Consider the following 56,082-nt stretch of genomic DNA (forward strand, 5'->3'; position numbering starts at 1 on the left):
GGCTCCTACACCTGTAGGAGCCGGCTTGCTGGCGATGGCACTCAGGAATGCGACAGCTTCGCGTGTTCCTGAGCCTCAAGCAGCGACTTGTCGGTCTGCTTGAGCATCTGGCTGGTAATTGCCCCGGCAGTCATCGAACCGTTCACGTTCAACGCCGTGCGGCCCATGTCGATCAGTGGTTCCACCGAGATCAGCAGCGCCACCAGCTCGACCGGCAAACCCATCGCGGGCAGCACGATCAGCGCGGCAAAGGTGGCGCCGCCACCCACACCAGCCACACCCACCGAACTCAGGGTCACGATGGCCACCAGCGTGGCGATCCACAGCGGGTCCAGCGGGTTGATGCCCACGGCGGGAGCCACCATGACCGCGAGCATGGCCGGGTACAGGCCGGCACAGCCGTTCTGGCCGATGGTTGCGCCAAACGACGCGGCAAAGCTGGCGATCGACTGCGGGATACCCAGGCGACGGGTTTGCGCCTCGATGCTCAGCGGAATGCTGGCCGCGCTGGAGCGGCTGGTGAAGGCGAAGGTCAGCACCGGCCAGACCTTGCGGAAGTAGCGCAGCGGGTTGACGCCGCTGATCGCCAGCAGCACGCCGTGCACCACGAACATCAGGCTCAGGCCGATGTAGGACACCACCACAAAACTGCCGAGCTTGAGGATGTCGTCCAGGTTCGAGCTGGCCACCACCTTGGTCATCAGTGCCAGTACGCCATACGGCGTGAGCGTCATCACCAGGCGTACCAGGCGCATTACCCAGGCTTGCAGGGTATCGATGGCGGTCAGTACGCGGTCGCCCTTTTGCGCATCGTCCTTGAGCAGTTGCAGGGCGGCCATGCCGAGGAACACGGCAAAGATCACCACGCTGATGATCGAGGTCGGCTTGGCCCGGGCAAGGTCGCCCACCGGGTTGCTGGGGATGAAGGACAGCAGCAACTGCGGGATGTTGAGGTCGGCGACCTTGCCCACGTAGTCGCTCTGAATGGCCTGCATTCGCGCGGTTTCGGCCGTGCCGGCCACCAGGCCTTCGGCGGTCAGGCCGAACAGGTTGGTCAGGACGATACCGATCAGCGCGGCAATGGCCGTGGTGAACAGCAGGGTGCCGATGGTCAGGAAGCTGATCTTGCCCAGCGACGAGGCATTGTGCAGGCGGGCCACGGCGCTGAGGATCGAAGCGAAGATCAGCGGCATGACGATCATCTGCAGCAACTGCACATAACCGTTGCCGACCAGGTCGAGCCAGCTGATGGTGGCCTTGAGCACCGGGTTGCCCGCGCCATAAATGGCATGCAGGGCGGCGCCAAACAGCACGCCCAGCACCAGGCCGACCAGCACCTTCTTGGCCAGGCTCCAGTTGCCATGACGGGTTTGAGCCAGGCCTAGCAGCAATGCCAGGAACGCCAGCAGATTGAGTGACAGCGGCAGATTCATTGAAGCTCCAGAAAAAACGCGGGGGCATCGCCTCTATGTGCGATTGCGAACAGAAATGCTAACAGCATGAAAACGAGCGAATTTATATCAAAAAGTAATTTGCTTAGTTGTTTTCGGAATATGTCGCGTGCCCCCCGCACTTCAGCGCTTGTTCAAACCTTTGGCCAGACGGTCGCCACCCAGTTGAATCAAGGCCACCAGCACCACCAGCATGACGATCACGGTGAGCATGATCTGGCTGTCGAATCGCTGGTAGCCATAGCGGTAGGCAATGTCACCCAGGCCGCCAGCACCGATGGCACCGGCCATGGCCGAGGAGTTGATCATGGTCACCAGGGTGATGGTGAAGCCGCCGACGATGCCCGGCAGGGCTTCGGGCAGCAACACATGCCAGACGATGTGCCAGCGTCGGCAGCCCATGGCCTGGGCCGCTTCGATCAAACCGTGGTCGACCTCGCGCAGGCTGACTTCGGCAATGCGCGCGAAGAACGGTGTGGCGGCGATGGTCAGTGGCACCACGGCGGCCCAGACCCCATAGGTGGTGCCGACAATCAGGCGGGTGAAGGGGATCAGCGCGACCATCAGGATCAGGAACGGGATCGAGCGGAACAGGTTGACGAAGGCCCCCAGCACCCGGTTCAGCGCCGGTGCTTCGAAGATTCCGCCTTTACCGCTGGTGACCAGAATGACCGCCAGGGGAATACCGGCGAGCAAGGCGATCAGCGACGACACGCCGACCATCAGCAGGGTATCGAGCACACCCTGGAGCAAACGATCAGTCCACATAACCCAGTACCTCTACCTGCGTGGCCCACTGCCGGGCGCGTTCAATGATCTGTTCAGCCGGGTGGGGCGAGTTCGCCACCGACACCAGCAGTTGCCCGAGCGGCCGGCCCTGGATGGGCTCGATACTCCCCTGGAGCAGGCTGATCCGGCCGCCGAGACGGGCGAACAGTGTGGATAACTCCGGTGCCTGGCGTTCACTGCCGCTGACCCTGAGGTTCAGCACCAGCGCCGCATCGACGCTGCCCGGTTGCGGCTGCAGACGCGCCTGCAGCTCTGCCGGCAAGGCCGCTTGCAACGGTGCGAGCAAGGTTTTGCTGACCTCGTGCCGAGGGTTGCCGAACACCTGCCACACCGCGCCCTGCTCGACGATGCGCCCGTGCTCGAGCACCACCACCCGCTGGCAGATATCACGGATTACCGCCATCTCGTGGGTGATCAGCACAATGGTCAGGCCCAAGCGCTGGTTGATGTCGCGCAGCAGGTCGAGAATCGACGCGGTGGTTTCCGGATCAAGGGCCGAGGTGGCTTCGTCGCACAGCAGAATGTCCGGGTCGTGCACCAGCGCCCGGGCAATACCCACGCGCTGCTTCTGCCCACCGGACAGCTGCGCGGGATAGGCGTGGTGCTTGTGCTCCAGGCCGACCAGCGCCAGCAGTTCGGCGACCTTGCGCTGTCGCTCGGCCTTGGCCACACCGGCGACCTTCAACGGCAGCTCGACGTTCTGCCACACGGTTTTCGCCGACATCAGGTTGAAGTGCTGAAAGATCATGCCGATGCGTCGACGCAGCCGTACCAGGCGGTCCTCATCGAACGCGCCGATGTCGACCTGGTCGATCAGCACGCGGCCGGTGGTCGGTTGCTCCAGGCGATTGATGGTGCGGATCAGCGACGACTTGCCGGCACCGCTGCGCCCGATGATGCCGAAGATCTCGCCACGCTGGATGTTCAGGTCAATACCCTCCAGCGCCGGCGCGCTCTGCCCGGCGTAGGTCTTGCCCAGGCCGATGAAGCGCACATGGGCGCTGCTCAGCTCTGGGTGCAAGGCGTGCTGCTCTGCGTCTTTCGACGCCGTTTCAGGGGGCTTCCCGAACTTCAGGAGGGCGGTGGCAGCGCTCATGTCAGCTCTCCCAGCCTGGCTGGTAGAGTTTGCCGTGGGCTTTGTCCAGGGCGGCACGTACAGCAGGTGAGTGCTGGTAGATGTCGATGAATTTCGCCAGGCGCGGATCGTCCTTGGTTTGCGGGCGGATGACGAACTGGATCACGTATTCCTTGTGATCGAGGCCGTCGAACAGCAGCGCCGAGGTGGCATCGAAGGTGTTGGCCAGGCGAATGTAGGCCGGATAACCCTGCACCAGGTCGGCATCATCGTAGGCCCGCACCAGTTGCACCGCCTCGACCTGGAGGATCTTCAACTGCTTGGGGTTGGCGACGATGTCTTCTTCGGTGGCCTTGTAGCCAACGCCGTCCTTGAGGGTGATCAGGCCGGACTTGGCCAGCAGTTGCAGGCCGCGGCCGCTGTTGATCGGGTCGTTGGCGATGGCAACCGTGGCGCCTTCTGGCAGCTCGTCGAAGCTTTTGTATTTCTTCGAATACAGGCCGACGTTGTTGATGATGCCCGAGGCATAGGGCACCAGATCAAAACCGGCGGCTGCCTTGGCGTTTTCCAGGAACGGGATGTGCTGGAAGTAGTTCACGTCGATGTCGCCGCTGGCCAGGCTGACATTCGGCGCGATCCAGTCACTGAACTCGATCAGTTCAACCGTCAGGCCCTGCTTTTTGGCTTCGCTGACAGCGGCCTCCAGGGGGATGGCGAAGGCGGCGGTGGTACCGACTTTCAACGGCGCGTCGGCGGCATGCGCGGTGCTGAACAGCCCCAGGGTCAGGGCCAGTGCCGCGACAGGGCGGGCAAGGAAGGTCTTAAGCATGCTGTGGCGCTCCGGTCTCGGTGGTGTGGCGGTAGCTGGCGCCGGGGTGGCCGGCGGGCAGGTGCGGTTGTGCGGTGGCGAAAAGCTTCTCGCGAAGGCTTCCGGATTCGTAGGCGGTCTTGTAAGAACCACGGCGTTGCAACTCGGGGATCACCAGTTCAATAAAATCGACATAGCTTTCCGGGGTGACGGTGCGGGTCAGGTTGAAACCGTCCAGGCCGGTTTCGGCGATCCAGCTTTCCAGCTCGTCGGCGACCTGGGTCGGTGAGCCGACCAGGGTTACGTAGCGTCCGCCCAGGGCGTGCTGGTCGAGCAGCTTGCGGCGGGTCCAGTCGTTGTTCTGCAGGCTTTTGGTCGCCGACTGGATGGCATTGCTTTTCACGTACTGGATGGGCTCGTCCAGCGCGTAGGTGGAGAAGTCGATACCGGTGGAGCTGGAGAAATGGGCCACGCCGGCTTCGGCGCTGGCATGGCGCAGGTACTCGGCGTGCTTGGCCCTGGCTTGCGCTTCGGTGCGCGCGACGATCACGGTCAGGCCCATGAACACCTTGACCGACTCGGCATCGCGCCCCGCCGCCACGGCCGCTTCACGGACTTTGTCGACCTGGGCACGGGTACTGGCTTTGGTCTGGCCGCCGATGAATACGCACTCGGCATGGTTGCCGGCAAAGGCCAGGCCGCGCTCCGAAGTGCCCGCCTGAAACAGCACCGGGGTGCGCTGCGGCGAGGGTTCGCAGAGGTGATAGCCCTCGACCCGGTAGAATTCGCCCTGGTGCTGCACCTTGTGCACTTTGTCCGGCTGGGCATACACCCGCTGCTGGCGGTCGTTGATCACCGCCCCGTCTTCCCAGCTGCCTTCGAGCAGTTTGTACAGCACCTGCATGTACTCGTCGGCCTGGTCGTAGCGGCGGTCGTGCTCGGGTTGCGCATCCAGGCCCATGGCCCGGGCGGCACTGTCCAGGTAGCCGGTGACAATGTTCCAGCCAACCCGGCCGCGGCTCAGGTGGTCGAGGGTGGAAAGCTTGCGGGCGAACAGGTACGGCGGCTCGTAGGTCAGGTTGGCGGTGAGGCCAAAACCCAGGTGGCGCGTTACCGCCGCCATGGCCGAAACCAGCAGCAGCGGGTCGTTGACCGGCAGCTGGATCGACTCCTTGAGCGGCACGTCGACCGAGTTCTGGTAGACGTCGTAGACCCCGACGATATCGGCGATGAACAGCCCGTCGAACAACCCGCGTTCCAGTAGCTGAGCCAGTTCGGTCCAGTACTCCAGGGTCTTGTACTGGGTCGAGGTGTCCCGTGGGTGGGTCCACAGCCCGTGGTTGATGTGCCCGATGCAGTTCATGTTGAAGGCATTGAGCAGGATCTTTTTCTTGGCCATCAGATGGTCCCCCGCAGTGGTGGGTTTTCATCGTTGAGGTAGTAGTTGCCGATGGCGTGGTACTTCCAGCGCACCGGGTCATGCAGGGTGTGCACGCGGGCGTTGCGCCAGTGACGATCCAGGCCATGTTCGGCGAGGGTGGCCTGGCTGCCGGCGAGTTCGAACAAGGTGGTGCCGGCGGCCAGCGAGATCTCGGTGCTGATTGCCCGGGCTTCGGCCACGGCAATGGAAGCTGCGGCCACCGTGGTGGCGTTGGGTTCGGCCTGGGCCCGGTCGAGGAACTCGCCAGCCCGCTCCAGCAGGGCTTCGGCGGCATGCAGACGGATGGCCAGGTGGCCGAAGGATTTCAGGGTCAGCGGGTCGTCACTGGCCTTGTCGATGCCGGAGTCGATCCATGGCCGGGTGCGCGTACGCACAAAGTGCAGGGCGTCTTCGTAGGCGGCGCGGGCGATGCCGGTGTCGATGGCGGCATGAAGAATCTGTGCCAGCGGGCCGACCGTGGTGGGGCGCTCGAATGCACTCTGGAAAGGGATCACATCTTCGGCGGCCACCCGCACGTTGTCGAACACCACCGAGCCGCTGCCGGTGGTGCGCTGGCCGAAGCCGCTCCAGTCGTCGATCACGCTGAGCCCGGCACTGTCGGCCGGTACGAACGCGAGTTGCTGCACGCCTTGTTCATCAATGACAGAGGTCGGGATGCGTTGGGCGTACAGGGCGCCGGTGGCGTAGAACTTGCGCCCGTTGATGCGGTAGGCGTCGCCCTCGCGGCTGAGTGTCGTGGTGCGGTCGTGGGCGGTTTTGGTGCCCAGTTCGGCTAGCGCGTTACCAAAGCGTTTGCCCGCCAGCACCTCGGCGTACAGGCGCTGTTGCTGCGCGGCGCTGCCGTTGACCCGCAGCACTTCCAGGGCATAGAAATGGTTTTGCGGAATCTGCCCCAGGGATGCGTCGGCCTGGGCGATACGGGCAATGACCCTGGCCAGGGTGACCGAGGATACACCCGCGCCGCCAAAGGCTTTGGGTACGCTGATCGCCCACAGACCGGAGTGCGAGAACAGCGCCAGTTCCGGGTGCGGCAAACGTCGCTCACGGTCGCGTTCGATGCTGTCGCGGCGCAGTTCAACGGCCAGTGCTTCGGCAACCTGCAGGGCCTGGGCGTCAGTGTGGATCACCGTCACGTTTTCGTGCGGTTGTTGCAATAGGCTCATAAAAGGGCTCCAGTGGTCTGGTCAGATCCAGGAATGCCGGGCAGGCAAGGTACCGTTGAGGTGATAGGTGCCGACAGCGTGGTATTTCCAGCGCACCGGGTCATGGAGGGTGTGCACGCGGGCGTTGCGCCAGTGCCGGTCGAGGTTGAACTCGGCGAGGGTGGCGCGGCTGCCGGCAAGCTCGAACAGCTTCTCGCTGGCCTGCAGGGAGATTTCGGTGGTCAGCACCTTGGCTTCGGCCACGGCAATCGAGGCGCGGGCGGCAGAGGCGGCATCGACCGGCCCGACGTTGATCTCATCAAGCGTGCGCGCCGCTTTGCTCAGCAGCGCCTGGGCAGCGTGCAACTCCAGTTGCAGGCGGCCGATGTCGGCAATCACGTAAGGGTCATCGCTGGCGCGCTCGACCTTGGCATCGACCCACGGCCGGGCGCGTTCGCGCACAAAGCTGATGGCGTCGGCAACGGCGGCCTCGGCAATACCGGCATCAATGGCGGCCTGGATCAGCTGCGAGGCAGCCCCCTGAATGTTGGGCACTTCGCCCTGACGCCAGCTGTCGATCACCAGTTCGGCATCAACCTGCACGCGATCGAGCAAAACAGTGCCGCTGGCCGTGGTGCGCTGACCGAAACCGGACCAGTCATCGACAATGCGCAGCCCGGGCGTGCCGCGACGAACGAAGGCCAGCACCTGACGGCCCTCATCGTTCAGCGCCTTGACCGCAACCCAGTGGGCGAACAGGGCGCCGGTGGAGTAGAACTTCTGCCCGCTGAGCACGTAGTGATCGCCCTCGCGGGTGATGCGTGCCTTGAGGTCCAGGGTGTGTTTGCTGCCGCGTTCCGGGCCGGCATTGCCAATGCGCCAACCGTCGAGCACCGACTTGAACAACAGCGCCTGCTGGCGCTCGTTGGCCGTGGTCTTGAGCATTTGCAGCATGCCGAACTGGTTTTGCGGGATCTGCCCCAGCGCCGGATCGGCGGCGCTGATGAGGCGAAACACCTCGGCAATGGTGACAAACGAAACCTCAGGTCCGCCGAATGCGCGGGGAATGGCAATGCTGCCCAGGCCGCTGCGGGTGAACTGTTCAATTTCTGCCCAGGGCAGCTTGCGTTGCTGATCGCGGCGTGCGGCCTGGGTGCGGGCCGTTTCGGCCAGTTCGTGGGCCGCTTGCAAAGCTTCTGCATCATTGCGCAGCACCTTGGCCGGCAACAACAGCGGGGCGCTGTCCAGATCACTGTGGACGTTGGTATCTGCCAGACTGGACATCAGTGCCGCTCCTTGGCTGCGCTCAATGCCCTGGCGTTTCGCACTGGGGTGATTGTGTTCCTGACCATACCTACCTCACGTATTGGAAAGGTCGGCGCACATTGCGCCGACTGAATGCGCTGGTCCGGTGGTCCGGTTCATATACCCTAATGGTTGATTAAAATTAAATGAACTAACTTTTAGGAATATGGATAGAAGTGCAGCTGCCTCTGGGTGAACACTCGACGTTTCACCTCAGGCATCCCTGGGGAGCTCAGTAGCCGGTGTTCTGTGTGCCGAGGAATTTGCCGAGGAATTGGCGTGTGCGTTCTTCTTTGGGGTGGGCGAACAAGGCCTTGGCTTCGCCTTGCTCGACGATCACGCCTTTGTCGAAAAAGATCACCCGGTTGGCCACATCGCGGGCAAAGCTCATTTCGTGGGTGACGATGATCATGGTGCGGTTTTCTTCGGCCAGGCCACGGATGGTGGCGAGCACTTCACCGACCAGTTCAGGGTCCAGGGCCGAGGTGGGTTCGTCGAAGAGGATTACTTCCGGCTCCATGGCCAGTGCGCGGGCAATGGCGACCCGCTGTTGCTGGCCGCCCGAGAGTTTGCGCGGATAACTGCCTTCCTTGCCGGCCAGGCCGACTTTGGCCAGCAGCTTCTGGCCCAGGGCGACGGCGGTGTCGTGGGGCGTCTTCTTGACCACCAGCGGGCCTTCGATAACGTTTTCCAGGGCGGTGCGATGCGGAAACAGGTTGAAGTTCTGGAACACGAAACCGACCTGCTGGCGCAGTTTGCGGATCAGCCCTTGCTGCTTGGTCAGCGGCAGGTTGGCGTCGATGGTCACGTCGCCGACCTGAATACGGCCGCTGGTGGGCGTTTCCAGCAGGTTCAGGCAGCGCAGAAAGGTGGTTTTACCGGAACCGCTGGGGCCGATGATGGCGATCACTTCGCCGGCCTCGACCGTCAGGCTGATGTCGTTGAGTACCGTCTGACCGTTGAACTGCTTGCTCAGTCGCTCTACTGCAATCATGCCTCAGGACTCCTGGTCGTGACGGTTGACCCGCGCTTCCAGGCGGTTCTGCAGGTGCGCAAGAACGCTGGCCAGCACCCAGTAGATCAGTGCGGCGGCAAGGTACATGGTGAAGACTTCGAAGGTGCGAGCGGTAATCAGCTGGGCCTGGCGGAACAGCTCCGGCACCTGGATGGTGGCCGCCAGGGCGGTGTCCTTGACCAGTGAGATGAAGCTGTTGCCCAAGGGTGGCAAGGCGGTGCGCGCGGCTTGTGGCAGGATTGCCCGGCGCATGGCCTGGCCGCGGGTCATGCCGATGCTGGCGGCCGCTTCCCATTGGCCACGATCGATTGAACCGATGGCCGCACGGAGGATTTCACAGGCGTAGGCCGCCATGTTCAACGAAAAGCCGATCAGCGCCGCCGGCAGCGGGTCCAGTTCCAGGCCGATCTGCGGCAGGCCGTAATAGATCACGAACAGCTGCACCAGCAGTGGTGTGCCGCGGAAGAACGACACATAGGTCCGCGCGATCCAGCTCGCCAGCTTGAACCGCGACAGACGCATCAAGGCCAGGGCAAAGCCCAGCAACAGGCCGAAAAACATCCCGCCGAGGCTGAGGACGACCGTGTAATACGCGCCCTTGAGCAAAAAGGGCGCGGAATCGAGAGCAAGTTGCAGGCTCTCTTCGATCATTTTGTGACGTCAGCGTTGAAGTACTTTTCGGAGAGCTTGGTCAGGGTGCCGTCAGCACGCAGTTTATCCAGCGCCTGGTTGATGGCATCGAGCAGTTCCGGCTCGCCCTTGCGTACGGTAACCCCGGCTTCCTGGCGGGAGAATGCCTCGCCGGCGGCTGTGGTGTCTTTGGCTTTCTTTGCGTATTCCAGAGCGGCTAGACGGTCGATCAGAATGACGTCGATACGGCCGACACGTAGTTCCTGAAACTTGGTCGGATCATCTTCGTATGTGCGCACGTCAGCGGTCGGCACATTGGATTTGACCCACTGCTCGTAGTTAGTGCCCAGACCTACCCCAACCTTCTTACCGCCAAGGTCGGCAGCAGACTTGATGTTCAGCGCATCAGCCTTTTTCGTCAGCACCAGGGCCTGGATGCCCGACACGGTGTAAGGCTCGGAAAAGTCGTATTTCTTTTTGCGCTCTTCGGAGATGGTCACCTGGTTGACCACAGCGTCCAGGCGCTTGGACTCCAGCGCCGCAAGAATGCCATCCCACTTGGTGGTCTGGAGCTTGGCCTTGACCCCCAGTTCCTTGGCCAGCGCTTCCGACAGCTCAACCTCGAAACCGGTCAGCTTGCCGCTTTCGTCGACGAAGCTGAAGGGTGGGTAGGTACCCTCCAGGCCAATGGTGATAACGCCTTTGTCCTTGATCGTTTTCAGTTGCTCACCGGCAATGGCCTGGCCAAGCAGGCTGGCGCCGAGCAGCAGGGCAACGCCTGCAGTGACAATCCGTTTAGCGATTACAGTCATGTCGAAGCCCCAATGTTGTTGTGTAGTGGTTGGCGACTAACTATAGGGTGATGCTTTATAGGCTTAAAAATAATATAAATTCATTTTCTTATGCTCTGTTTGCATAAGATGTTCAGTCACTCCACACCTCAGGGTAGGCGAATAATGCCGGGGCCCCACCGGTGTGCAGGAAAATCAGCGGGCCGTCGTCAAAGCGCTGGCGGGCAATACCGTCGAGGAGCCCGGCCATGGCCTTGCCGGTGTACACCGGGTCCAGCAGCAGCCCTTCCTGCGCGGCCAGCAAACGAATGGCCGCCAGCGTGCCGGCATTCGGCTCGCCATACCGTGGCGCGAAGTACTCGTCCCAGAGTTGCACATTGAAGTGCTCGGGTAGGCGCACTCCCAGCAACTCGGCGGTGCGTTCGGCCAGCCCTTGCACTTTCGGGCGCTGGGCTTCGTCAGTGCGTGAGACGGTGACGCCGATCACTGGCAGTGCCGGCAAGGCTTCGGCCAGCGCCACGGCCAGGCCGCTGTGGGTACCGGCGCTGCCGGAGGCGAGGACCACGCCGGCGAAGGTCTGGCCGCTTTGCGTGATCTGCTCGGCCAGCTCAAGTCCGGCCCGTACATAGCCCAGGGCGCCGAGCGCGTTGGAGCCGCCGATGGGCACGATGTACGGTTTGCGACCGCTGGCGTGCAATCGCACGGCCAGGGCCTGCAGTTGCTCATCGGCGTTGTCGAGGTTATCCACAAGCTCGACCTTGGCGTCGAACAGCTCCAGCAGCAGGCGGTTGCCGTTGCTCAGGTAGTTCACCGAGTCGGTGCCGATGGGGTTTTCCAGCAGAGCCACGCAACCCAGGCCCAGGCGAGCGGCGAGCGCGGCAGTCTGGCGGACGTGGTTGGACTGGATCGCACCGGCAGTGACCAGGGTATCGGCGTCCTTGCTCAAGGCATCAGCGGCCAGGTATTCGAGCTTGCGCAGCTTGTTGCCACCCAGGGCCAGCGGCGTGCAGTCATCACGTTTGACGTAGATGTCGCGGCCGGCCCAGGCCGAGAGGCGGTTCAACTTTTCAAGCGCGGTGGGCGCGCCAAGCAGGTCCAGACGATTGAAGCGGGCGAGCTGTCGGTCGATCATGGCAATGCATCTGCAAGGGAAAATTCGACTATAGGCAGGCACTGGCCCCTGGGCAAATTCCGGCCTTATGCCAGCGTTATTGCGTTCTGGAATAAAGGGTTATTTTTTCCCTTTCGGCCATTTGCCGTAGAGTAAATACTTATCAGGTGGCCAGATCATTCCAGTAATGCCGCCGTGGCAGGAGACGTAACCGTGAGCGAGAACGCGCAAACAGGGCATTGGCAGCTGCAGGGCATTGTTGCCGGCTTGCGTAGCGCCCGAGAAAAGTGGCGCACCAGCAATGGACGTAGCAGTGGCGAACAGGGCGGGCGCGAACTGCCTTCGCGTGAAGCCATGCGCCATATTCTTGAGCAACTGTGCGGTGCACTGTTCCCCATGCGCCTGGGGCCTGTGGACCTGCGCGAGGAAAGCGAAGACTTCTATGTCGGCCATACCCTCGATTCGGCACTGACCGCCTTGCTCGCCCAGGCCCGGCTGGAGCTGCGTTATGTGGCGCGCAAGGGCCCGTGCAATGCCGCAGATGTCGACGCCACGGCGCTGCGCCTGATCCAGGATTTCGCCGCGGCATTGCCGGGCCTGCGCAGCCTGCTCGATACCGACGTACTGGCCGCTTTTCACGGCGACCCGGCGGCGCGCAGTGTCGATGAAGTGTTGTTGTGCTACCCGGGCATTCTCGCGGTGATCCATCACCGTCTTGCCCACCACTTGTATCGGGCCGGCCTGCCGTTGCTGGCGCGGATCAGTTCGGAACTGGCGCACTCGGCCACCGGCATCGACATTCACCCGGGCGCACAGATCGGCCAGAGTTTCTTCATCGACCATGGCACCGGTGTGGTGATCGGCGAAACCGCGATCATCGGTGAGCGGGTGCGTATTTACCAGGCGGTGACCCTGGGCGCCAAACGCTTCCCGGCGGACGAGGACGGGCAACTGCTCAAAGGCCAGCCACGCCATCCGATCGTCGAGGACGACGTGGTGATTTATGCCGGCGCGACCATTCTCGGGCGCATCACCATCGGCAAGGGGTCGACCATCGGCGGCAACGTCTGGCTGACCCGCAGCGTGGCCCCGGGCAGCAACCTGACCCAGGCCAATCTGCAGCACGACGACGGCACGCAGAAGTAGTCAGAATCAGGCTTGGAATGTGGCATCGGGTCGCATCGCGACCCCCATCCATGTTTAACTTGAACGTTCATTCAAGTTAAAACGGTGGTCCGCTGCCGGTGTTCAACAGGAGGAAACCCTTTGCTGAACCCGTTCAATCCAAGCCTTTTCCCTCAACTCGGGGTGCACGTTTAATGGGTGCCCCGAGTTCTTCAACCAGCGGCAAGATCCGCATGAATCCGCCGGTTTTCTATTTCGCGGCGAGCTTTATCCTCATTTTCGGACTGGTGGTCATCAGTAACCCGCAAGCGGCGGGCGAATGGTTGCTGGCCGCGCAGAACTGGGCGGCCAACACGGTCGGCTGGTACTACATGCTGGCGATGACGCTGTACCTGGTCTTCGTGGTGGTCACCGCCTTGTCCGGCTACGGCAAGATCAAGCTCGGTGCCGACCACGACGAGCCCGAGTTCAGTTACCTGTCCTGGGCCGGCATGCTGTTTGCCGCCGGTATCAGCATCACCCTGTTCTTCTTCTGCGTCTCCGAACCCCTGACCCACATGCTTCAGCCGCCTCAAGGCGAAGCCGGTACCGTCGAGGCCGGGCGCCAGGCCATGCAGTTGCTGTTCCTGCACTGGGGCCTGCACGGTTGGGGGGTGTTCGCCTTTGTCGGTATGGCGCTGGCTTATTTCGCCTATCGCCACAACCTGCCGCTGGCCCTGCGCTCGGCGCTGTATCCGCTGATCGGCAAGCGCATCAACGGGCCGATCGGCTATGCGGTGGACGGCTTCGGCATCATTGCCACGGTGTTCGGCCTGGGCGCGGACATGGGCTTTGGCGTGCTGCACCTGAACTCGGGTCTGGACTACCTGTTCGGCGTTCCGCATACCCAATGGGTGCAGGTGGCGCTGATCACCCTGATGATGGGGGCGGCGGTGGCCGTTGCCGTCGCCGGGGTCGAGAAGGGCGTGCGGGTGATGTCAGACATCAACATGTTCCTGGCCTGTGCGCTGTTGCTGTTCGTGCTGTTCGCAGGCCCTACCCAGCACCTGTTCAATACCCTGATCCAGAACCTGGGTGACTACCTGGGCGCGCTGCCAACCAAAAGCTTCGACGTTTATGCCTACAACGAAGAGCGAGACTGGCTGGGCGGCTGGACCGTGTTCTACTGGGCCTGGTGGATCGCCTGGGCGCCGTTTGTTGGCCTGTTCATTGCGCGCATTTCCCGTGGCCGCACCATCCGTGAGTTTGTCTTCGGGGTGCTGCTGATTCCGCTGGGCTTTACCCTGGCGTGGATGTCAATCTTCGGCAACAGTGCCATCAGCCAGGTGCTCGACCACGGCATGACTGCACTGGGCCAGTCGGCCATCGACAACCCGTCGATGACCCTCTACCTGCTGCTGGAAACCTACCCCTGGAGCAAGGCGGTCATCGCCGTCACGGTGTTCATCAGCTTTGTGTTCTTCGTTACTTCGGCAGACTCCGGCACTGTGGTGCTGTCGACCCTGTCCGCCCGTGACGGCAACCCCGATGAAGACGGCCCGAACTGGCTGCGGGTGTTCTGGGGGGCCATGACCGCGCTGGTGACTATCGGCCTGTTGTTCGCCGGCAGTATCGACTCGCTGAAGTCGGCGGTGGTGCTGACGTCCCTGCCGTTCTCGGTGATCCTCCTGGCGATGATGTGGGGCCTGCACAAGGCGTTCTACCTGGAGTCGCAACGCCAGATCGCGCAGATGCATTCGCTGGCGCCGTTCGCCCAGTCGCGCCGTGGTCGTGGCGGCTGGCGCCAGCGCTTGAGCCAGGCGGTGCATTTTCCCTCACGCGATGAGGTGTACCGGTTCATGGACGACGTCGTGCGCCCGGCGATTGCCGAGGTGACCGAGGTGTTCGTCGAGAAGGGCCTGAACGTCATTACCCAGGAAGACCCGAGTCACGACAACGTCAGCTTGAAGATCGGTCATGGTGAGGAGCAGCCGTTCATTTACCAGGTGCAGATGCGTGGCTACTTCACGCCGTCATTCGCCCTGGGCGGGCTGGGTACCCAGGAGCTGAAGAACCGCCGCTACTACCGCGCCGAGGTGCACCTGAGCGAAGGCAGCCAGGACTATGACCTGGTGGGCTACAGCAAGGAGCAGATCATCAACGACATCCTCGACCAGTACGAACGGCACATGCAGTACCTGCATCTGGTGCGTTGATCAATGGATCACACCGCTGTCCTGTAGGCGCGGCGCTTGCCCGCGAAGAGCGTTGATGCGGAGTCTCTGACAAACCGCAGCGTCTGCTTCGCCGGCAAGCCTGGCTCCCACGGCGATCATTCAGAACGGTGCATCACCCAAAATCGTCGCGCGGTGCATCACGCGGCGCTGCGGGCGGTAGTCATCCACCGCGTAATGCTGGGTGACGCGGTTGTCCCAGAAGGCCACATCGTTCTCTTGCCAGCGCCAGCGGATGGTGAATTCCGGGCGGGTGGCGTGGGCGAACAGCAGCTTGAGAATGGCCTCGCTTTCCGCTTCGCTCAGCTCGTTGATGCGGGTGGTGAACCCTTCATTGACGAACAGCGACTTGCGCCCGCTGACCGGGTGCGTGCGAATCACCGGGTGCGACAGCGGCGGGTTGCTGCGACGGGTCGCCTCCCAGCGCGCCAGGTCTTCGGGCGTAGTGCCGAACCGCTCCAACGGAAAAGACTTGGTGAAGTCGTGGGTTGCGGTCAAACCGTCGAGCAACTGCTGCAAGGGGGCCGACAGCGCCTCGAACGCCGCAATGCCACTGGCCCACAAGGTATCGCCACCGTAAGTCGGCAGTTGCTTGGCACTGAGCACCGCGCCGAGTGCAGGCGTTGGCAGAAAGGTCACGTCGGTGTGCCACACGGCGTTGTCGCGCACATCGGTAACTGCCGTGTCGAGCACCAGCACCTGCGGGGTTTGTGGCACGTTCGGGTAGATCGGGTGGATGTGCAGGTCGCCAAAACGCGCGGCGAAATCAGCCTGCTGTTGCGGCTCGATCGGCTGGTCACGGAAGAACAGCACCTGATGGGTGAGCAACGCCTGCTCAATGGCATCACGGTGTTCGTGGCTGATCGTGCGGCTGAGGTCGACACCGCTGATCTGTGCGCCGAGGGCAGTGCTCAGCGGGGTAATGGTCAGGCTCATGGTTGTTCTCGATCTGTGTTCAATGGCTCTGGCCATGCCAGGGCACCAGTTTGCGCTGCAGGGCACGCAGGCCCATCTCCAGGGCGAAGGCAATCAGGGCGATCACCAGAATCCCCAGCACCACCACGTCCGTCACCAGAAACTGTGCCGCCGACTGCACCATGAAGCCCAGGCCACTGGTGGCCGCGATCAGTTCGGCTGCGACCAGTGTCGACCAGCCGACGCCAAGGCCGATGCGTACACCGGTGAGGATGTCCGGCAAGGCGCTGGGCAGAATCACATGGCGAATCAGCTGGGCCCGTGTGGCACCCAGCGACTGCGCGGCGCGCAGCTTGGTCGGGTCGACGGTGCGCACGCCGGTGGCGGTGGCGATGGCGATGGGAGCGAAGATGGCCAGGTAGATCAGCAGCACTTTCGACAGCTCGCCGATACCGCACCAGATCACGATCAACGGCAGGTAGGCCAAGGGTGGAATCGGGCGATAGAACTCGATCAACGGGTCGAGGATGCCGCGGGCAATGCGGTTGTGGCCGATGGCGATACCAATCGGGATGGCGGTGACAATCGCCGCGCCCAGGGCCAGGCCGATGCGTCCAAGGCTGGCGCCCAAATGCTGCCACAGCGTCGACTCCATGTAGCCTTGGGTCAGCAGCAACCAGGCCTTGGACAGCACCGCTTCAGGCGATGGCAGGAACAGCGGCTCGATCCATTCGGCTGCCGTTACCGCCCACCACACCACCAGCAAGGTGGCCAGGGTCAGGCCGCTGATCCAGCGGGTGCTCAGGCTGCGACGAGGTTTATTGACCTTCGCCGTGGCTAGCGGGGTGGCGCGTTTGGCCGCGACCGGTACGTGCAGGCTGCTCATGCGGACTCCTGGCGCACAGCGGCGCTGCGTTGGGAAAACACCCGGCTGAGCACGTGCTCGCGGGTCTCGATAAAGCGCGGATCGGACTTGATCGCCCGGGCGGATTCGCCGGCGGCGTAGCGCTGGCCGAAGTCCAGTTGCAGGCGTTCGACGATCTGGCCGGGGTTCGGTGCGAGAAGAATCAGGTCGGTGGCAAGGAACACCGCTTCTTCAATGTCGTGGGTAATCAGGAACACCGGCTTGGTGGTGCGTTGCCATACCTGCAGCAGCAGCTCCTGCATCTGTTCACGGGTAAAGGCATCGAGGGCGCCGAACGGCTCGTCCATCAACAGCACCCGCGGGTCGGCGGCCAGTGCGCGGGCCAGGCCTACACGTTGTTTCTGTCCACCGGACAGCTGCCAGATCCGCCGCTTGCCAAAGTCGGCCAGGTCGACCAGGGCGAGCATTTCGGCAGCCTTGCGCTCACGCGCGGCACGCGGCACACCGGCCAGTTCAAGGCCGAAGGCGACGTTGGCCAGTACATCCTGCCAGGGCAGCAGGGCGTCGTCCTGGAACACCACGCCGCGTTCGGCACTTGGCCCATCCACCGGTTCACCATCGAGGGTGATACGCCCGGCGCTGGGGGCTACGAATCCGGCAATCAGGTTGAGCAACGAAGTTTTGCCGCTGCCCGAAGGGCCGAGGGCCACCAGCAATTGCTGCGGGCCCAGGCTCAGGGTGATATCGGCCAGCACCGGTTCGGCTGCGCCGGGGTACTGTGCGCTGATGCGCTCCAGTTCAAGCAGTGCCATGACAGGCTCCAGTCATTCAGTTAGCGATGAACTTGGCGCTGACGTACGGCGCGTAGTCCGGCAGTACTGCGTCAACCTTGCCCTGCGCTTTAAGGAAGGTGGCGGTGTCGGTGATGGCCTTGGTGGTCGGCGCACCGAGTGCAGCCACCTGGTCGGCAGCCAGCGGGAACACGTTGCCTTGCAGCAGGGCGGGAATATCGGAGGCCTTGGCGCCTGACAGCTTGACCAGCTTGTCGACGTTGCTCGGGTTGGCCAGCCAGGCTTGTGGGTCTTTGCGGTAGTCGGCGTAGGCGTCCAGGGTCACTTTGGCAAAGGCCTTGACGATTTCAGGGTGCTTGGTGGCGAAGTCCTTGCGCACGATCCAGGCGTCGAAGGTCGGTGCGCCTTTCTTCGCCAGCTCGCCGGAGGTGATCAGCACCTTGCCGTTTTCCTTGGCTACGCCCAGGGCCGGGTCCCAAACGTAGGTGGCATCGATGTCGCCGCGTTTCCATGCCGCAATGATTGCAGGCGGCGCGAGGTTGAGGATCTGCACCTTGGACGGGTCGATGTTCCATTGTTTAAGCGCGGCCAGCAGGCTGTAGTGGCCGGTGGACACAAACGGCACGGCAATCTTCTTGCCGATCAGGTCTTGAGGCGAGTTGATCCCGGAACCTTCGCGGGCCACCAGCGCTTCGGCGGCGCCGATCTGGGTGGCGATCAGGAAGGTTTCCACCGGCAGTTTGCGAGTGGCGGCCGCGGCCAGCGGGCTGGAACCCAGGTAGCCGATCTGCACGTCACCGGAAGCAACGGCAGTGATCACATCGGCACCGCTGTCGAATTTACGCCAGTCGATGCTGGCCTTGCTGGCTTTCTCATAGTCGCCGTTGACCTGGGCGACTTTCGCCGGGTCGACGGTGGTCTGGTAGGCCACGGTCAGGTCGGCCGCCTGAGCGAACCAGCTGGTGCCAGCCAGGGTCAGGGCGGCGAACAGGCGCAACGGCGTATGCAGGGTCATGGTGAACTCCTTCTCAGGCGGTCGGTGAGAGACGATGAGAAGAAGGCTAATTGATCTAAGAAAGTAAAAATAAATAACTTTTTAGCATTAGCTTAGGAGCCAAACGCTGTAAGGCCGATCATGCGACGGTGCAGGGGAGAAAACGCTTTGATCTAGCAGGGAATTTGCTAATGCCCTTCAGGAATTAGCCAAGGTGCCGACAACGGCAGCGGAGAAATTTGCAGTTCATATTCCGTAATAATCTGAAAATTTACGAAATAAGTCTTTTTGGAATTATAGGATTGTCATTATCCTTGAGCCCAAGGGTTGGCGCATTAGACCAAAGTAGTGAAATGAATGGTTACGATTGACTTGACGGTCACCCTTTGGTGCTAATCGCCAATCGACGTCGAGCAGGGCAACAAGATCCTGCCGTAAGCGACACACAAAAATTAGAAATGAGAGGAGCAAAACATGTACAAGTCGACCTTGGCTATTGCCGTGGCCGTAGGGGTTCTTGCCCAGCAAGCGGGCGCCGCCGGTTTCGTTGAAGACAGCAAGCTGTCGCTCAGTTCGCGGACCATGTATTTCGACAACGACGACCGTGAGACCGGTGGCTCCAGCAGCCGTGAATCCGGCCAGGGTTTCAAGGTGGATTACCTGTCGGGCTTTACTCAAGGCACCGTAGGTTTCGGCGTTGACGTCCAGGCGCTGTGGGGCATTCACCTGGATGGTGGTAAAGGTCATCACCCGAACAACAGCACTTTCTTCCCTAGCGATACCGATGGCTCGGCTGTTGATCAGTGGGCACGCATCGGCGGTAACGCCAAAGCGCGCTTCTCGAAGACTGAAGCCCACTTTGGTAGCGCCCTGGCACCTAACCTGCCAATCCTCGTCGCGAACGATGGTCGTCTGCTGCCGCAAACGTTTGAAGGCGGTACGATCCAGTCGAAAGAAATCGACAACCTGACCCTGAACGCCGGTCAGCTGACTCACGCCATGGGCCGTGCGTCGAGCAACCGTACCGGTCTGTCTGTTGCCGGTGGCACCCAGGACAGCAACAAGTTCCAGTTTGCCGGTGGCGACTGGAAGGTCACCAAAGACCTGACCCTGCAGTACTACTACGCGAACCTGGAAGACTACTACAAGCAGCACTTCCTGGGCCTGACCCACGTGTTCCCGATTGCTGACGACCAGTCGTTCAAAACCGACCTGCGCTATTTCGACAGCCGCAGCGACGGTGCGAACGGCGACGCCACGCACTTCTTCAGCAACAACGGCGGTTATGCCAAGAACGCTGGCGAGGTCGACAACAAGACCTGGTCTGCCATCTTCACTTACACCCTGGGTGGCCATGCGTTCCTGCTCGGTCATCAACAGGTCGGTGATGACGGCGGTTTCGTCTATCTGGGTCAGGGTGACGTCCTCAGAGATGGCACCACGCGCAACGAAGGCAACGGCGGCTCGAGCTTCTACCTGTTCACCGACAGCATGATCAACTCGTTTGTCCGTGCCGGTGAAAACACCACCTTCGGTCAGTACTCGTACGACTTCGCACGCCTGGGTGTGCCGGGCCTGAAGGCTTCGGTCAACTACCTGCGTGGTGATGACGTTCGCTACAAGTCCGGCAACGGTACCTATGACGAGTGGGAACGCGACGCGCGTGTCGACTACGTCATTCAGGAAGGCACCCTCAAAGGCCTGGGCGCCAGCCTGCGTCACGGTGTCTACCGTGGTGAAGGCAACGAGTCCGCTCGTGACCAGGACCAGACCCGCCTGATCTTCAACTACACTTACAACTTCATGTAAGTCCGGTTGAAACAAGAAGCCTCGCCTGGTGCGAGGCTTTTTTATGCCTGCCTGTTTATAGATTCAAAGGTTATAAATAAATCGATATTTATTCTTTTTGTTTTCTATGCACTGCAGGCACAGTGAACCCATAACGAACCCAGCCAAGGAGCCGCACCATGAGCCTCAGACTCGGCGACATCGCCCCCGACTTCGAGCAAGAATCCAGCGAAGGCAAGATCCGTTTCCACGAATGGCTGGGCAGCAGCTGGGGCGTGTTGTTCTCGCACCCTGCCGACTTCACCCCGGTGTGCACTACCGAGCTGGGTTTCACCGCCAAGCTCAAGGACCAGTTCGCCGAGCGCGGGGTCAAGGCCATTGCCCTGTCGGTAGACCCGGTGGATTCGCACCACCGCTGGATCGAAGACATCAACGAAACCCAGAACACCATCGTCAACTTTCCGATTCTGGCCGATGCCGATCGCAAGGTGTCCGATCTCTATGACCTGATCCACCCCAACGCCAACGACACCCTGACGGTGCGCTCCCTGTTCGTGATCGACCCGAACAAGAAAATCCGTCTGACCATCACCTATCCGGCCAGCACCGGGCGCAACTTCCACGAGATCTTGCGGGTGATCGATTCGCTGCAACTGACCGACAACCACAAGGTTGCCACGCCGGCCAACTGGCAGGACGGTGACGAGGTGGTGATCGTGCCGTCGCTCAAGGACGAAGAGGAAATCAAGCAACGCTTTCCGAAGGGCTACCGGGCGGTCAAGCCGTACCTGCGCCTGACCCCGCAGCCAAACCGCTGATCTTCATGCAAAGCAGGGTTTTGGGGCCGTTTCGACGGCCCTTTTTTTTGCGCGCGTGCAACGCATAACCGTAGGAGCCAGGCTTGCCGGCGAAGAACGAAATGCGCTGTGCCAGTGACACCGCAGCGTCTGATTCGCCGGCAAGCCTGGCTCCTACAATGGCGCTACATAGCTCTAAAATTTATAACCAAATGAAAAAATATGATTTATTGATATATGCGGTGAACTGTTAAGGTCACTTCATTCCGGCGAGCACTCAACCTCGCGGCCCTCTAGAACACGATCAAGGATGTGCTCCAATGCTGGTTGTTTCTCTCGGTGGTAGTCCCAGTTTGCGTTCGCGTACCGGCGTACTGCTTGAGCGCAGCCGCCAGTGGTTGCAGAGCCAGGGCGTTGAAGTGGTGACCTTCCAGGTACGCGACTTTCCGGCCGAAGACCTGCTGCATGCACGTTTCGACAGCCCCAAGGTGCAACATTTTCTGCAACTGGTAGAGCAGGCCGACGGCCTGATCGTTGCGACCCCGGTGTACAAGGCATCGTTTGCCGGTGCGCTGAAAACCCTGCTCGACCTGCTGCCTGAGCGCGCCCTGAGCCACAAGGTTGTTTTGCCCATCGCCACCGGCGGCAGTATCGCCCACATGCTGGCCGTGGATTACGCGCTCAAGCCGGTGTTGTCTGCGCTCAAGGCGCAGGAAACCCTGCAAGGGATCTTTGCTGACGACAGCCAGATCACTTACGGCGAAGGCAGCGCCGCTGCCCAGCTGGCACCGGTGCTGGAGCAGCGCCTGAACGAATCGCTGGAACTGTTTCACAGCGCGCTGGCGCGCCGACCGAAACCGGTCGCGCCCGGTGTACTGAACGAGCGTCTGCTCAGTGCTCGCTGGAGCATCTGAGGCGTACCACCCGATTTCTGCAATTCCCACCTTACTCGCCCGCCAACGGGCAAGCAGGTGCAGCCTGAACCTCAACCGCAAAAAAGGAGAGCGCTATGCGCACTGTCATTTTGCGTCGTGGTCTGGTCGCTCTGTTTGCTGCGGCTGTGTCCTTCGGCGCCATTACTCAAGCTCAGGCTGAAAGCCTGCGAATCGGTTATCAGAAATACGGCACCCTGGTGCTGCTCAAGGCCAAGGGCTCGCTGGAAAAGCGTCTGGCTGCCCAGGGCATCCAGGTGCAATGGACCGAGTTCCCCGGCGGCCCGCAGCTGCTTGAAGGCCTGAACGTCGGCTCGATCGACTTCGGTGTCACCGGCGAGACCCCGCCTGTATTTGCCCAGGCGGCCGGCGCCGACCTGCTGTATGTCGCCTATGAGCCGCCAGCACCGCACAGTGAAGCGATCCTGGTGCCCAAGGGTTCGGCGATCCAGTCGGTGAAAGACCTCAAGGGCAAGAAAGTCGCGCTCAACAAAGGTTCCAACGTGCACTACCTGCTGGTGCGTGCGCTGGAAGATGCCGGCCTGAAGTACACCGATATCCAGCCGGTATTCCTGCCCCCGGCCGACGCCCGCGCGGCGTTCGAGCGTGGCAGCGTCGATGCCTGGGTCATCTGGGACCCGTACCAGGCCGCCGCCGAGCAGCAGTTGCAGGCGCGCACCCTGCGCGACGGCAACGGTATCGTCGACAACCATCAGTTCTACCTGGCCACCAAGCCATACGCGCAAAAACACCCTGAAGTGATCAGCGCGCTGGTGGACGAAGTGCGGGCAGTGGGGGAGTGGTCCAAGGCCAACCCACAGGAGGTTACCGATCAGGTTGCACCGCTGCTGGGCCTGCCAGCCGACATCACCCTGACCTCGGTCAAACGCCAGGGTTATGGCGCCCACTTCCTCACCCCGGAAGTGGTCACTGCGCAACAGAAAATTGCCGACACCTTCCACACGCTCAAGCTGATTCCCAAGCCACTGAGCATCAAGGATGTGATCTGGACTCCCCCGGCCAAGGTCGCCACTGCGCCTTGACGACTTGCCTGTGCCGGGGCCTGGCCCCGGCGTGCGTTCCCTTTAGGAGACAACTCCGATGAGCCTCAATGTTTTCTGGTTTCTCCCCACCCATGGCGATGGCCACTACCTGGGCACCTCCGACGGTGCGCGCGCAGTCGATCACGGCTACCTGCAGCAGATTGCCCAGGCTGCCGATCGCCTGGGGTTTGGCGGTGTACTGATTCCGACCGGTCGCTCCTGCGAAGACTCCTGGCTGGTGGCGGCCTCGCTGATTCCGGTCACCCAGCGCCTGAAGTTCCTGGTCGCACTGCGCCCGGGCATCATCTCGCCGACCGTGGCTGCACGTCAGGCGGCGACCCTGGACCGTCTCTCCGGTGGCCGCGCGTTGTTCAACCTGGTCACCGGTGGCGACCCGGAAGAGCTCTCGGGTGACGGCCTGTTCCTCAGCCACGAAGAGCGCTACCAGGCGTCTGTCGAATTCACCCGGATCTGGCGCCGCGTGCTGGAAGGCGAAACCGTCGATTACGACGGTCAGCACATTCAGGTCAAAGGCGCCAAGTTGCTTTACCCGCCCGTCCAGCAGCCGCGTCCGCCGCTGTACTTCGGCGGCTCCTCGGACGCCGCGCAGGACCTCGCTGCCGAGCAGGTCGAGATGTACCTCACCTGGGGTGAGCCACCGGCTGCGGTAGCCGAGAAGATCGAGCAGGTGCGCGCCAAGGCCGCCAAGCAAGGCCGTACGGTACGCTTCGGCATTCGTCTGCATGTGATTGTGCGCGAAACCAACGCGGAAGCCTGGCAGGCGGCTGAACGTCTTATTTCACACCTGGACGACGACACCATTGCCCGCGCCCAGGCCTCGCTGGCGCGGTTTGATTCGGTGGGCCAGCAGCGCATGGCCGCGCTGCACGGCGGTAACCGTGACAACCTGGAAGTCAGCCCCAACCTCTGGGCCGGTGTCGGCCTGGTGCGCGGTGGTGCCGGTACCGCGCTGGTGGGCGATGGACCGACCGTGGCAGCGCGGGTCAAGGAGTACGCCGCACTCGGTATCGATACCTTCATCTTCTCGGGTTACCCACACCTGGAAGAGTCGTACCGGGTCGCTGAACTGCTGTTCCCGCACCTGGATGTGGAACGTCCGGAGCTGCCCAAGAGTGGCGGCTACGTAAGCCCGTTCGGTGAGATGGTCGCCAACGACATCCTGCCAACGTCCGCCGCAAAGCGCTGAGGGCCTGGCCATGAGTCGAGTCTCTACTCCCTGGACGCAGCGCCTGGCACCCTGGGTACTGCCGTTGCTGTTGCTGGCGGTCTGGCAACTGGCGGTCAGCGCGGGCTGGCTGTCGACGCGCATCCTGCCGGCACCGAGCGCCGTCCTGACGGCGGGTGTCGAACTGGTGCGCAGCGGTGAAATCTGGACCCATCTGGCCATCAGTGGCTGGCGTGCGGCGCTTGGTTTCGTCATTGGTGGTGCCATCGGGCTGGCGCTGGGCTTTATCACCGGCCTGTCGAAATGGGGTGAACGTCTGCTCGACAGCTCGGTACAGATGATCCGCAACGTGCCGCACCTGGCGCTGATTCCACTGGTGATCCTGTGGTTTGGCATCGATGAGTCGGCGAAGATTTTCCTGGTGGCGCTGGGCACGTTGTTCCCCATCTACCTCAACACCTACCACGGCATCCGCAACGTTGACCCGGCACTGGTGGAAATGGCGCGCAGCTATGGCCTGTCGGGTTTCGAACTGTTCCGCCAGGTGATCCTGCCCGGTGCCTTGCCGTCGATTCTGGTCGGGGTGCGTTTTGCCCTTGGCTTCATGTGGCTGACCCTGATCGTTGCCGAAACGATCTCGGCCAACGCCGGTATCGGCTACCTGGCAATGAACGCCCGGGAGTTCCTGCAGACCGACGTAGTGGTCCTGGCCATCGTGCTCTATGCCGTGCTGGGCAAGCTGGCCGATCTGGCAGCACGCGGGCTGGAGCGTGTCTGGCTGCGCTGGCACCCGGCTTATCAACCGACCCGGGGAGAGGGCGCATGACCATCCTCAAGGAATCACCACAACACTTGCTGCGCGGCATTCCGCTGGCGGCCAAGAACCTGCAGAAAACCTTTGGCCAACGCCAGGTACTGCGCGACATCGATTTGCACATACCGGCCGGGCAGTTCGTCGCTATCGTCGGGCGCAGCGGATGCGGCAAGAGCACCTTGTTGCGCCTGCTGGCCGGTCTGGATCAGCCCACCGCGGGCGAGTTGCTGGCAGGCTCGGCCGCCCTCAGCGAAGCCCGCGAGGATACCCGGCTGATGTTCCAGGAAGCGCGCCTGCTGCCCTGGAAGAAGGTTATCGACAACGTTGGCCTGGGCTTGTCCGGAAACTGGCGTGAGCAGGCGCTCAAAGCCCTGGAGGCGGTCGGCCTGGCCGAGCGTGCCAACGAGTGGCCCGCCGCGCTCTCGGGCGGGCAGAAGCAGCGTGTGGCCCTGGCCCGCGCCCTGATTCACCAGCCGCGGCTGCTACTGCTCGACGAGCCACTGGGCGCGCTGGACGCCCTGACCCGCATCGAGATGCAGCAACTGATCGAACGGCTATGGCGCGAACATGGCTTTACCGTCCTGCTGGTGACCCACGATGTCAGCGAAGCGGTAGCGGTCGCTGACCGGGTGATCCTCATCGAGGATGGCGAGGTCGGGCTGGACCTCACGGTCGATCTGCCGCGTCCCCGTGTGCGTGGCTCGCATCGCCTGGCTGCGCTGGAAACCGAAGTACTCAACCGCGTTCTTTCGGTACCGGGCACACCGCCGGAACCGGAACCCGTAGCACCGTTGCCGACGCAATTGCGTTGGGCTCACTGACCAGAAGGAAGCAAGCAGATGACTATCAAAGCGATCAACGTCCGTAACCAGTTCAAAGGCACCGTGAAGGAAATTCTCGAAGGACCGGTGTTGTCCGAAATCGACGTGCAAACGGCGTCGGGCATCGTCACTTCGGTCATCACCACCCGCTCGGTACGCGAGCTGGAACTGGCCGTTGGCAGTGAAGTGATTGCCTTCGTGAAGTCGACTGAAGTGTCGATTGCCAAGCTCTGATACTGCGTTCAATGGCGACCGCTTTGCGGTCGATCGCCGGCTTCGCCAGCTCCCACAGGTCAGTGGTGTACATGATAACTGTGGGAGCTGGCGCAGCCGGCGACAGGGCCGTCAGCGTTTAGGCAGGAATGGCGGCAGGTACAACCCCAGATACGCATCGAACACCCGCATGCCTTCTTCAGCCATGCGCGGCGTGATTTGCCCGTGCAGCTGCATCGAGCGGGCATACACCCGATCTCCCAGCTCCATGGCCAGGGCAAACACATCGACATCATCGGGCAGCACCGGCAACTGGAAGTGCTGGGCGAACAGTGCGTGCATTTGCACCCCCAGTTCAATGTCGTGCTGACGGTCGGCCTGGGTGACTTCGCTCAAGCCATGCTGGGCGAGGATCAACTGACGGGCAGCGGCATCCTCGTGATAAATGCTCAGCATGCGCTGTTCAACCAGGCGCGACAGGTCATGCCAGGTGTTCAGCGAAGACGTCTCGATCGGCGCCGCCAGACACGCCCTGAAAGCACGGTGCACATCGGCGGTCAGCGCTTCGAGCAGGGCCGGGACACTGGCGAAAAAGTGATACACCGACGACGGCGGAATCTGCGCCTGTTCGGCCACACTGTAGATCGACAGGCTGGCCACGCCCTGGTCGGCCAGCAGCTCGCGCGCCGTCGCCAGGATCGCGTCGATCCTGGCCTGGCTGCTGGCGCGCGGTTTGCGTTGGGTGACGATGCGGCTCATCTCAGTTGCTGATCGCCAGAATGCTGGCCTGGTAGGCGCTGACGAACAGGTCGAAATCGGCCTTGTCCTCTTCACGCTCAAGCTTGGCCTGTGCTTCCAGTGACTCCCGTGCTGCCGTTTCAAAGCGTTGTTGCTCGTCGGCGGGCAATGCCTGGGCGCGGAAGAACTCGGCATGCGCCTGGCTCTGGCGCAAGGCAAAGCGGCTGAAGCCTTCCTTGTGCTCGGTCATGCTCGCCAGCACCTGCGCCGACGGCGTCAGGGACGGGTCGCTGACTTTGGCCTTTTGCAGGTCCAGCGCTTTGGCGTGCTCGTCACTGCCCTGGCTGCGGTCCAGCAGTTCGGCCAGCGGTGCAATGCGTTCGAGCAGCTCATCAGCCCACTCCTTGAGTGCCACCGGTTTGCCGTGGCGTTGCAGCATCAGCCCCGGGCGCCGGCCTTCCTTGACCACACTGAGGAAGTTGCCAGTGCAGTTGCCGCATTCCAGGTAACCCAGCAGCGGGCTGTCGTCCAGGGCGCAGAACAGCAGGAAGGCGTCGAGGAAGCGTGCTTCGGGCAGGTCGATACCGGTCGGCAGGAACGGGTTGATGTCCAGGCAGCGTACTTCCACATACTGGATACCACGGGCCATCAGCGCCTGGATCGGCCGCTCACCGCTGTAGGTGACACGTTTCGGGCGGATGTTCGAGTAGTACTCGTTTTCGATCTGCAGGATGTTGGTGTTGAGCTGTACCCACTCGCCATCCTTGTGGGTACCGATTTCCACATACGGCGCATAGGGCGTCGCGACAGCCTTGCGCAGGCTGTCGGTGTAACTGTTCAGGTCGTTGTAGCACGGGGTCAGGCCGGCCTGGGCGTTGCTCTGGTAACCCAGGTCGCTCATGCGCAGGCTGGTGGCGTACGGCAGGTAGAGCGTTTCGGCGTCGAACTGTTCGAGCTGGTGCGCACGGCCACGCAGGAACCCGGCGTCCAGGGCCGGCGAGGCACCGAACAGGTACATCAGCAGCCAGCTGTAGCGGCGGAAGTTGCGGATCAGGGCAATGTAGGCGGCCGACTGATAGTCGCGCTCATCGGCGCTGCTGCCTTCGGCATCGCGCAGCAATGGCCAGAGCTTTTCCGGCAGCGAGAAGTTGTAGTGAATCCCGGCGATGCACTGCATGGTACGACCGTAACGCAGGGCCAGGCCTTTGCGGTAGACGTACTTGAGCTGGCCGATGTTGGAGTCGCCATACCAGGCAATCGGAATGTCTTCCTCGGCCGGTAGCGGGCAAGGCATCGACGGACTCCACAGGTATTCGCTACCCAGCTTGGTGTAGGCGAACCGGTGGATGTTTTCCAGGCTCTGGAGGGTTTGCGCAGGGTCAGCCAACGCCGGAGTGATGAACTCCAGCAGCGACTCCGAGTAGTCGGTAGTGATCTGCTCATGGGTCAGCGCCGCGCCGAGGGCTTCGGGGTGCGGGGTCTGAGCCAGGCGACCTTCCTCGGTCACACGCAGGCATTCGCGCTCGATGCCGTGCAGGCACTGCTTGAGCAGGGAGAGGTTGTCGCCTTGGCCGAGCAGGCTCAGGCGGCAGTTGAGAAGTTCGCTCAAGATGGATTCCTTCACGCGTCAGTCGCCCCAATATGGGGGTGGAGTTGACGGTCTACAAGGGTGGACAGAGGAACTGGCGTTGTCGCCTGGTATTGGCCGGCTTCCGGCAGTGCCCGCGCTCTGCCGAAAGTATCGCAAATTGGCTACTGGCCGCTAGAGGATGGCGAAGGTTCCCTGAGCCTTGGCGACCAGTTTGTCGCCCTGGCGTACATCGGCGTCGACCACCAGTGTACGCCGCCCGGCGTGCAGCACCCGGGCAATGCACAGTACTTCACCGTCGCTGACGGCGCGCAGGTAGTTGATCTTGCATTCCAGGGTCACGCTCTGCTGGTCGAAACCATGGGCGCTGGAGCAGGCCAGGCCCATGGCGGTGTCGACCAGGCTGAAGATCACCCCGCCATGCATCTTGCCGCCACGGTTGCGCAGGTGCGGCTCCAGGGCCAGGGTCATCTCTGCAACGCCTGACTCCAGGCGTTGCAACCGGCAGCCGAGCAGCTCGCTGAAGGCGCTGAGGACCACCTCTTGCGAAGCGTCCATCACTTCTTCTTCATCTGCTTGGCATTGGCGAACAGGGCGGCCATGGCGTTGTTGGCCGGTGGCGCGGTGTCCTTGACGCGCGGCGCAGCGCTTTGCTGGCGCGGTGCCGAACCCGGGCGGCTGCCACGTGCACCGTCGACTTTCTCGCCCGGTGTATCGCTCATGCGCATCGACAGGCCAACGCGTTTACGCGGGATGTCGACTTCCATGACCTTGACCTTGACCACGTCACCGGCTTTCACCGCCTCACGCGGGTCTTTGATGAACTTCTCCGACAACGCGGAGATATGCACCAGGCCGTCCTGATGCACGCCGATATCGACGAAAGCACCAAAGTTGGTGACGTTGGTCACCACGCCTTCGAGGATCATCCCCAGTTGCAGGTCCTTGAGGTCTTCGACGCCTTCCTGGAACTCGGCGGTCTTGAACTCCGGACGCGGGTCGCGGCCAGGCTTGTCCAGCTCCTGGAGGATGTCGGTGACGGTCGGCAAGCCGAAGGACTCGTCGGTGAACTTCTTCGGGTCCAGGCGCTTGAGGAAGCCGCTGTCGCCGATCAGCGAGCGGATGTCGCGGTCGGTGTCGGCAGCGATGCGTTGAACCAGCGGATAGGCTTCCGGGTGAACGGCCGAAGCGTCCAGCGGGTTGTCGCCGTTCATCACGCGCAGGAAGCCTGCGGCCTGTTCAAAGGTCTTTTCGCCCAGGCGGCTGACTTTTTTCAGCGCCGCGCGGGTTTTGAACGCACCGTTGGCGTCACGGTGCGCCACGATGTTTTGCGCCAGGGTGCTGTTGAGGCCGGAGATGCGTGCCAGCAGGGCGACCGAGGCGGTGTTGACGTCGACGCCGACGGCGTTCACGCAGTCCTCGACCACAGCATCCAGGCCGCGCGCCAGCTTGAGCTGCGAGACGTCGTGCTGGTACTGGCCGACACCGATGGACTTCGGATCGATCTTCACCAGTTCAGCCAGTGGGTCCTGAAGACGGCGGGCAATGGAGACCGCACCACGGATCGACACGTCCAGGTCCGGGAACTCGCGGGCTGCCAGTTCCGAGGCCGAGTACACCGAAGCGCCGGCTTCGGAGACCATGATCTTGGTCATTTTCAGTGCTGGGTATTTTTTGATCAGCTCGGCGGCCAGTTTGTCGGTCTCGCGGCTGGCGGTACCGTTACCGATGGCAATCAGCTCAACCGAATGCTTGGCGCACAGGGCGGCGAGCACGGCGATGGTCTGGTCCCACTGGTTTTTCGGCACGTGCGGGTAAACCGTGGCGGTGTCGAGCAGTTTGCCGGTGGCGTCGACCACCGCGACCTTGCAACCGGTGCGCAGGCCCGGGTCAAGGCCCAGGGTCGCGCGCGGGCCGGCTGGCGCGGCCAGCAGCAGGTCGTGCAGGTTGCGGGCAAAAACGTTGATGGCCTCGCCTTCGGCGTTGTCGCGCAACTCACCAAACAGGTCGGTTTCCAGGTGGCTGTAGAGCTTGACCTTCCAGGTCCAGCGCACCACCTCGGCCAACCATTTGTCGGCTGGACGGTTCTGGTTCTTCAGGCCGAAACGCTCGGCGATCATCAGTTCGCACGGGTGCAAGGTGCCGGGCAGTTCTTCGCCGACTTTCAGCGAGGCGGCCAGTACACCTTCGTTACGGCCACGGAAAATCGCCAGGGCGCGGTGCGACGGCACACTCTTGAGCAGTTCGTCGTGTTCGAAGTAGTCGCGGAACTTGGCGCCTTCTTCTTCCTTGCCAGCCACCAGGCGGGCACTGAGCACGGCTTCCTGCTTGAGGAAGTTGCGCAGTTTGTCGAGCAGGCTGGCGTCCTCGGCAAAGCGCTCCATCAGGATGTACTTGGCGCCTTCAAGGGCTGACTTGACGTCGGCGACGCCTTTTTCGGCGTCGACAAAACGCGCCGCTTCAACCTCGGGACTCAGCTGTGGGTCGTTGAACAGGCCGTCAGCCAGCTCGCCCAGGCCGGCGTCCAGGGCGATCTGGCCCTTGGTGCGGCGCTTTTGCTTGTAGGGCAGGTAGAGGTCTTCGAGGCGGGTCTTGGTGTCGGCCAGTTTGATCTCGCGGGCCAGCTCCGGGGTCAGTTTGCCTTGCTCTTCGATGCTGGCCAGGATGCTGACGCGGCGTTCGTCCAGCTCTCGCAGGTAGCGCAGGCGTTCTTCCAGATGGCGCAGCTGCGTGTCATCCAGGCTGCCGGTCACTTCTTTACGGTAACGGGCGATAAAAGGCACCGTCGAGCCTTCATCAAGCAGGGCCACGGCCGCTTCGACCTGTTGCGGGCGGACGCCGAGTTCTTCGGCGATGCGGCTGTTGATGCTGTCCATAAAACCACCTGACATAGTGTGATGACAAAGGCCGCGGACGGGCGCCAATAGGGCGCTCGGGTCAGTGCGGCGCTGGCTGAAAGCGGCGCATTATACCCAGTGCAAACAGGTTGCGGTGATAGCAGCGCGCCAGCTATCGACCGGGTCGAACTGGCGCACAGGGAAAAATCTGCTAACAATGCACACGGCACGGTCAATGGCGGCTAAGCCATAATGCGTGCCGAGATTAGAGGAGTTATCAATGAGCAGCACTGCACAAACCGCTGAAGGCGAAAAAATTCTCATCGTCGATGACGACCCGGGCTTGAGCAGCCTGTTGGAACGTTTCTTCACCAGCAAGGGTTATCGCGCCCGTGCCGTGCCCAATACCGAGCAGATGGACCGCCTGCTGGCCCGCGAAGTATTCAACCTGGTGGTCCTTGACCTGATGCTGCCTGGCGAAGACGGCCTGACCGCCTGTCGGCGCCTGCGCGCGGCAAACAACCAGATCCCGATCATCATGCTCACCGCCAAGGGCGATGAGCTGAGCCGGATCAAGGGGCTGGAGCTGGGCGCTGACGACTACCTGGCCAAACCGTTCAACCCTGACGAGCTGATGGCGCGGGTCAAGGCCGTGCTGCGTCGTCAGGCCCCCACGGTGCCGGGTGCACCGGGCAGCGAAGACGAAACCGTCACCTTCGGTGACTACGAGCTGTCGCTGGCGACCCGTGAGCTCAAGCGCGGCGAAGAAGTGCACATGCTCACCACCGGTGAGTTCGCGGTGCTCAAGGCCCTGGTCATGCATGCCCGCGAGCCGCTGACCCGCGACAAGCTGATGAACCTGGCGCGTGGCCGCGAGTGGGATGCGCTGGAGCGCTCCATCGACGTTCAGATCTCCCGCCTGCGGCGCATGATCGAACCCGACCCGTCGAAGCCGCGCTATATCCAGACGGTCTGGGGCGTTGGTTACGTGTTCGTACCGGATGGCAATGCCAGCAAGTGATGTTTCGTTTGTAGACGTCAGCCACTGCAAACAGGGCGAACCTTCGGGTTGCCCTGTTTTTGCGTGTGCAAAGTCCGCAAAGCCTGCGAGCCATGCTCGTTCCTGCAAAGTGTGTAGCCGTTGTCGATGAAAACGCCCCTGTGGTTCCCGCAAAGCTTCTTCGCCCGCACCCTCTGGCTGGTGCTGATCGTCGTGCTGTTCTCCAAGGCGCTGACCTTGGTTTACCTGCTGATGAACGAAGACGTGCTGGTCGATCGCCAGTACAGCCACGGCGTAGCCTTGACCCTGCGCGCCTACTGGGCGGCCGATGAGTCCGACCGGGACAAGATTGCCGAAGCTGCCGGGTTGATCCGGGTGGTGGGCTCCGGTGTGCCGGAGGGCGAGCAACACTGGCCCTACAGCGAAATCTACCAGCGCCAGATGCAGGCGGAGCTGGGTGCTGACACCGAGGTACGCCTGCGCATTCACGCGCCGCCCGCGCTGTGGGTGCGGGCGCCAAGCCTGGGTGATGGCTGGTTGAAGGTGCCGCTGTACCCGCACCCTTTGCGTGGCCAGAAAATCTGGAGCGTGCTGGGCTGGTTCCTGGCCATCGGGCTGTTGTCCACAGCCTCGGCGTGGATCTTTGTGCGCCAGCTCAATCAGCCGCTCAAGCGCCTGGTATTTGCTGCCCGGCAACTGGGGCAGGGGCGTAGCGTCAGGCTGCCGATCAGTGATACGCCCAGCGAGATGACCGAGGTGTACCGCGCCTTCAACCAGATGGCCGAAGATGTCGAACAGGCCGGACGCGAGCGGGAACTGATGCTTGCAGGCGTTTCACATGACTTGCGCACACCCCTGACCCGCCTGCGCCTGTCGCTGTCGTTGCTGGCCAATGAAAGCGACCTGACCGACGACATGGTGCGCGACATTGAAGACATGGACGCCATCCTCGACCAGTTCCTGGCGTTTATTCGCGATGGGCGTGACGAGCCGGTGGAGCAGGTCGATCTGAGCGATCTGGTGCGTGAGGTGGTGGCGCCCTTCAACCAGCCCGAAGAGCGGGTGCGCCTGTGCCTTGAGCCGATTCCGCCGTTCCCGCTGCGCCGGGTGTCGCTCAAGCGCCTGTTGAACAACCTGATCGGCAACGCCCTTTACCATGCGGGCAAAGGCGTCGAGGTGGCGGCGTATGTCTCCGGTGACAGTAGCGCGCCCTATGTAGTGCTTAGTGTGCTGGACCGTGGGGCGGGCATCGACCCGAACGAGCTGGAAGGTATTTTCAACCCGTTCATTCGTGGCGACCGGGCCCGCAGTGGCAAGGGCACGGGGTTGGGGCTGGCAATCGTCAAGCGTATTGCCGCCCAGCACGGCGGCAATGTCGAGCTGCGCAACCGCTCCGGTGGCGGGCTGGAAGCCCGCGTGCGCCTGCCGTTGGGGTTGCTGTTGCCGCGTGACGCGGTGTAAGCGCTAGCCTTTGCCTTTGGTGCGGGTCAGGTTTGGCCCGCCGTTCTTTTCCAGGTGTTCGATGATCATCCCGGCCACGTCCTTGGTGGTGGTGACCTCGATGCCTTCAAGGCCGGGCGAAGAGTTCACCTCCATCACCAGCGGGCCGTGATTGGAGCGCAGGATGTCCACACCTGCAACGCTCAGGCCCATGACCTTGGCCGCGCGAATGGCGGTCATGCGTTCTTCCGGGGTGATCTTGATCAGGCTGGCGGTGCCGCCACGGTGCAGGTTGGAGCGGAACTCACCTGGCTTGGCCTGGCGCTTCATCGAGGCAATGACCTTGTCACCGACCACGAAGCAGCGAATGTCTGCGCCACCGGCTTCCTTGATGTACTCCTGAACCATGATGTTCTGCTTCAGGCCCATGAAGGCCTCGATCACAGACTCAGCTGCCTTGGTGGTTTCGCACAGCACCACGCCAATGCCTTGGGTGCCTTCGAGCACCTTGATCACCAGCGGCGCGCCGTTGACCATCTGGATGAGGTCGGGGATATCGTCCGGCGAGTGCGCAAAACCGGTTACCGGCAGGCCGATGCCACGGCGTGACAGCAGTTGCAGCGAGCGCAGCTTGTCGCGCGAACGGGCAATGGCCACCGATTCGTTCAGCGGGAACACGCCCATCATTTCGAACTGGCGCAACACGGCGCAGCCATAGAACGTGACCGAGGCGCCAATGCGCGGGATGACCGCATCAAAGCCTTCCAGCGGTTTGCCGCGGTAGTGGATCTGCGGCTTGTGGCTGGCAATGTTCATATAGGCGCGCAGGGTATCGATCACGACCATCTCATGGCCTCGTGCAGTTCCGGCTTCAACCAGACGACGAGTGGAATACAGACGCGGGTTACGCGACAGCACGGCGATCTTCATGCAACACCTGTGAAAGGAGAAATAGTGGCCGGGAATGCCGGCTTGTCCTGAACATACTTGAGCCCCGGGTTGACCACCAACTGGCCATGGATCAGGGCTTTGGAACCGAGTAAAAGGCGATAGCGCATGGCCTTGCGGCAGGCCAGGGTGAATTCGACCTCCCAGACCCTGTCACCCAGCGCCAGCGGCGTGCGGATCACATAGCGGGTCTGGGCCTGGCCGTTGGAGCTCTTGATGGTTTTCATGGTCACCAGCGGCGCTTCGCAGCGCCGGTGACGCAACTGCACCACGGAGCCCAGGTGAGCGTTGAAGCGCACCCAGGGCTCGCCGTTACGCTCGAAGGGCTCGACTTCGGTGGCATGCAGGCTCGAGGTACTGGCGCCGGTGTCGATTTTGGCGCGCAGACCGGCCACGCCCAGGTCGGGCAAGGCTACCCACTCGCGCAGGCCAATCACAGTCAAATGGTCAAATGTCTTCAAAATGCTCAACCAGCGTAGGAAGTCGTCAGGCCGAAAATCCGGCGTGCACGACAGGTCGGTGAACTGTAAGCACGCGGCGGTTTTTTTGCATCCGCCAGATACGGTAGTACAGTTCGGTTAACGAAAAAATGCGGGGAAATGTCATGGCACAAAAGGCCGAAGAGGACGACAAGGTTCGTCTGGACAAATGGCTGTGGGCGGCGCGTTTCTACAAGACCCGCGCACTGGCCAAAACGGCCATCGAAAGTGGCAAGGTGCATTGCCGGGGGGAGCGCTGCAAGCCGGGCAAAGAGCCGCGCATCGGCGACGAATTCGTCTTGCGTACCGGCTTTGATGAGCGCACGGTGGTGGTCAGGGCGCTGTCGGTGGTGCGCCGTGGCGCGCCCGAGGCCCAGGCCCTCTATGAAGAAACGGCCGAAAGCGTCGAAAAGCGCGAGAAAGCGGCAGCCCTGCGCAAGGCGGGTGCCCTGGGCGTGACGACCGACGGTCGGCCAACCAAGAAACAACGGCGCCAGCTCCACCAGCTTCACGACCGCGCTGGTTAACGGGGGCGGGGCGCACTGATAAACTAGGCGCCATTAACTCATTTACGCGAAATCCCGAACCCATGTCTGAATTGCCGGATACCGATTACACCCAACGCTTCCTCTTCGACGACCGCGATGTGCGCGGTGAAATGGTCGGGCTGGAGCGCAGCTACGCCGAAGTGCTGGCCAAGCACCCGTACCCGCAGCCCGTCGCGCAGTTGCTCGGCGAGCTGATGGCGGCGGCTGCGCTGCTGGTCGGCACCCTCAAGTTCGATGGCCTGCTGATCCTTCAGGCACAGTCGAGCGGACCGGTGCCCCTGCTGGCCATCGAATGCACCAGCGAGCACGAGATTCGCGGCCTGGCGCGCTATGTGGCCGAGCAGATCCAGGATGATGCAACGCTTGCCGACCTGATGCCTGGCGGGCATTTGGTCCTGACCATCACTCCGGTCAACGGTCAGCGCTACCAGGGCACCGTGGAGCTGGACGGCAAGGACCTGTCGGAATGTTTCACCAACTATTTCGTCATGTCCCAGCAGATCAACACCTGCATTTCCCTCGCCGCCGACGGCCTGCGCGCCCGTGGCCTTCTGGTGCAGCAACTGCCCGCCGACCGCCAGAAGGACATCGAAGAGCGCGAGGAAAGCTGGAACCACGTGAAGGCCTTGGCCAACACGGTGAAAGCCGAGGAACTGCTGGGCCTGGACAACGAAACCATGTTGCATCGCCTGTACCACGAGGATGCCGTGCGCCTGTTCGACATCCAGCCGCTGCACTTCCGCTGCAGCTGCTCGCGGGAGCGTTCCGCCAACGCTCTGGTCAGCCTGGGTGAACAGGACGCCCTGGCGCTGGTCAATGAACATGGCGGCAAGATCGAGGTCGATTGCCAGTTCTGCAACCAGCACTACGTGTTCGACGCCGCCGATATCGAGCAATTGTTCGCCGGTGGCGGTGTAAACGCACCGTCAGATACTCGTCACTAAAACGTTTCATCACAGGTAAATCTCCTGTCTAACGCCGTAAAAGCGCCGTTCTGACAGGAGGGCCCTACTTTTTTTGGGCGTTTCTGGCATAATCCGGCCACTTTTTTCGCTGTAGTAGTTTTCAAAGCTCTACTACAAAACGTTTGGAGCACTCGGCCGCAGGCCGGATGGGGAATCTCATGACGCAAGCCAACAACACCGTGTACACCGACCTGAGCGTCGATGAGCTGGTAAAAGAAGCGCTGAACCGCGGTGAAGGCGAGCTGGCCGATACTGGCGCGCTGGTCGTGAAAACTGGTCACCGCACCGGTCGTTCGCCGGTTGACCGTTTCATCGTCGAAGAGCCGTCCACTCAGGACGCCATCGCCTGGGGCCCGATCAACCGCAAGTTCCCGGCCGACAAGTTCGATGCCCTGTGGGACCGCGTTGAAGCGTTCAACAACGCTCAAGAGCATTTCGTTTCCTACGTTCACGTAGGCGCCGCCGCCGAGCACTACCTGCCGGTGAAGATGACCACCCAGACTGCCTGGCAGAACCTGTTCGGTCGTTGCCTGTTCATCAACCCGGAGCAAGGCCAGTACAACCCGGCTTCGCGCGGCGAGTGGCAGATCCTCAACGTCGCCAACTTCGAGTGCGTGCCAGAGCGTGACGGCACCAACTCCGATGGCTGCGTGATCCTCAACTTCGCCCAGAAGAAAGTACTGATCGCAGGCATGCGTTATGCCGGCGAAATGAAGAAAGCCATGTTCTCGGTGCAGAACTTCCTGCTGCCGGCTGCTGACGTGCTGCCAATGCACTGCGCTGCCAACATCGGCGAAGAAGGCGATGTCACCCTGTTCTTCGGTCTGTCGGGTACCGGCAAGACCACCCTGTCGGCTGACGAAAGCCGTTACCTGATCGGTGACGACGAGCACGGTTGGGGCGAAGGCGTTGTCTTCAACATGGAAGGCGGCTGCTACGCCAAGTGCATCGACCTGTCCGAGAAGAACGAGCCGGTCATCTGGAAAGCCATCAAGCACGGCGCAGTGCTGGAAAACGTCGTGATCGACGATGCCAAGCACGCCGACTACGCCGATGTCAGCCTGACCCAGAACAGCCGCGCCGCCTACCCGCTGGAGCACGTTGCCAAGCGTTCGGAAGCGAACCTGGGTGGCGAGCCTAACGCCGTTATCTTCCTGACTTGCGACCTGACTGGCGTGCTGCCACCGGTTTCGATCCTGAACAACGAGCAGGCCGCCTACCACTTCCTGTCCGGCTACACCGCGCTGGTTGGTTCCACCGAAATGGGCTCGGGCGGCGGCATCAAGTCGACCTTCTCCACCTGCTTCGGCGCGCCGTTCTTCCCGCGTCCTGCTGGTGAGTACGCTGAGCTGCTGATCAAGCGTATCAACGGCTTCAACTCCAAGGTCTACCTGGTCAACACCGGCTGGACCGGTGGTGGCTACGGCGTCGGCAAGCGCTTCAACATTCCGACCACCCGTGCAGTGATCGCAGCGATCCAGAGCGGCGCGCTGGTCGGTGCCGAGACCGAGCACCTGGACATCATCAACCTCGACGTGCCAAAAGCCGTTGAAGGCGTTGATACCGTCCTGCTGAACCCACGCAACACCTGGGCTGACCAGGCTGCGTACGATGAAGCCGCCAAGGCCCTGGCCAAGCTGTTCATCGAGAACTTCAAGAAGTTCGAAGTTTCCGACGCCATCAAGGCGGCTGGCCCACAGCTGTAAGCTGTAGCTAGCGCGAGACTGAAAAGCCGCCCTCAGGGGCGGCTTTTTCGTGTCTGTTGTGATCTGCAGGAGCCGGCTTGCCGGCGATGGCGTCCACGCGGTGCCAACGTCTTCGCATCGCTTGCATCGCTGGCAAGCCAGCTCCTACAGGGGCCACTACAGGTTTGAAATATGGGAAGCTTGTGGCTGACTAACCCTTCCGAGCACAGAACAGCCATGTCCGAAATGCCCCAACGTCACGACTTTCCCCATCTGCAGCCCGTGCTCACGCGCTGGCAAGACAACGACCTCAATGGCCACATCGCCGGTGCCACGGTGTACAGCTACTTTGAGACGACCATTCAGGCGTTTTTGCAGCAGCAGGCGGACCTGGATCTGCAGGAAGGGGAAGTGCTGGGGTTCGTGGTGAGTTCGGCAGCGGACTTTTTCGCCTTGCCGGCGTTTCCTGACACCCTGGAGGTCGGCTTGCGGGTTACCCGCCTGGCCGGCAGCACGGTGGAGTATCAGCTAGGCCTGTTTCAGGTCGGTGAGCAGCATCTGTGCGCTGCGGGGAAGGTGGTGCAGGTGTTTGTCGAGCGCAGTTCGGGGCAACCTGCGTCACTGTCAGTGCCGCTGCAGGCGGCATTGCTGCGCCTGCAGGGCTGAATCTCATGACGCAAGCGTGGCGTGGGTTACGCCGCGCTTAGCGGTGACGCCAGTGCTTCTTGTGCTTGCGGTGGCCGTAGTGGTGACCACGGTCACGGTAGTAGCGACGGTCGTCGTAGCCACGGTTGCTGTAGTGACGGTCTTCTTTGTCGGCTTCTTTGCCCATGTAGTTACCCAGGGCACCACCGGCACCGCCACCTGCGGCTGCACCCATGTAACCGCCCGTGGTACCACCGACGCTACGGCCGATCGCGTTACCGCCAGCTGCGCCCAGGGCGCCACCGATGGCCGCTTCGCCACGGCTGTGCTTGTTCGCGCCTACGGCACTACCTGCCGCGCCGCCAAGGCCTGCGCCGATCGTGGAGCCGGTGCTGCCACCGATCGAGTTACCGACCACTGAGCCCAGTACCCCACCCAATGCGCCGCCGATGCCGGCTTCGGTGGTGCCACCTGCTGAGGCAACGCCACTGAGCAGGCTGAGGGACAACAACAGAATCGAGGAGTACTTCATCAAGAGAGCCTCATAAGGATGACGAGGCGATCCTGAGGCTGGAGGAGGGGGCTGGCAATGGAAATCCGACGAGTAACACGAGTTGTACACAATTCTCTAAGTTACTGTTTTAGCTGTGAAACTTTCTTGATTTTTGGCTGTCTGAGCTTACTTGAGACAAGGCCCTGAGATCATTTTCAGGGCCTTTTTTGTGCGCGTTAGCCAAGTATTCTGTCAGAGGATTCTGGCATTGTCGCTGGCCGCTTCCAGTTTGATCGCGACGAATTTCGAGGTCGGTGTGTGGCTGCCATCGCCAACACTTTCCAGCGGCACCAGCGGATTGACCTCCGGATAGTAGGCCGCGGCTTGTCCGGCCGGAATGTCAAACGCCAGCAAGGTGAAGCCCTTGACCCGACGTTCACAGCCATCGCTCCACAGCGACACGATGTCGGCTTTCTGCCCCGGGTGAAAGCCCAGGCGAATGATGTCGGCCTCGTTCACAAACAGCACGTCGCGTTGGCCCTTGACCCCACGGTAGCGGTCATCGAGGCCGTAGATCGTAGTGTTGTACTGATCGTGCGAGCGCATCGACTGCATGATCAGGTCCGGCACCTGCCCGGTCGCCCGCACGCGTTCGTGCAGCAGGTCATCCGGCAGGCTATTGGCTTTGAAGTTGGCGCGGCCGCTGGCGGTTTTCCATTGCCGCTGGCCGGCGCTGCTGCCCAGGTAGAAGCCACCGGGGTGTTCCAGGCGCTGGTTGAAGTCGGTAAAGCCTGGAATGGTGTCGGCGATCAGGTCGCGAATGCGTCCGTAGTCAGCCACCAGCCAGTGCCAGTCGACGGGTTTTGAACCCAGCGTCGCCGCCGCGATGCCGGCAATCACCGCCGGCTCTGAACGCATGTGCCGTGACAACGGCTTGAGCTGGCCGTTGGAGGCATGGACCATGCTGAATGAGTCTTCCACCGTGACCGCTTGCGGGCCTTCGCTTTGCATATCGATGTCGGTTCGACCCAGGCACGGCAGGATCAGTGCCTGCTTGCCGTGCATCAAGTGGCTGCGATTGAGCTTGGTGCTGATCTGTACCGTCAGTTTGCAACTGCGCAGGGCCTGGGCGGTACGTTCGGTGTCGGGTGTCGCCTGGGCAAAATTGCCACCCAGCGCAATGAATACCTTGGCCTTGCCGGCAAGCATGGCGCCGATCGCTTCAACGGTGTTGTGGCCGTCGTGGCGCGGCACCTGGAACTGGAAGCGCCGCTCCAGGGCATCGAGCAAGGCCACCGGCGGACGCTCGTTGATGCCCATGGTGCGGTCGCCCTGTACGTTGCTGTGGCCGCGCACCGGGCACAGGCCGGCACCCGGTGTACCGAGGTTGCCGCGCAGCAGCATGAGGTTGGCGATTTCCTGGATGGTCGCCACCGAGTGACGGTGCTGGGTGATGCCCATGGCCCAGCACATGATGACTTTTTTGGCCTTGCAGTACATCCGTGCGGCTTGCTCGATTTCAGCCAGGTTCAAGCCGGACTGAGCCTCGATGTGCGCCCACGGGGTATCGTCCACGGCGGCGAGGTAATCGAGTACACCTTGGGTGTGCTGGTTGAGGAAGTCATGGTCGAACACCGCCGGGGCGTTGCTGGCCTGGGCTTCACGTTCCCACTGCAACAAGTACTTGGCCATGCCGCGCAGCACCGCCATGTCGCCGCCCAGTGCCGGACGGAAATACGCTGTGTTGGTCGGGCGGTCGCCGTTGGTGAGCATCTCCAGCGGGTGCTGCGGGTGCTGGAAGCGCTCCAGGCCGCGTTCCTTGAGCGGGTTGATGCACACAACCTGGGCACCACGCTTGACCGCTTCGCGCAGCGGTTCAAGCATGCGCGGATGGTTAGTGCCAGGGTTCTGGCCCCAGACGAAAATGGCGTCGGCGTGTTCGAAGTCGTCAAAGGTCACGGTGCCCTTGCCGACCCCGACACTCTGGCTCAGGGCGACACCGCTGGCCTCGTGGCACATGTTCGAGCAGTCGGGGAAGTTGTTGGTGCCATAGGCGCGCACGAACAGCTGATACAGGTAGGCCGCTTCGTTGCTGGCCCGGCCCGAAGTGTAGAACTCGGCCTGGTCCGGGCTTTCCAGCGCGTGCAGGTGCTCGGCGATCAGCGCGAACGCTGCGTCCCAGTCAATCGGCCGGTAGCGGTCGCTACTCGGTTCGTAAACCATGGGCTCGGTCAGGCGCCCCTGGTACTCAAGCCAGTAGTCACTTTGGGTCAACAGTGAGGTGACACTGTGGCGCGCAAAGAAAGCGGCATCGACACGGCGTTTGGTGGCTTCCCAGTTCACTGCCTTGGCGCCGTTCTCGCAGAACTTGACCATGCCGCTTTCCGGCGAGTCGCCCCAGGCACAGCCCGGGCAATCAAACCCGCCGTTCTGGTTGGTTTTGAGCAGGGCGCGAATGTTCTTCAGGGCGTTGTCGCTGCCGATCCACGCCTGGGCCACGCTGCGTAGCGCCCCCCAGCCACCAGCGGCGCCATGGTAAGGCTTGTAGCGGGGTACGGGCTTTTGGTCGGCTTGGTGATGCAGGCTCACGATGGGTTCTCCAGCACGGGGCTGAAAACCCGTGGTGCACTGTGCTTAGGCAAATGGATCAGGTTGAGGTTATGTCGGCGTGCCCATTGCAGGGCCAAGCCGGTGGGGGACGACAGGCTGACCAGGGTCTGGATGCCGGCCCGCAAGACTTTCTGGATCAGCTCCAGACTGCAGCGGCTGGTGACAATGGCCAGGCCGCCATCAAGGCTGATGTGCTGGCGCAGCAGGGCGCCGATCAGCTTGTCCAGCGCGTTGTGCCGGCCAATGTCTTCGCGGCCCAGCAACAATTCGCCCTGGTTGTTCATGAACAGGGCGGCATGCACGGCACCGCAGTGCTGGCCCAGGGGCTGGAAGGCATCAATGCGTTGGCGCAGGCCGTCGAGCCAGTGCGCCGGCGGCAGGGGGGCGCCAGGCAGCACACTGAGCTCGGGCAGGGCCTGCTCCAGGGCTTCGACCCCGCACAGGCCGCAGCCACTGGTACCGGCCAGCTGCCGGCGCTGGTTCTTGAGGTTCCAGAACGCCCGGCTGGCGATTTCCACCTCGGCACTGATGGCGCTGTCGCGGCTATTGAGCTTGAGGTCGTAGATTTCGTCGGGCGAGGCAATGATGCCGCTGCCCAGGCTGAAGCCGACGATGAAGTCTTCAAGGTCCGTCGGGCTGACCAGCATTACCGCCTGGTTGATGCCGTTGTAGGCAATGGCCAGGGCGACTTCTTCGGCCAGCGCGGTACTGGCCTGGCTGTCATCGGTCAGTTGGCTGTAGTCATAGCGGTTGCTGGCCGCGGGCGCAGTCAGGGGGACGGACGCTGCGCAGGCCGGAGGTTTTGTGCTCATCAGAGATACCGGCGGCTAGTCTGATTTAAGCCTAGGCTGGCGCTCGGGTATCGTCTAATCGCTAATCCTGATGCCGTGATAGATGGCGTCGATCACGCACCGCTTTGCAGCGCCTGAAATTCGGCCAGACACGCTTCGGCCAGGGCCGAGCGTGGCGCCGTACGGCGCATGATCAGGCCCAGCGGGGCCAGTGTGCTGGCCTGATCGATCGGCTGCAGGCGCAACCGCTCGGTCAGCCCCTCAAGGCCCGCCGCCAGCGGCATGATCGCGCAACACAAGCCGCCACTGACGGCCTGGGCCAACTGATGGACGGCGTCGGTCTGCACCACCAGGCGCGGTTGCAGGCCGCGGCTGTTGAAATTGTGATCAATCGACTGGCGAAAATGCATGCCGGCGGTGAGCAACCCCAGTGGCAGCGTGCTTACGGTCTGCCAGCTCAATGGTTGATCGTCGAAGCTGAAGTGCGCCGGGTCATACAACAGGCCCAGGCGCGTTTCGCCCAACGGCAAGGACAGGAAGCGCTCGTTGTCGAGCCGTTCGAGGTAGGACACGCCGAGGTCCAGGCGATTGCTGCTGAGCTGCTCTAGGATCTGCTCGGAACTCAGCGCGCTGAGTTCAAAGTTCAGGTCCGGGTGGCGTTGGTGCAGGCGTTGCAGCAGGGGCATCGGGTCAAAGCTCGACAGCGGCACCACGCCCAGGCGCAGGTTGCCGACCAGGTGCCCGCGACAGGCGGCGGCTTCGGCCTGCAGGCCGTCGTAGGCGGCGATGACCGAGCGAGCCCAGGCCAGCACGCGCTCACCTTGCGCGGTGAAGCCTTCAAAGCGCTGGCCACGGTTGACCAGTGCCAGGTCCAGCTCCTGCTCCAGGTTGCGCAGGCGCATCGACAGGGTGGGCTGGGTCACATGGCAGCGGGCGGCGGCCTGGCCAAAGTGGCGGGTTTCATCCAGGGCGATGAGGAATTTGAGTTGTTTGATGTCCATCGTCGCTCCTCGGCACAAAGCAGGCGCAGCATTCTAACCTGTCCTAGACTCCAGGCTCCGAGATTCAACACCAAGGAGAGCGGTATGAGCATTTTCAGTTTCATCAAAGAAGCCGGCGAGAAAATCGTCGACCTGTTGACCCCAGGTAATGCCAATGCCAGCGAGCAGTTGAAGGACCACGTGGCGAAGGTCGGGCTGGGTAATCCGAACGTGCAGACCACGGTGGAGGGCGACAAGGTTACCGTCACCGGTGAGGTGGCCAGCCAGGAAGAGAAAGAGAAGATCCTGCTGGCCCTGGGTAACATTGCCGGTGTGGCCTCGGTAGACGACCAGATCACCGTTACCGGCCCGGTTGTTGCGGCCGCGCGCTTTGTCGTGGTGAAAAAAGGCGACACCCTGAGCGCCATTTCCCTTGCGGTGTACGGCAATGCCAACCAGTACAACAAGATCTTCGAGGCCAACAAGCCACTGCTCAGCCACCCGGATAAAATCTACCCGGGCCAGACGCTGCGCATTCCCGAGTAAGCCTCAAAGCCCTTCGAGCAGTGCCCGGTAGTCCTCAACGGCGGCGAACTCCTCGGTATCACGCGGCCCTTTGCGGCTGTCCGGCTGGCGCACCGCAAGCAGGTGCGCCACGCCGAAGTCGCGGGCGCTGCGCAGTATCGACAAGGTGTCGTCGATAAACAGGCTGCGTTCTGGTGCAAAACCGATATCGGCCTGCAGCGCTTCCCAGAACTGTGGATTCTCCTTGGGGAAGCCGTAGTCGTGGGAGCTGATCAACCGTTCGAAGTACGGCGCCAACTCCACCTTTTCCAGTTTCAGTGACAGCGAGTCGCGGTGCGCGTTGGTGATCAGGATCACCCGCTTGCCGGCCTGCTTGATCGCCTGCAGGAACGTATCGGCATCCGGGCGCAAGGCTATCAGGTGGGCAGTTTCCAGCTTCAGCTCGCGAATCGGCAGGTTGAGTTCGCGGCTCCAGAAATCCAGGCAGTACCAGTTCAGCGAGCCCGCGTTCTGCTCGAACAACGGTTGCAGCTCGAGCTCTGCCATGGCCCGGCTGATGCCGTGCAGGTCGGCGTAGCGCTGCGGCAGGTGTTCTAGCCAGAAGTGGTTGTCGAAATGCAGGTCGAGCAGTGTGCCGTCCATGTCCAGCAGAACGGTGTCGATGGTGGACCAGGCTAAAACGGGCATATGAAATTCTCGGACAGTCAGGGCAGCAGCGGCCGGGCAAGCCACGGTATAGTAACCCGTTCATGCCAAGGAGCCGCCCCATGCGCCAGAAACCCACCGTCCTTTCTCGCGAGATTGTCGCCAGCAGCCGCCTGTTTCGGGTTGAAGCCGTGCAACTGCGCTTTGCCAACGGCAACGAGCGTACCTATGAGCGGCTGGTAGGGCGCGGAAATGGCTACGGTGCGGTGATGATCGTGGCGATGCTCGATGCCGAGCATGCGGTGCTGGTCGAGGAGTATTGCGGTGGCACGGATGAATACGAGCTGTCGTTGCCCAAAGGCTTGATCGAGCCCGGTGAAGACGTGTTGGCGGCCGCCAACCGCGAGCTCAAGGAAGAAGCCGGCTATGGCGCGCGCCAGCTTGAACACCTCACCGAGCTGTCGTTGTCGCCGGGCTACATGAGCCAGAAGATTCAGGTGGTGCTGGCCTCCGATCTGTACGAAGAGCGGCTGGAGGGCGACGAGCCTGAGCCGATGCGGGTCGACAAGGTCAGCCTGCGCGAGCTTTCGGCCCTGGCCCAGCACCCGCAGTTTTCCGAAGGACGAGCGTTGGCGGCGCTGTACCTGGTACGTGACCTGCTGACCCAGCGCGGAGTTTTCAGCGCATGAGTGACCAGCAGTTGATGCAACAGGTGGTCGCGCTGGCGCGTCAGGCGGGCGCTGCCATCCTGCCGTTCTGGCGGGCGGATGTAGCCGTGACCACCAAGGCCGATGAGTCGCCAGTGACTGCAGCTGACCTGGCCGCCCATGAGGTTATTGCCAAGGGCCTGCAGGCGTTGGCCCCCGAGATTCCGGTGCTGTCGGAAGAAGACTGCGGCATTGCCTTGGCTGAACGCCAGCAGTGGACGCGCTGGTGGCTGGTTGATCCGCTTGATGGCACCAAGGAGTTCATCGCCGGGACGGAAGAGTTCACCGTCAACATCGCGCTGGTCGAGCAGGGGCGGGTGGTGTTCGGCGTGGTGGCCATCCCCACCACTGGCCGTTGCTACTACGGCGGCAGCGCGCTTGGTGCCTGGCTGGAAGAGGCCGATGGCCAGGCCCGGGCCATTCAAGTGCGTCAGGCCCCGGCAGCCGGCTCGGCCTTTACCGTAGTCGCCAGTCGTCGTCACTCCAGCCCGCAGCAAGAAGCGCTGCTGGCCGGCCTCAGCGCTGCCGTGGGTGAGCTGGCGCTGGCCAACATCGGCAGTTCGCTTAAGTTCTGCCTGCTGGCCGAAGGTACGGCAGATTGCTACCCGCGGCTGGCGCCAACCTCGCAGTGGGACACCGCTGCGGCGCAAGGAGTGCTGGAAGGGGCTGGCGGCGAGGTGCTCGGCCTGGATGGCCAGGCCTTTACCTACCCGCCGCGTGAATCGTTGCTCAATCCGTTTTTCCTGGCGTTGCCGGCCGCCGCGCCGTGGCGCGGCAAGCTGTTGCAGCTGGCCTCAACGATGTAGCACGTACTGGCCGCTGAACAGCACGGCGGCCTCATCACTGCCGGCGTTGTTGACCTGCGTTTGCAGGTTGAGGCGCGCCCGGCCGCGGCGCTGGTAGGTGGCAACGAAGCGCTCCCAGACTTTTTCCTCCGGCGCCTGGCACATGGCGATTGCCGCGCCGGTCACCGGTAGCGGATAGCTGATCTGCCCTTCCTGAATGACGATGTGGCCATCGTCGATGCCTGCTTCACGCAGGCGCAGGTGCAGCCAGCCCCAACCCACCAGCACCGCCGCACAGTACAGGCTGCCGCCAAACATGGTGCTCTTGTGGTTGACGTTGGCCGCCAGCGGCAGTTGCAGGCGCAGGGTCTGCTGCTGCCAGTCGAGCACCTGCAAACCCATTTCGCGGGTCAGCGGGATATCACCGTGCAGCACCGATTCCAGGTAGTGGCTGTCCGTGGTCATGGGCGGTTCTCCTCTAGGTCGTCAGTGCTGGCGTTACTGTCGGCGAAGCTCAGGCCGTGCTTGCGCAGTTTGTCGTGCAAGGTCTTGCGGGGTATGCCCAGGGCTTCGGCCAGGCTGCGCATCGAGCTGTGCGGTTGGGCCAGCTCGGCGGCAATCAGTGAACGTTCGAAGTGTTCAACCTGCTCGCTGAGGTTGCCGCTGCCGACAGTGACCGCCTGTGGCTGAGACGGCTCGGGGGCCTGGCCATCGAGGGCCAGTTCCAGACCCAGGGCGAAACGCTCGGCGACGTTCTGCAGCTCGCGCACGTTGCCCGGCCAGGTGTGGCGCAGCAACAGCGCGCGTTGCGCCGGTTGCAGGCTGTTGGCTGGCAAGCCATGGCGTTCGCTGGCGGCGCCGGCGAAATGCTGGAACAACACCAGAATGTCGTCGCCGCGCTCGCGAAGTGGCGGGATGCGCAAGGGTGCAACATTCAGCCGGTAGTAAAGGTCGGCCCGAAAGCGCCCATGGTCAGCGGACTGGCGCAGGTCTTCCTTGGTGGCGGCGATGATGCGGATATCGAGCGGGATCTGCTGGTTACCGCCGAGGCGTTCAACCACTCGCTCCTGGAGCAGGCGCAGCAGTTTGACCTGCACATCCAGGCTCATGCTTTCGATTTCATCGAGGAACAGCGTGCCACCATTGGCGAATTCGAATTTGCCGATGCGACGCTTCTGGGCGCCAGTGAAGGCGCCTGGCTCGTGGCCGAACAGTTCACTTTCGACCACCGACTCGGCCAGGGCACCGGCGTTGATGGCCACGAACGGGCCGTCGCGTCGGCTCGACAGGTCATGCAGGGCGCGGGCAACGACTTCCTTGCCGGCGCCGGTTTCACCGAGGATCAGTACATCGGCACGGGTACCGGCCAGCGCGCCGATCTGTTCGCGCAGGCGCAGCATGGGCGCTGACTGGCCGACCAGGCGGGCGCTCAGCTGCTGACGGTCGCTCAGGGCCAGGCGCAGGCTGCGGTTGTCCAGCACCAGGCGGCGCAGGGCCAGGGCACGGCGCACGCTGTCGAGCAAGGCGTCGCTGGCGAACGGTTTTTCAAGAAAGTCATAGGCACCGGCGCGCATGGCCTGTACTGCCAACGGTACGTCGCCGTGACCGGTGATCAGCAGCACCGGCAATTCCGGGTCTTGCGCGTGTACCTGCTGGAGCAGTTGCAGGCCGTCGATACCCGGCATGCGGATATCGCTGACCACCACGCCGGGCCAGTCGTGTTCAATGCGCCCGGCCAGATTCTGCGCGTCGCTCAGGGGCAGGACTTTCAGACCGGCAAGATCCAGGGTCTGGCTCAGGGCCTGGAGCAGGTGCGGGTCGTCATCGACCAGTATCACCTGTACACGGCTGTCGATGAGCGGCTCGGTGGTCATGCCGATGTGTCCTCCGGAGGTTGCAGGTTGGCGCCTGGGGTGGCGACGCGCAGTTTAAGGGTCAGCAGTGCGCCGCCTTCAGGGTGGTTGCCGAGCAGCAGTTCGCCGCCCAGGGCACGCATCAAGGTGTCGCAGATTGCCAGGCCCAGGCCAAGGCCCTGGGTACGCGTCTTGGTGGTAAAAAACGGTTCGCGGGCGCGGGCCAGCGCTTCACTGCTAAAGCCTGGGCCATTGTCGCGAATGTACAGGTAGACGTAGCCCTCGCGCTGTTCGGCACTTAGCCAGAGTTTTCGCGGGTTGGCTTTTTCGGTCAGGGCATCGAGGGCGTTGGCCAACAGGTTGCCGAGCACCTGGCGCAGGCGGGTTTCACCGGCCTGGACCCACAGCGTGGCATCCGGCAGGTCGCGTACCAGGTCCACGGCCATGGCCCGCCGACGTTTGGCCAGCAAGGCCAGGGCGTCATCCAGCGCCGGCTGCAGCGCGACACTCTCCGGCGCGTGGCGGTCGCGACGGGCAAAGGCGCGCAGGTGGGCGATGATCGAGGCCATGCGCCCGGTCAGCTCGCTGATCAGTTTAAGGTTGCTGCGGGCGTCATCGGTGCGCTGATGGTCGAGAAGAATCTCGGCGTTTTCGGCGTAGCTGCGGATCGCCGCCAGGGGTTGGTTGAGCTCATGGCTGATGCTCGCCGACATGGTCCCCAGCACCGACAGTTTTCCGGCCTGGACCAGTTCGTCCTGGGCCCGCACCAGCTCCTGCTGGGCCTGTTCGCGCTCCAGTACCTCGTCTTTGAGGCGACTGTTCAGGCCCTCGAGGTCGGCGGTGCGTTCCATTACGCGCTTTTCCAGCTCGTGGCGGGCGTGGGCTTCGAAGTCGATGCGTTCGATGTAATGGCGCCGACGCTGCATCATCAGACCGAGCAACAGCATCAATACCAGCAAGGCTGCGGCGCCGATGGCCAATACAGTGTTTACCGAGCGGTCAATCAGGGTTCGCGGGGCGAGGATGCTGACTTGCCAGCCCGTCTCCTCGATGTCCTGGGTCTGGATCAGCCAGGCGTCGGTGTTGAGATTCAGTGGTTGCGGTTCTTGTGTCGGGTAGAGCCGGATCGCGACGATCGCCTCGCGCTCGGCCTCGGTCAGTGGCCGCGTAGCGCGGAAACGCCAGTCAGGACGCGAGGTGAGGATCACTACACCATTGTGGTCGGTAACCAACAGCTGTTCGGGCGTCTTGCCCCACAGGTTCTCGGTGTGGTCGAGGTCGACCTTGACCACCAGTACACCGATTATCTGTTCGCGATCATGCACCGCAGCGGCAAAGAAATAGCCGCGTTTGGCCGAGGTGGTGCCCTGGCCGAAAAAGCGCCCCAGGCGCCCGGCAATAGCTTCGGTGTAGTAAGGCCGGTAGGCAAAATTGCGGCCGACGAAGCTGTCGCGCTTGTCCCAGTTGGAGGCCGCCAGGGTGTTGCCCCTGGTGTCCATCAGGTACATGACTTCGGCGCCGGTCTGGGTGGCGATGTCTTTGAGCAGGCGGTTGGCGTTGGTCAGGCTTTCCAGGCGTAGCGGGTCAGCCAGCACGGCGCGCAGGGCGGGCAGGTCGCCAAGGATCTGCGGCAGGGTTTCGTAGCGGTGCAGGATGCCCAGCAGGTTGGCGACGTACAGGTCCTGGGTCTGGCGGTTCTGCCCGGCCAGCTCTTGCTGGTAATAGTGTTTGGCAAGGTGCTGCAAAGGCCATAGCAACGGCGCCAGGCAAATCGCCAGCAGTGCCAGGCTGCGCCAGCGAGGGCGGCGGGGAAGAGGTGGAATCATGGTCATCGCAACTGCGCCAGAAAGTACTGGCGCATTATGCGCTACTTCAGGCAGTCGATCAGCGCCTGCTGCCAGTGTGGCTGGGTGACCTGCCATTGGCGTTGCAGGCGACTGCAGTCCAGTCGCGAGTTCAGGGGGCGTTGCGCCGGCGTCGGGTAGTCGCGTGAAGGAATGGGCAGCAGCTCAGCACACGGCAACCCAAGAACTTTGAGCTGGTCAGCAATGGCCTGGGCAAAACCGAACCAGGAAGTTTCACCTTGCGCGGTCAGGTGATAAATGCCCCATTCACCGCCCAAGCCGTTCTGCCAGCGTTCAATTAGCAGGCGCGTACTGTGGGCAACGGTGCCGGCCCAGGTCGGTGCCCCGATCTGGTCAGCGACGACGCGAAGTTGCGGCTTTTCCTGGAGCAGGCGCTGCATGGTCAGCAGAAAGTTACGGCCGTGTCGCGAGTATATCCAACTGGTGCGCAGGATCAGATGCTGGCCGCCCACGGCGGTAATGGCCTGCTCACCCGCCAGTTTGCTTCGACCGTAGACGCCCAGCGGGTTCGGTGCATCATCTTCGGTGTAGGGCGTCGCCTTGTTACCGTCGAATACGTAGTCGGTGGAGTAATGGATCAGTGGAATATTAAGGCGCGCAGCTTCTTCGGCAAAGATGCCTGGCGCCTGAGCATTGATCGCAAACGCCAGGTCCGGTTCGCTTTCGGCCTGGTCCACCGCCGTGTGGGCGGCGGCGTTGATGATCAGGTCCGGGGCGATGGCCCTGATGTAACTGCGGATTTGCTCCGGTTGAGTAAGGTCCAGCGCATTGCGGTCCAGCGCATGGATCGTCCCCAAGCTGCGCAGGCTCAACTGCAGTTCCCGTGACACCTGGCCATGCTGGCCACTAATGAGAATTCTCGGCTGCGGACCGGTCATGGCAACAGCTCTGAATCTTTGAACCATTGCCCTTGCTGATCCTTGGCGGAAAGCACTGGCTGCTCTTCCAGCTGCCAGTCAATTGCCAGATCCGGGTCGTCCCAGCGAATGCAGCGCTCGGCCGCCGGGTTGTAGTAAGCCGTGGTCTTGTAGAGGAACTCGGCTTTGTCGCTGAGTACCAGAAAACCGTGGGCAAAGGTCTCTGGTATCCAGATCTGGCGACGATTCTGTGCAGACAAGCGTGTGGCGATCCATTGCCCGAACGTGGCAGAACTTCGGCGTACATCAACTACAACATCCAGTACTTCGCCATGGATGACGCGTACCAGCTTGCCTTGGGAGTTTTCGACCTGATAGTGCAGACCCCGCAGCACGCCCCGATGCGATGCGGAGTGGTTGTCTTGGACAAACGTTGTGCTGACGCCGGTTTGCTGCTCAAACGCCTGCGCATTGAAACTTTCATAGAAAAAGCCGCGAGGGTCTTCGAACACCTTGGGCTCAATGATAAGTACGCCGGGTAAGCGTGTGGGGATGACGTTCATTGCTGTTCTTCGAGCAGTTTGTAGAGGTATTGGCCGTAGCCGGTTTTAGCCAGCGCCTTGGCCTTTTCAGACAGGCGTTCGCGACAGATCCAGCCCTTCTGAAAGGCAATTTCTTCCAGGCAGGCTACTTTCAGGCCCTGCCTGTTCTCGATTGTCTGAACGTACTGCGAGGCGTCCAGCAGGCTCTCGTGTGTGCCGGTATCGAGCCAGGCAAAACCCCGCCCGAACCGTTCTACCCGCAGGTCACCACGCTTGAGGTATGCGTTGGTGATGTCGGTTATCTCAAGTTCTCCGCGGGCAGACGGCCTGACCTGCTTGGCGATGGCAACCACGTCGTTGTCATAAAAATACAGGCCGGTAACGGCATAGTTCGATTTCGGTTGCTGTGGCTTCTCTTCAATCGAAAGTGCCCGGCCCTGCGTATCGAAGTCGACGACCCCGAATCGCTCCGGGTCCTTGACCCAATAGCCGAATACAGTCGCGCCGCTTTCGTGGCTGACCGCCCGCAACAACTGTTCGCTGAATCCTTGTCCGTGAAAGATGTTGTCACCCAGGATCAGGCACACCGAATCGTTGCCGATGAACGCCTCACCAATCAGGAAGGCCTGAGCCAACCCGTCGGGAGTGGGCTGTTCTGCATAACTGATATGGATACCAAATTGGCTTCCGTCTCCGAACAACTGACGGTACTGGGGTAAGTCCTGCGGGGTAGAGATCAGCAGAATTTCCCGAATACCGGCAAGCATGAGGACCGAGATCGGGTAATAGATCATCGGTTTGTCATAGATGGGCAGCAGTTGTTTGGAGACACCCAGGGTGATGGGATGCAAGCGGGTTCCGGAGCCGCCTGCCAGAACGATACCTTTGGTCATGCAATAAGATCCTTGAAATTGTTGGTACCAAGGCGCTGGCCTTGGTAGCTCCCGTCTTGAACCCGTTGGCACCACTCCAGATTGTCCAGGTACCACTGCACGGTTTTGCGCAGACCGGATGCGAACGTTTCCTCGGGCACCCAGCCCAGCTCACGCTCGATCTTGCTGGCGTCGATGGCGTAGCGCAGGTCGTGGCCAGGGCGGTCCTGTACGAAGGTGATCAGGTCTGCGTAGTGTTCAACGCCTTGCGGGCGGTTGGGCGCGAGTTCTTCAAGCAGCGCGCAGATGCTGCGTACCACATCGATGTTTTTCTGCTCGTTGTGTCCGCCAATGTTAAACGTCTCACCCACCGTTCCTTCAGTTACCACCTTGAGCAGGGCGCGGGCATGGTCCTCAACGAACAACCAGTCGCGCACCTGCAGGCCGTTGCCGTACACGGGCAAGGGCTTGCCCGCCAAGGCATTGAGAATCACCAGCGGAATCAGCTTTTCCGGGAAATGATAGGGGCCGTAGTTGTTTGAGCAGTTGGTGATCAGCACTGGCAGGCCATAGGTGCGCTGCCAGGCGCGCACCAGGTGATCGGACGCCGCCTTGCTTGCCGAATACGGAGAACTAGGCGCATACGGTGTGGACTCAGTGAACAGGTCATCGATGCCATGCAGGTCGCCGTACACCTCGTCGGTGGAGATGTGGTGGAAGCGAAACGCGGCTCGCTCGTCGTCAGGCAGCGAGAGCCAATAGGCGCGGGTCGCTTCGAGCAAGGCGTAAGTGCCGACGATATTGGTCTGGATGAACTGGGCCGGACCATCGATAGAACGGTCGACATGGGACTCCGCTGCCAGGTGCATGATGGCATGGGGCTGGAACCGTTTTAGCACGGCGCTGACGGTAGCCTGGTCAGCAATGTCGGCCTGGACGAACTCATAGCGAGTGTCGGTTGCAATACAGGTCAACGACTCAAGGTTACCGGCATAGGTCAGCTTGTCGAGGTTGAGCACCTCGTGTTCAGTCGCGCTGATCAGATGACGAATGAGCGCTGAACCAATGAAACCGGCTCCGCCGGTAATAAAAATGCGCATGTCCAATAACCTTTACGTCTTTGGCGAATTTCTACAGAAGCCTAGCCTGTGGACAGTCTTCAGCGGGAGTAGGGGCAAAAAAATTGCATCACATTAGCAAGCTACTTTGGCATGACCTTGTTGCTCATCGCTTTTTTCCTGCCGTACTTGCTTATCGGCAGAAGCAGTGGCGATATAAGCAACAAAAAAAATGAGGTCCACCATGCCGCTCAGTACCTTGATCCACCGCTCCAGCCAACCCTGCCCCGATGTCAGCGAAGAGCAAGCCCGGCGGGTGTTGCAGGAGCAGTATGGGCTCAGTGGTTCATTGCAGCCATTAGGCAGCCAGCAAGACCTGAACTTTCGCGTTGATAGTGCCCAGGGGCGCTATGTCCTGAAAATCTGCCATGGCAGCTACGCCGAGGTTGAGCTGGAGGCCCAGCACGCGGCCCTGCGCTACCTGCGTGAGCGTGGCGTGCCGGTGCCTGCGGTTATCAGTGCAGGCTCCGGCGCGCAGTTGCTGGCGCTGGAGGTCGACGGGCAGGCCCTGCGCGTGCGTTTGCTCGAATACATCGAAGGCCAGTCGCTGACCCGTTTGAAGTACATGGCGCCGGAACTGATTGCCGAATTGGGCAGGCTGTGTGCACGGGTTGACCAGGCCTTGGCCGAATTCAGTCACCCAGGTCTTGAGCGTACGCTGCAATGGGACCCGCGCCATGCCCCGGCCTTGACCGCCCACCTGTTGCCCGTGCTGGCCGACGGGCCACGCAAAACGCAGCTGCTGGCGGCTACAGGTCTGGCAGAGGCGCGGCTGCATCCCCTGATCAGCCAGCTGCCGATGCAGGCCGTGCACCTGGACATCACCGATGACAATGCCGTGTGGCAACGCGACGAGCAGCGTGAGTGGCAGTTGCAAGGCGTCATCGACTTTGGTGACCTGGTGCATACCTGGCGGATTGCCGACCTGTCGGTGACCTGTGCAGCGCTGCTACACCACGCCGAGGGCGATCCGCTGCGCATCCTGCCTGCGGTACAGGCCTACCATGCACTCAACCCGTTGACGACGAGTGAGCTCAAAGCGCTCTGGCCGCTGATCGTCGCCCGGGCAGGCGTACTGGTACTCAGCAGCGAGCAGCAACTGAGTGTCGATCCGGGCAACCAGTACATTCGTGACAACCTGAACCATGAGTGGGAGATTTTCGACGTCGCCAACAGCGTGCCGTTTGAACTCATGGAAGCGGCGATCTTGCAGGTCACCGGCCACGCGCTTCCGGCCTTTACGTTGCAAGCCACTGCACCGCTGTTGCCGGGTTTGCAGGCTGATGCGGTGACGCCCGTGGACCTGGGCGTGCTGAGTGAGCTTTTCCAGGCCGGCAACTGGGAGCAGCCGGGCATCGACCAGCAATTGCTACGTGAGCACGCGGGCGAGCAGGGTGCTGCGAGCTCCCTGTATGCGCAGTATCGTCTGTCGAAGACCCACATCGACAACCCGCAAGAACCGCAGACCTTTGCCCTGCACGTGGAGTTGCAGGTGCCCGCGAACGCGGTGCTGCAAGCCCCGTGGGCCGGTGTCTGGCAGCAGACTGCAGAGGGCGTCGGTTGCTTGCAGGGCGAGCAGTGCACCCTCTGGCTGCGTGGGCTGGCCGACACGCCAGAGTCAGGCGCACAACTCGCACAGGGTCAGCACCTGGGACGCAGTGCAGGGCTGTTGAGCATCCAGCTGTGCCGTGTTCCTGGGCTGTGCCCGCCGGCTTTCGTCGTGCCGTCCCGGGCGGCGGCCTGGCAGGCCGTGTGCCCGTCGCCACAGGCGATACTGGGGTTTGCCTGCGAGGCCGAGCCGCTGGTTGACGCCGCGCAGTTGCTGGCGCGCCGCGATGCCAGTTTTGCCCGCTCGCAGAAGCACTACTACCAACAGCCGCCGCATATCGAGCGTGGCTGGCGCAACTACCTGATCGACATGCAGGGGCGGTCGTACCTGGACATGCTCAACAACGTCGCGGTACTCGGCCACGGCCATCCACGCATGGTGCAGGAGTCGGCGCGGCAATGGTCGCTGCTCAACACCAACTCGCGCTTTCACTACGCGGCGATTGCCGAGTTTTCCGAGCGCCTGCTGGCGCTGGCCCCCGAAGGCATGGACCGGGTGTTCCTGGTCAACAGCGGCACCGAAGCCAACGACCTGGCGATCCGCCTGGCCTGGGCCTACAGCGGTGGTCGCGACATGCTCAGCGTGCTGGAGGCTTACCACGGCTGGTCGGTGGCTACCGATGCGATCTCGACCTCGATTGCCGACAACCCCCAGGCGCTGAGTACCCGGCCTGAGTGGGTGCACCCGGTGATTGCCCCCAACACTTACCGTGGCGCCTACCGCGGCGACGACACCTGCGCCGACTACCTGCGCGATGTTGACGACAAGCTGGATGCGCTGGCGGCGCAACAGCGTCAGCTGGCCGGGTTCATCTGCGAACCGGTGTACGGCAACGCCGGTGGCATTTCCCTGCCAACGGGCTACCTGCAGCAGGTCTATGGCAAGGTGCGGGCGGCCGGCGG

The 56,082-nt window shown here is 62.2% G+C and carries 53 protein-coding genes (1 of these 53 only partly in view); 20 read left to right on the plus strand and 33 right to left on the minus strand.

The window, feature by feature from the left end; translation table 11 throughout:
• Nucleotides 1-41 precede the first annotated feature (41 nt).
• The 11 genes from I5S59_RS15550 to I5S59_RS15600 form a co-directional block, all read right to left on the minus strand.
• Nucleotides 42-1,433 carry an L-cystine transporter gene (locus tag I5S59_RS15550; RefSeq protein ID WP_197877426.1) on the minus strand — a complete coding sequence of 464 codons (1,392 nt, stop codon included), beginning with the start codon at nt 1,431-1,433 and terminating at the stop codon, nt 42-44.
• A gap of 141 nt (nt 1,434-1,574) precedes the next feature.
• Nucleotides 1,575-2,219: a methionine ABC transporter permease gene (locus I5S59_RS15555; RefSeq protein ID WP_128323237.1), complete on the minus strand. Its 645-nt coding sequence runs from the start codon at nt 2,217-2,219 to the stop codon at nt 1,575-1,577.
• Entirely contained in the window at nt 2,209-3,336 is a 1,128-nt protein-coding gene (locus tag I5S59_RS15560) for a methionine ABC transporter ATP-binding protein (protein ID WP_197877427.1), read from the minus strand. The genes I5S59_RS15555 and I5S59_RS15560 overlap by 11 nt, the downstream gene beginning before the upstream one ends.
• Nucleotide 3,337: 1 nt before the next feature.
• Nucleotides 3,338-4,144: a MetQ/NlpA family ABC transporter substrate-binding protein gene (locus I5S59_RS15565; protein ID WP_197877428.1), complete on the minus strand. Its 807-nt coding sequence runs from the start codon at nt 4,142-4,144 to the stop codon at nt 3,338-3,340.
• A complete protein-coding gene (locus I5S59_RS15570) occupies nt 4,137-5,522 on the minus strand; it encodes an LLM class flavin-dependent oxidoreductase (RefSeq protein WP_197877429.1) in 1,386 nt (461 codons plus the stop codon). Before I5S59_RS15570 ends, I5S59_RS15565 begins: the two co-directional genes overlap by 8 nt.
• Complete coding sequence (locus I5S59_RS15575) at nt 5,522-6,727, minus strand: SfnB family sulfur acquisition oxidoreductase (protein ID WP_197877430.1); 1,206 nt, start codon at nt 6,725-6,727, stop codon at nt 5,522-5,524. Before I5S59_RS15575 ends, I5S59_RS15570 begins: the two co-directional genes overlap by 1 nt.
• A gap of 21 nt (nt 6,728-6,748) precedes the next feature.
• A complete protein-coding gene (locus I5S59_RS15580) occupies nt 6,749-7,990 on the minus strand; it encodes an SfnB family sulfur acquisition oxidoreductase (RefSeq protein ID WP_197877431.1) in 1,242 nt (413 codons plus the stop codon).
• 253 nt (nt 7,991-8,243) lie between these two features.
• The gene (tcyN, locus tag I5S59_RS15585) at nt 8,244-9,005 is read right to left on the minus strand and encodes an L-cystine ABC transporter ATP-binding protein TcyN (protein WP_128323243.1); all 762 of its coding nucleotides are present in this window, start codon (nt 9,003-9,005) and stop codon (nt 8,244-8,246) included.
• Nucleotides 9,006-9,008: 3 nt separating this feature from the next.
• Nucleotides 9,009-9,674 carry a cystine ABC transporter permease gene (tcyL, locus tag I5S59_RS15590; protein WP_197877511.1) on the minus strand — a complete coding sequence of 222 codons (666 nt, stop codon included), beginning with the start codon at nt 9,672-9,674 and terminating at the stop codon, nt 9,009-9,011.
• The gene (tcyJ, locus tag I5S59_RS15595) at nt 9,674-10,468 is read right to left on the minus strand and encodes a cystine ABC transporter substrate-binding protein (protein ID WP_197877432.1); all 795 of its coding nucleotides are present in this window, start codon (nt 10,466-10,468) and stop codon (nt 9,674-9,676) included. The genes tcyL and tcyJ overlap by 1 nt, the downstream gene beginning before the upstream one ends.
• A 112-nt stretch (nt 10,469-10,580) precedes the next feature.
• A complete protein-coding gene (locus tag I5S59_RS15600) occupies nt 10,581-11,579 on the minus strand; it encodes a D-cysteine desulfhydrase (RefSeq protein WP_197877433.1) in 999 nt (332 codons plus the stop codon).
• A gap of 192 nt (nt 11,580-11,771) precedes the next feature.
• On the opposite strand from I5S59_RS15600, the gene epsC reads away from it, so the two are divergent.
• Nucleotides 11,772-12,704 (plus strand): serine O-acetyltransferase EpsC, encoded by a 933-nt coding sequence (gene epsC / locus I5S59_RS15605; protein WP_197877434.1) that lies wholly within the window; start codon nt 11,772-11,774, stop codon nt 12,702-12,704.
• A 173-nt stretch (nt 12,705-12,877) separates the two neighbouring features.
• A complete protein-coding gene (gene betT / locus I5S59_RS15610) occupies nt 12,878-14,878 on the plus strand; it encodes a choline BCCT transporter BetT (protein WP_197877435.1) in 2,001 nt (666 codons plus the stop codon).
• Between the two features lie 120 nt (nt 14,879-14,998).
• On the opposite strand, the gene tauD is transcribed toward betT, so the two are convergent.
• The 4 genes from tauD to tauA are packed head-to-tail and all read right to left on the minus strand — an operon-like array spanning nt 14,999 to nt 18,482.
• Nucleotides 14,999-15,832 (minus strand): taurine dioxygenase, encoded by an 834-nt coding sequence (gene tauD / locus I5S59_RS15615; protein WP_197877436.1) that lies wholly within the window; start codon nt 15,830-15,832, stop codon nt 14,999-15,001.
• A gap of 19 nt (nt 15,833-15,851) precedes the next feature.
• Nucleotides 15,852-16,697, minus strand: a complete 846-nt coding sequence (tauC, locus tag I5S59_RS15620) for a taurine ABC transporter permease TauC (protein ID WP_197877437.1) — start codon at nt 16,695-16,697, stop codon at nt 15,852-15,854.
• Nucleotides 16,694-17,488 (minus strand): taurine ABC transporter ATP-binding subunit, encoded by a 795-nt coding sequence (gene tauB / locus I5S59_RS15625; RefSeq protein WP_197877438.1) that lies wholly within the window; start codon nt 17,486-17,488, stop codon nt 16,694-16,696. Before tauB ends, tauC begins: the two co-directional genes overlap by 4 nt.
• Nucleotides 17,489-17,504: 16 nt before the next feature.
• Nucleotides 17,505-18,482, minus strand: a complete 978-nt coding sequence (tauA, locus tag I5S59_RS15630) for a taurine ABC transporter substrate-binding protein (RefSeq protein ID WP_197877439.1) — start codon at nt 18,480-18,482, stop codon at nt 17,505-17,507.
• Between the two features lie 453 nt (nt 18,483-18,935).
• Between tauA and I5S59_RS15635 the strand changes: the two genes are divergently transcribed.
• From I5S59_RS15635 to I5S59_RS15670, 8 genes are all read left to right on the plus strand, one after another.
• Entirely contained in the window at nt 18,936-20,270 is a 1,335-nt protein-coding gene (locus I5S59_RS15635; RefSeq protein ID WP_128323253.1) for an OprD family porin, read from the plus strand.
• A 158-nt stretch (nt 20,271-20,428) separates the two neighbouring features.
• Complete coding sequence (locus I5S59_RS15640; protein WP_197877440.1) at nt 20,429-21,067, plus strand: peroxiredoxin; 639 nt, start codon at nt 20,429-20,431, stop codon at nt 21,065-21,067.
• Nucleotides 21,068-21,366: 299 nt separating this feature from the next.
• Nucleotides 21,367-21,960 (plus strand): NADPH-dependent FMN reductase, encoded by a 594-nt coding sequence (gene ssuE / locus I5S59_RS15645; protein ID WP_197877441.1) that lies wholly within the window; start codon nt 21,367-21,369, stop codon nt 21,958-21,960.
• Between the two features lie 95 nt (nt 21,961-22,055).
• Nucleotides 22,056-23,021, plus strand: coding sequence for a sulfonate ABC transporter substrate-binding protein (locus I5S59_RS15650; protein ID WP_197877442.1), 966 nt, complete (start codon nt 22,056-22,058; stop codon nt 23,019-23,021).
• Between the two features lie 58 nt (nt 23,022-23,079).
• Nucleotides 23,080-24,228, plus strand: a complete 1,149-nt coding sequence (ssuD, locus tag I5S59_RS15655) for an FMNH2-dependent alkanesulfonate monooxygenase (RefSeq protein ID WP_197877443.1) — start codon at nt 23,080-23,082, stop codon at nt 24,226-24,228.
• 10 nt (nt 24,229-24,238) lie between these two features.
• On the plus strand, nt 24,239-25,033 hold the full coding sequence (ssuC, locus tag I5S59_RS15660) for an aliphatic sulfonate ABC transporter permease SsuC (RefSeq protein WP_128323258.1): 795 nt from the start codon (nt 24,239-24,241) through the stop codon (nt 25,031-25,033).
• Nucleotides 25,030-25,842 carry an aliphatic sulfonates ABC transporter ATP-binding protein gene (gene ssuB / locus I5S59_RS15665; RefSeq protein ID WP_197877444.1) on the plus strand — a complete coding sequence of 271 codons (813 nt, stop codon included), beginning with the start codon at nt 25,030-25,032 and terminating at the stop codon, nt 25,840-25,842. The genes ssuC and ssuB overlap by 4 nt, the downstream gene beginning before the upstream one ends.
• An 18-nt stretch (nt 25,843-25,860) precedes the next feature.
• Nucleotides 25,861-26,076, plus strand: coding sequence for a TOBE domain-containing protein (locus I5S59_RS15670; protein ID WP_128323260.1), 216 nt, complete (start codon nt 25,861-25,863; stop codon nt 26,074-26,076).
• A 111-nt stretch (nt 26,077-26,187) separates the two neighbouring features.
• Here the strand turns inward: I5S59_RS15670 and I5S59_RS15675 are convergent, their stop codons facing one another.
• From I5S59_RS15675 to I5S59_RS15690, 4 genes are all read right to left on the minus strand, one after another.
• Nucleotides 26,188-26,814 carry a TetR/AcrR family transcriptional regulator gene (locus I5S59_RS15675; protein ID WP_197877445.1) on the minus strand — a complete coding sequence of 209 codons (627 nt, stop codon included), beginning with the start codon at nt 26,812-26,814 and terminating at the stop codon, nt 26,188-26,190.
• 1 nt (nt 26,815) lies between these two features.
• Entirely contained in the window at nt 26,816-28,402 is a 1,587-nt protein-coding gene (gene gshA / locus I5S59_RS15680; protein ID WP_197877446.1) for a glutamate--cysteine ligase, read from the minus strand.
• Nucleotides 28,403-28,555: 153 nt separating this feature from the next.
• Complete coding sequence (locus tag I5S59_RS15685) at nt 28,556-28,939, minus strand: PaaI family thioesterase (protein WP_197877447.1); 384 nt, start codon at nt 28,937-28,939, stop codon at nt 28,556-28,558.
• A complete protein-coding gene (locus I5S59_RS15690) occupies nt 28,939-31,257 on the minus strand; it encodes a Tex family protein (RefSeq protein WP_197877448.1) in 2,319 nt (772 codons plus the stop codon). The genes I5S59_RS15685 and I5S59_RS15690 overlap by 1 nt, the downstream gene beginning before the upstream one ends.
• 241 nt (nt 31,258-31,498) lie before the next feature.
• On the opposite strand from I5S59_RS15690, the gene ompR reads away from it, so the two are divergent.
• Entirely contained in the window at nt 31,499-32,239 is a 741-nt protein-coding gene (gene ompR / locus I5S59_RS15695) for a two-component system response regulator OmpR (RefSeq protein ID WP_028942311.1), read from the plus strand.
• Between the two features lie 126 nt (nt 32,240-32,365).
• On the plus strand, nt 32,366-33,679 hold the full coding sequence (locus I5S59_RS15700; RefSeq protein WP_028942310.1) for an ATP-binding protein: 1,314 nt from the start codon (nt 32,366-32,368) through the stop codon (nt 33,677-33,679).
• A 3-nt stretch (nt 33,680-33,682) separates the two neighbouring features.
• On the opposite strand, the gene rimK is transcribed toward I5S59_RS15700, so the two are convergent.
• The gene (rimK, locus tag I5S59_RS15705; RefSeq protein ID WP_128323266.1) at nt 33,683-34,588 is read right to left on the minus strand and encodes a 30S ribosomal protein S6--L-glutamate ligase; all 906 of its coding nucleotides are present in this window, start codon (nt 34,586-34,588) and stop codon (nt 33,683-33,685) included.
• Entirely contained in the window at nt 34,585-35,067 is a 483-nt protein-coding gene (locus I5S59_RS15710; protein WP_128323267.1) for an ATP-dependent zinc protease, read from the minus strand. The genes rimK and I5S59_RS15710 overlap by 4 nt, the downstream gene beginning before the upstream one ends.
• 143 nt (nt 35,068-35,210) lie before the next feature.
• Here I5S59_RS15710 and I5S59_RS15715 point away from each other — a divergent pair, with 143 nt between their 5' ends.
• From I5S59_RS15715 to I5S59_RS15730, 4 genes are all read left to right on the plus strand, one after another.
• Nucleotides 35,211-35,612 (plus strand): RNA-binding S4 domain-containing protein, encoded by a 402-nt coding sequence (locus I5S59_RS15715; RefSeq protein ID WP_197877449.1) that lies wholly within the window; start codon nt 35,211-35,213, stop codon nt 35,610-35,612.
• A gap of 62 nt (nt 35,613-35,674) precedes the next feature.
• Nucleotides 35,675-36,577, plus strand: a complete 903-nt coding sequence (gene hslO / locus I5S59_RS15720) for an Hsp33 family molecular chaperone HslO (protein WP_197877450.1) — start codon at nt 35,675-35,677, stop codon at nt 36,575-36,577.
• A gap of 179 nt (nt 36,578-36,756) precedes the next feature.
• Entirely contained in the window at nt 36,757-38,304 is a 1,548-nt protein-coding gene (locus I5S59_RS15725; protein ID WP_128323270.1) for a phosphoenolpyruvate carboxykinase, read from the plus strand.
• 216 nt (nt 38,305-38,520) lie between these two features.
• Nucleotides 38,521-38,949 (plus strand): acyl-CoA thioesterase, encoded by a 429-nt coding sequence (locus tag I5S59_RS15730; protein ID WP_197877451.1) that lies wholly within the window; start codon nt 38,521-38,523, stop codon nt 38,947-38,949.
• Nucleotides 38,950-38,986: 37 nt separating this feature from the next.
• On the opposite strand, the gene I5S59_RS15735 is transcribed toward I5S59_RS15730, so the two are convergent.
• The 4 genes from I5S59_RS15735 to I5S59_RS15750 all read right to left on the minus strand — a co-directional run bounded on the left by I5S59_RS15735 (nt 38,987) and on the right by I5S59_RS15750 (nt 43,823).
• Nucleotides 38,987-39,463 (minus strand): glycine zipper domain-containing protein, encoded by a 477-nt coding sequence (locus I5S59_RS15735; RefSeq protein WP_197877452.1) that lies wholly within the window; start codon nt 39,461-39,463, stop codon nt 38,987-38,989.
• A 210-nt stretch (nt 39,464-39,673) separates the two neighbouring features.
• A complete protein-coding gene (locus tag I5S59_RS15740) occupies nt 39,674-42,010 on the minus strand; it encodes an FdhF/YdeP family oxidoreductase (RefSeq protein WP_197877453.1) in 2,337 nt (778 codons plus the stop codon).
• On the minus strand, nt 42,007-42,843 hold the full coding sequence (gene fdhD / locus I5S59_RS15745) for a formate dehydrogenase accessory sulfurtransferase FdhD (protein ID WP_128323274.1): 837 nt from the start codon (nt 42,841-42,843) through the stop codon (nt 42,007-42,009). The genes I5S59_RS15740 and fdhD overlap by 4 nt, the downstream gene beginning before the upstream one ends.
• 92 nt (nt 42,844-42,935) lie before the next feature.
• Complete coding sequence (locus tag I5S59_RS15750) at nt 42,936-43,823, minus strand: LysR family transcriptional regulator (protein WP_197877454.1); 888 nt, start codon at nt 43,821-43,823, stop codon at nt 42,936-42,938.
• Between the two features lie 84 nt (nt 43,824-43,907).
• On the opposite strand from I5S59_RS15750, the gene lysM reads away from it, so the two are divergent.
• Nucleotides 43,908-44,348 carry a peptidoglycan-binding protein LysM gene (gene lysM / locus I5S59_RS15755; protein ID WP_197877455.1) on the plus strand — a complete coding sequence of 147 codons (441 nt, stop codon included), beginning with the start codon at nt 43,908-43,910 and terminating at the stop codon, nt 44,346-44,348.
• 3 nt (nt 44,349-44,351) lie between these two features.
• Here the strand turns inward: lysM and yrfG are convergent, their stop codons facing one another.
• Nucleotides 44,352-45,014 carry a GMP/IMP nucleotidase gene (gene yrfG / locus I5S59_RS15760; RefSeq protein ID WP_197877456.1) on the minus strand — a complete coding sequence of 221 codons (663 nt, stop codon included), beginning with the start codon at nt 45,012-45,014 and terminating at the stop codon, nt 44,352-44,354.
• A gap of 80 nt (nt 45,015-45,094) precedes the next feature.
• Between yrfG and nudE the strand changes: the two genes are divergently transcribed.
• Together nudE and cysQ are read left to right on the plus strand one after the other, a co-directional pair.
• Nucleotides 45,095-45,661 carry an ADP compounds hydrolase NudE gene (gene nudE, locus I5S59_RS15765; protein ID WP_197877457.1) on the plus strand — a complete coding sequence of 189 codons (567 nt, stop codon included), beginning with the start codon at nt 45,095-45,097 and terminating at the stop codon, nt 45,659-45,661.
• A complete protein-coding gene (gene cysQ / locus I5S59_RS15770) occupies nt 45,658-46,485 on the plus strand; it encodes a 3'(2'),5'-bisphosphate nucleotidase CysQ (RefSeq protein WP_197877458.1) in 828 nt (275 codons plus the stop codon). Before nudE ends, cysQ begins: the two co-directional genes overlap by 4 nt.
• On the opposite strand, the gene I5S59_RS15775 is transcribed toward cysQ, so the two are convergent.
• The 7 genes from I5S59_RS15775 to rfbB are packed head-to-tail and all read right to left on the minus strand — an operon-like array spanning nt 46,474 to nt 53,553.
• Nucleotides 46,474-46,929: a YiiD C-terminal domain-containing protein gene (locus I5S59_RS15775; RefSeq protein ID WP_197877459.1), complete on the minus strand. Its 456-nt coding sequence runs from the start codon at nt 46,927-46,929 to the stop codon at nt 46,474-46,476. The two genes, cysQ and I5S59_RS15775, sit on opposite strands and share 12 nt — an antisense overlap.
• Nucleotides 46,926-48,338, minus strand: coding sequence for a sigma-54-dependent transcriptional regulator (locus tag I5S59_RS15780; RefSeq protein WP_197877460.1), 1,413 nt, complete (start codon nt 48,336-48,338; stop codon nt 46,926-46,928). Before I5S59_RS15780 ends, I5S59_RS15775 begins: the two co-directional genes overlap by 4 nt.
• Entirely contained in the window at nt 48,335-50,149 is a 1,815-nt protein-coding gene (locus tag I5S59_RS15785) for a sensor histidine kinase (RefSeq protein WP_197877461.1), read from the minus strand. The genes I5S59_RS15780 and I5S59_RS15785 overlap by 4 nt, the downstream gene beginning before the upstream one ends.
• Before the next feature lie 35 nt (nt 50,150-50,184).
• Nucleotides 50,185-51,060, minus strand: coding sequence for a dTDP-4-dehydrorhamnose reductase (rfbD, locus tag I5S59_RS15790; RefSeq protein WP_197877462.1), 876 nt, complete (start codon nt 51,058-51,060; stop codon nt 50,185-50,187).
• Nucleotides 51,057-51,602, minus strand: a complete 546-nt coding sequence (rfbC, locus tag I5S59_RS15795) for a dTDP-4-dehydrorhamnose 3,5-epimerase (protein WP_197877463.1) — start codon at nt 51,600-51,602, stop codon at nt 51,057-51,059. The genes rfbD and rfbC overlap by 4 nt, the downstream gene beginning before the upstream one ends.
• Nucleotides 51,599-52,474: a glucose-1-phosphate thymidylyltransferase RfbA gene (gene rfbA, locus I5S59_RS15800; RefSeq protein ID WP_197877464.1), complete on the minus strand. Its 876-nt coding sequence runs from the start codon at nt 52,472-52,474 to the stop codon at nt 51,599-51,601. Before rfbA ends, rfbC begins: the two co-directional genes overlap by 4 nt.
• Complete coding sequence (gene rfbB, locus I5S59_RS15805; RefSeq protein WP_197877465.1) at nt 52,471-53,553, minus strand: dTDP-glucose 4,6-dehydratase; 1,083 nt, start codon at nt 53,551-53,553, stop codon at nt 52,471-52,473. The genes rfbA and rfbB overlap by 4 nt, the downstream gene beginning before the upstream one ends.
• Nucleotides 53,554-53,755: 202 nt before the next feature.
• Here rfbB and I5S59_RS15810 point away from each other — a divergent pair, with 202 nt between their 5' ends.
• Nucleotides 53,756-56,082 carry the 5' portion of an aminotransferase gene (locus tag I5S59_RS15810; protein WP_197877466.1) on the plus strand. It continues 583 nt past the right edge of the window, so only the first 2,327 of its 2,910 coding nucleotides appear in the window; its start codon is at nt 53,756-53,758; its stop codon lies beyond the right edge, outside the window.

This window comes from Pseudomonas alkylphenolica (assembly GCF_016009175.1).
GTDB classification, from domain to species: Bacteria; Pseudomonadota; Gammaproteobacteria; order Pseudomonadales; family Pseudomonadaceae; genus Aquipseudomonas; species Aquipseudomonas alkylphenolica_B.

What these genes read in the sequence shown, in the direction of transcription:
- I5S59_RS15550 (WP_197877426.1), bottom strand. Translation starts at nt 1,433, where the DNA reads ATGAATCTGCCGCTGTCACTCAATCTGCTGGCGTTCCTGGCATTGCTG.
- I5S59_RS15555 (WP_128323237.1), bottom strand. Translation starts at nt 2,219, where the DNA reads ATGTGGACTGATCGTTTGCTCCAGGGTGTGCTCGATACCCTGCTGATG.
- I5S59_RS15560 (WP_197877427.1), bottom strand. Translation starts at nt 3,336, where the DNA reads ATGAGCGCTGCCACCGCCCTCCTGAAGTTCGGGAAGCCCCCTGAAACG.
- I5S59_RS15565 (WP_197877428.1), bottom strand. Translation starts at nt 4,144, where the DNA reads ATGCTTAAGACCTTCCTTGCCCGCCCTGTCGCGGCACTGGCCCTGACC.
- I5S59_RS15570 (WP_197877429.1), bottom strand. Translation starts at nt 5,522, where the DNA reads ATGGCCAAGAAAAAGATCCTGCTCAATGCCTTCAACATGAACTGCATC.
- I5S59_RS15575 (WP_197877430.1), bottom strand. Translation starts at nt 6,727, where the DNA reads ATGAGCCTATTGCAACAACCGCACGAAAACGTGACGGTGATCCACACT.
- I5S59_RS15580 (WP_197877431.1), bottom strand. Translation starts at nt 7,990, where the DNA reads ATGTCCAGTCTGGCAGATACCAACGTCCACAGTGATCTGGACAGCGCC.
- tcyN (WP_128323243.1), bottom strand. Translation starts at nt 9,005, where the DNA reads ATGATTGCAGTAGAGCGACTGAGCAAGCAGTTCAACGGTCAGACGGTA.
- tcyJ (WP_197877432.1), bottom strand. Translation starts at nt 10,468, where the DNA reads ATGACTGTAATCGCTAAACGGATTGTCACTGCAGGCGTTGCCCTGCTG.
- I5S59_RS15600 (WP_197877433.1), bottom strand. Translation starts at nt 11,579, where the DNA reads ATGATCGACCGACAGCTCGCCCGCTTCAATCGTCTGGACCTGCTTGGC.
- betT (WP_197877435.1), top strand. Translation starts at nt 12,878, where the DNA reads ATGGGTGCCCCGAGTTCTTCAACCAGCGGCAAGATCCGCATGAATCCG.
- tauD (WP_197877436.1), bottom strand. Translation starts at nt 15,832, where the DNA reads ATGAGCCTGACCATTACCCCGCTGAGCACTGCCCTCGGCGCACAGATC.
- tauC (WP_197877437.1), bottom strand. Translation starts at nt 16,697, where the DNA reads ATGAGCAGCCTGCACGTACCGGTCGCGGCCAAACGCGCCACCCCGCTA.
- tauB (WP_197877438.1), bottom strand. Translation starts at nt 17,488, where the DNA reads ATGGCACTGCTTGAACTGGAGCGCATCAGCGCACAGTACCCCGGCGCA.
- tauA (WP_197877439.1), bottom strand. Translation starts at nt 18,482, where the DNA reads ATGACCCTGCATACGCCGTTGCGCCTGTTCGCCGCCCTGACCCTGGCT.
- I5S59_RS15635 (WP_128323253.1), top strand. Translation starts at nt 18,936, where the DNA reads ATGTACAAGTCGACCTTGGCTATTGCCGTGGCCGTAGGGGTTCTTGCC.
- I5S59_RS15640 (WP_197877440.1), top strand. Translation starts at nt 20,429, where the DNA reads ATGAGCCTCAGACTCGGCGACATCGCCCCCGACTTCGAGCAAGAATCC.
- ssuE (WP_197877441.1), top strand. Translation starts at nt 21,367, where the DNA reads ATGCTGGTTGTTTCTCTCGGTGGTAGTCCCAGTTTGCGTTCGCGTACC.
- I5S59_RS15650 (WP_197877442.1), top strand. Translation starts at nt 22,056, where the DNA reads ATGCGCACTGTCATTTTGCGTCGTGGTCTGGTCGCTCTGTTTGCTGCG.
- ssuD (WP_197877443.1), top strand. Translation starts at nt 23,080, where the DNA reads ATGAGCCTCAATGTTTTCTGGTTTCTCCCCACCCATGGCGATGGCCAC.
- ssuC (WP_128323258.1), top strand. Translation starts at nt 24,239, where the DNA reads ATGAGTCGAGTCTCTACTCCCTGGACGCAGCGCCTGGCACCCTGGGTA.
- ssuB (WP_197877444.1), top strand. Translation starts at nt 25,030, where the DNA reads ATGACCATCCTCAAGGAATCACCACAACACTTGCTGCGCGGCATTCCG.
- I5S59_RS15670 (WP_128323260.1), top strand. Translation starts at nt 25,861, where the DNA reads ATGACTATCAAAGCGATCAACGTCCGTAACCAGTTCAAAGGCACCGTG.
- I5S59_RS15675 (WP_197877445.1), bottom strand. Translation starts at nt 26,814, where the DNA reads ATGAGCCGCATCGTCACCCAACGCAAACCGCGCGCCAGCAGCCAGGCC.
- I5S59_RS15685 (WP_197877447.1), bottom strand. Translation starts at nt 28,939, where the DNA reads ATGGACGCTTCGCAAGAGGTGGTCCTCAGCGCCTTCAGCGAGCTGCTC.
- I5S59_RS15690 (WP_197877448.1), bottom strand. Translation starts at nt 31,257, where the DNA reads ATGGACAGCATCAACAGCCGCATCGCCGAAGAACTCGGCGTCCGCCCG.
- ompR (WP_028942311.1), top strand. Translation starts at nt 31,499, where the DNA reads ATGAGCAGCACTGCACAAACCGCTGAAGGCGAAAAAATTCTCATCGTC.
- I5S59_RS15700 (WP_028942310.1), top strand. Translation starts at nt 32,366, where the DNA reads ATGAAAACGCCCCTGTGGTTCCCGCAAAGCTTCTTCGCCCGCACCCTC.
- rimK (WP_128323266.1), bottom strand. Translation starts at nt 34,588, where the DNA reads ATGAAGATCGCCGTGCTGTCGCGTAACCCGCGTCTGTATTCCACTCGT.
- I5S59_RS15715 (WP_197877449.1), top strand. Translation starts at nt 35,211, where the DNA reads ATGGCACAAAAGGCCGAAGAGGACGACAAGGTTCGTCTGGACAAATGG.
- hslO (WP_197877450.1), top strand. Translation starts at nt 35,675, where the DNA reads ATGTCTGAATTGCCGGATACCGATTACACCCAACGCTTCCTCTTCGAC.
- I5S59_RS15725 (WP_128323270.1), top strand. Translation starts at nt 36,757, where the DNA reads ATGACGCAAGCCAACAACACCGTGTACACCGACCTGAGCGTCGATGAG.
- I5S59_RS15730 (WP_197877451.1), top strand. Translation starts at nt 38,521, where the DNA reads ATGTCCGAAATGCCCCAACGTCACGACTTTCCCCATCTGCAGCCCGTG.
- fdhD (WP_128323274.1), bottom strand. Translation starts at nt 42,843, where the DNA reads ATGAGCACAAAACCTCCGGCCTGCGCAGCGTCCGTCCCCCTGACTGCG.
- I5S59_RS15750 (WP_197877454.1), bottom strand. Translation starts at nt 43,823, where the DNA reads ATGGACATCAAACAACTCAAATTCCTCATCGCCCTGGATGAAACCCGC.
- lysM (WP_197877455.1), top strand. Translation starts at nt 43,908, where the DNA reads ATGAGCATTTTCAGTTTCATCAAAGAAGCCGGCGAGAAAATCGTCGAC.
- yrfG (WP_197877456.1), bottom strand. Translation starts at nt 45,014, where the DNA reads ATGCCCGTTTTAGCCTGGTCCACCATCGACACCGTTCTGCTGGACATG.
- nudE (WP_197877457.1), top strand. Translation starts at nt 45,095, where the DNA reads ATGCGCCAGAAACCCACCGTCCTTTCTCGCGAGATTGTCGCCAGCAGC.
- cysQ (WP_197877458.1), top strand. Translation starts at nt 45,658, where the DNA reads ATGAGTGACCAGCAGTTGATGCAACAGGTGGTCGCGCTGGCGCGTCAG.
- I5S59_RS15775 (WP_197877459.1), bottom strand. Translation starts at nt 46,929, where the DNA reads ATGACCACGGACAGCCACTACCTGGAATCGGTGCTGCACGGTGATATC.
- I5S59_RS15780 (WP_197877460.1), bottom strand. Translation starts at nt 48,338, where the DNA reads ATGACCACCGAGCCGCTCATCGACAGCCGTGTACAGGTGATACTGGTC.
- I5S59_RS15785 (WP_197877461.1), bottom strand. Translation starts at nt 50,149, where the DNA reads ATGACCATGATTCCACCTCTTCCCCGCCGCCCTCGCTGGCGCAGCCTG.
- rfbD (WP_197877462.1), bottom strand. Translation starts at nt 51,060, where the DNA reads ATGACCGGTCCGCAGCCGAGAATTCTCATTAGTGGCCAGCATGGCCAG.
- rfbC (WP_197877463.1), bottom strand. Translation starts at nt 51,602, where the DNA reads ATGAACGTCATCCCCACACGCTTACCCGGCGTACTTATCATTGAGCCC.
- rfbA (WP_197877464.1), bottom strand. Translation starts at nt 52,474, where the DNA reads ATGACCAAAGGTATCGTTCTGGCAGGCGGCTCCGGAACCCGCTTGCAT.
- rfbB (WP_197877465.1), bottom strand. Translation starts at nt 53,553, where the DNA reads ATGCGCATTTTTATTACCGGCGGAGCCGGTTTCATTGGTTCAGCGCTC.